45 protein-coding genes and 2 pseudogenes (1 of these 47 only partly in view) are annotated in these 57,671 nt (G+C 45.2%); 23 read left to right on the top strand and 24 right to left on the bottom strand.

Features of this window, described 5'->3' with window-relative positions:
• The 3 genes from PCAR9_RS02840 to PCAR9_RS02830 form a co-directional block, all read left to right on the top strand.
• Positions 1-113 carry the end of a hypothetical protein gene (locus PCAR9_RS02840; RefSeq protein WP_179982310.1) on the top strand. Its footprint begins 211 nt before the window's first position, so 113 of the gene's 324 nt are visible here — the last part of the coding sequence; the start codon falls outside the window, past its left edge; its stop codon occupies positions 111-113.
• Between the two features lie 105 nt (positions 114-218).
• On the top strand, positions 219-1,565 hold the full coding sequence (locus PCAR9_RS02835) for an AmpG family muropeptide MFS transporter (protein WP_179982309.1): 1,347 nt from the start codon (positions 219-221) through the stop codon (positions 1,563-1,565).
• Positions 1,566-1,669: 104 nt separating this feature from the next.
• Entirely contained in the window at positions 1,670-3,847 is a 2,178-nt protein-coding gene (locus tag PCAR9_RS02830; protein ID WP_179982308.1) for a response regulator, read from the top strand.
• A gap of 10 nt (positions 3,848-3,857) precedes the next feature.
• Here PCAR9_RS02830 and PCAR9_RS02825 read toward each other — a convergent pair whose 3' ends face one another.
• The 7 genes and pseudogenes from PCAR9_RS02825 to rppH all read right to left on the bottom strand — a co-directional run bounded on the left by PCAR9_RS02825 (position 3,858) and on the right by rppH (position 11,331).
• Positions 3,858-4,832: a sensor domain-containing diguanylate cyclase gene (locus PCAR9_RS02825; RefSeq protein ID WP_179982307.1), complete on the bottom strand. Its 975-nt coding sequence runs from the start codon at positions 4,830-4,832 to the stop codon at positions 3,858-3,860.
• Complete coding sequence (locus tag PCAR9_RS02820) at positions 4,829-5,899, bottom strand: response regulator (protein ID WP_179982306.1); 1,071 nt, start codon at positions 5,897-5,899, stop codon at positions 4,829-4,831. Before PCAR9_RS02820 ends, PCAR9_RS02825 begins: the two co-directional genes overlap by 4 nt.
• A gap of 9 nt (positions 5,900-5,908) precedes the next feature.
• The gene (locus PCAR9_RS02815) at positions 5,909-6,742 is read right to left on the bottom strand and encodes a thymidylate synthase (RefSeq protein WP_118490335.1); all 834 of its coding nucleotides are present in this window, start codon (positions 6,740-6,742) and stop codon (positions 5,909-5,911) included.
• Between the two features lie 8 nt (positions 6,743-6,750).
• On the bottom strand, positions 6,751-7,563 hold the full coding sequence (lgt, locus tag PCAR9_RS02810) for a prolipoprotein diacylglyceryl transferase (RefSeq protein ID WP_179982305.1): 813 nt from the start codon (positions 7,561-7,563) through the stop codon (positions 6,751-6,753).
• 4 nt (positions 7,564-7,567) lie between these two features.
• On the bottom strand, positions 7,568-8,374 hold the full coding sequence (locus tag PCAR9_RS02805; RefSeq protein WP_179982304.1) for a sulfite exporter TauE/SafE family protein: 807 nt from the start codon (positions 8,372-8,374) through the stop codon (positions 7,568-7,570).
• 4 nt (positions 8,375-8,378) lie between these two features.
• Positions 8,379-10,670 (bottom strand): annotated as a pseudogene (gene ptsP / locus PCAR9_RS02800) (phosphoenolpyruvate--protein phosphotransferase).
• Positions 10,671-10,788: 118 nt separating this feature from the next.
• Positions 10,789-11,331, bottom strand: a complete 543-nt coding sequence (rppH, locus tag PCAR9_RS02795; RefSeq protein WP_118490338.1) for an RNA pyrophosphohydrolase — start codon at positions 11,329-11,331, stop codon at positions 10,789-10,791.
• A 112-nt stretch (positions 11,332-11,443) separates the two neighbouring features.
• On the opposite strand from rppH, the gene mutH reads away from it, so the two are divergent.
• A complete protein-coding gene (gene mutH, locus PCAR9_RS02790) occupies positions 11,444-12,121 on the top strand; it encodes a DNA mismatch repair endonuclease MutH (RefSeq protein WP_179982303.1) in 678 nt (225 codons plus the stop codon).
• Positions 12,122-12,149: 28 nt separating this feature from the next.
• Here the strand turns inward: mutH and PCAR9_RS02785 are convergent, their stop codons facing one another.
• Positions 12,150-13,229 (bottom strand): helix-turn-helix domain-containing protein, encoded by a 1,080-nt coding sequence (locus PCAR9_RS02785; protein ID WP_179982302.1) that lies wholly within the window; start codon positions 13,227-13,229, stop codon positions 12,150-12,152.
• Between the two features lie 59 nt (positions 13,230-13,288).
• Complete coding sequence (locus PCAR9_RS02780) at positions 13,289-14,794, bottom strand: CYTH domain-containing protein (protein WP_179982301.1); 1,506 nt, start codon at positions 14,792-14,794, stop codon at positions 13,289-13,291.
• Positions 14,795-14,966: 172 nt separating this feature from the next.
• On the opposite strand from PCAR9_RS02780, the gene PCAR9_RS02775 reads away from it, so the two are divergent.
• Positions 14,967-15,569 (top strand): TIGR04211 family SH3 domain-containing protein, encoded by a 603-nt coding sequence (locus tag PCAR9_RS02775; RefSeq protein WP_232091101.1) that lies wholly within the window; start codon positions 14,967-14,969, stop codon positions 15,567-15,569.
• 156 nt (positions 15,570-15,725) lie between these two features.
• On the opposite strand, the gene PCAR9_RS02770 is transcribed toward PCAR9_RS02775, so the two are convergent.
• The 7 genes from PCAR9_RS02770 to PCAR9_RS02740 all read right to left on the bottom strand — a co-directional run bounded on the left by PCAR9_RS02770 (position 15,726) and on the right by PCAR9_RS02740 (position 29,328).
• Positions 15,726-17,060, bottom strand: a complete 1,335-nt coding sequence (locus tag PCAR9_RS02770; protein WP_179982300.1) for a sensor histidine kinase — start codon at positions 17,058-17,060, stop codon at positions 15,726-15,728.
• Positions 17,054-17,794 carry a response regulator transcription factor gene (locus PCAR9_RS02765; protein ID WP_179982299.1) on the bottom strand — a complete coding sequence of 247 codons (741 nt, stop codon included), beginning with the start codon at positions 17,792-17,794 and terminating at the stop codon, positions 17,054-17,056. The genes PCAR9_RS02770 and PCAR9_RS02765 overlap by 7 nt, the downstream gene beginning before the upstream one ends.
• The gene (locus PCAR9_RS02760; RefSeq protein WP_179982298.1) at positions 17,766-20,993 is read right to left on the bottom strand and encodes an efflux RND transporter permease subunit; all 3,228 of its coding nucleotides are present in this window, start codon (positions 20,991-20,993) and stop codon (positions 17,766-17,768) included. Before PCAR9_RS02760 ends, PCAR9_RS02765 begins: the two co-directional genes overlap by 29 nt.
• Positions 20,983-22,485 carry an efflux RND transporter periplasmic adaptor subunit gene (locus tag PCAR9_RS02755; RefSeq protein ID WP_179982297.1) on the bottom strand — a complete coding sequence of 501 codons (1,503 nt, stop codon included), beginning with the start codon at positions 22,483-22,485 and terminating at the stop codon, positions 20,983-20,985. The genes PCAR9_RS02760 and PCAR9_RS02755 overlap by 11 nt, the downstream gene beginning before the upstream one ends.
• Positions 22,482-23,936, bottom strand: a complete 1,455-nt coding sequence (locus PCAR9_RS02750; protein WP_179982296.1) for a TolC family protein — start codon at positions 23,934-23,936, stop codon at positions 22,482-22,484. Before PCAR9_RS02750 ends, PCAR9_RS02755 begins: the two co-directional genes overlap by 4 nt.
• A gap of 250 nt (positions 23,937-24,186) precedes the next feature.
• Complete coding sequence (gene putA, locus PCAR9_RS02745; RefSeq protein WP_179982295.1) at positions 24,187-27,984, bottom strand: bifunctional proline dehydrogenase/L-glutamate gamma-semialdehyde dehydrogenase PutA; 3,798 nt, start codon at positions 27,982-27,984, stop codon at positions 24,187-24,189.
• Between the two features lie 297 nt (positions 27,985-28,281).
• Positions 28,282-29,328, bottom strand: a complete 1,047-nt coding sequence (locus tag PCAR9_RS02740; RefSeq protein ID WP_179982294.1) for a zinc-dependent alcohol dehydrogenase family protein — start codon at positions 29,326-29,328, stop codon at positions 28,282-28,284.
• 177 nt (positions 29,329-29,505) lie between these two features.
• Here PCAR9_RS02740 and PCAR9_RS02735 point away from each other — a divergent pair, with 177 nt between their 5' ends.
• The 11 genes from PCAR9_RS02735 (at position 29,506) to rpoS (ending at position 39,776) form a co-directional block, all read left to right on the top strand.
• Positions 29,506-29,964, top strand: a complete 459-nt coding sequence (locus PCAR9_RS02735) for an Lrp/AsnC family transcriptional regulator (RefSeq protein ID WP_179982293.1) — start codon at positions 29,506-29,508, stop codon at positions 29,962-29,964.
• Positions 29,965-30,168: 204 nt separating this feature from the next.
• On the top strand, positions 30,169-31,791 hold the full coding sequence (locus PCAR9_RS02730; RefSeq protein ID WP_179982292.1) for a methyl-accepting chemotaxis protein: 1,623 nt from the start codon (positions 30,169-30,171) through the stop codon (positions 31,789-31,791).
• A gap of 332 nt (positions 31,792-32,123) precedes the next feature.
• Positions 32,124-33,839 carry a TIGR03545 family protein gene (locus PCAR9_RS02725; RefSeq protein ID WP_179982291.1) on the top strand — a complete coding sequence of 572 codons (1,716 nt, stop codon included), beginning with the start codon at positions 32,124-32,126 and terminating at the stop codon, positions 33,837-33,839.
• A 99-nt stretch (positions 33,840-33,938) separates the two neighbouring features.
• The gene (gene ftsB, locus PCAR9_RS02720) at positions 33,939-34,229 is read left to right on the top strand and encodes a cell division protein FtsB (RefSeq protein WP_179982290.1); all 291 of its coding nucleotides are present in this window, start codon (positions 33,939-33,941) and stop codon (positions 34,227-34,229) included.
• 5 nt (positions 34,230-34,234) lie between these two features.
• Complete coding sequence (gene ispD, locus PCAR9_RS02715; RefSeq protein ID WP_179982289.1) at positions 34,235-34,993, top strand: 2-C-methyl-D-erythritol 4-phosphate cytidylyltransferase; 759 nt, start codon at positions 34,235-34,237, stop codon at positions 34,991-34,993.
• Positions 34,993-35,466, top strand: coding sequence for a 2-C-methyl-D-erythritol 2,4-cyclodiphosphate synthase (gene ispF, locus PCAR9_RS02710; protein WP_269475051.1), 474 nt, complete (start codon positions 34,993-34,995; stop codon positions 35,464-35,466). Before ispD ends, ispF begins: the two co-directional genes overlap by 1 nt.
• On the top strand, positions 35,463-36,548 hold the full coding sequence (gene truD / locus PCAR9_RS02705) for a tRNA pseudouridine(13) synthase TruD (protein WP_179982288.1): 1,086 nt from the start codon (positions 35,463-35,465) through the stop codon (positions 36,546-36,548). Before ispF ends, truD begins: the two co-directional genes overlap by 4 nt.
• An 81-nt stretch (positions 36,549-36,629) precedes the next feature.
• A complete protein-coding gene (locus PCAR9_RS02700) occupies positions 36,630-37,265 on the top strand; it encodes a protein-L-isoaspartate(D-aspartate) O-methyltransferase (protein WP_118490353.1) in 636 nt (211 codons plus the stop codon).
• Positions 37,262-37,840: a YqaA family protein gene (locus PCAR9_RS02695; protein ID WP_179982287.1), complete on the top strand. Its 579-nt coding sequence runs from the start codon at positions 37,262-37,264 to the stop codon at positions 37,838-37,840. Before PCAR9_RS02700 ends, PCAR9_RS02695 begins: the two co-directional genes overlap by 4 nt.
• 1 nt (position 37,841) lies before the next feature.
• Positions 37,842-38,711 carry a peptidoglycan DD-metalloendopeptidase family protein gene (locus PCAR9_RS02690; RefSeq protein ID WP_179982286.1) on the top strand — a complete coding sequence of 290 codons (870 nt, stop codon included), beginning with the start codon at positions 37,842-37,844 and terminating at the stop codon, positions 38,709-38,711.
• 72 nt (positions 38,712-38,783) lie between these two features.
• Positions 38,784-39,776, top strand: a complete 993-nt coding sequence (rpoS, locus tag PCAR9_RS02685; RefSeq protein ID WP_179985134.1) for an RNA polymerase sigma factor RpoS — start codon at positions 38,784-38,786, stop codon at positions 39,774-39,776.
• Positions 39,777-39,914: 138 nt separating this feature from the next.
• On the opposite strand, the gene folA is transcribed toward rpoS, so the two are convergent.
• Positions 39,915-40,412: a type 3 dihydrofolate reductase gene (gene folA, locus PCAR9_RS02680; protein ID WP_179985133.1), complete on the bottom strand. Its 498-nt coding sequence runs from the start codon at positions 40,410-40,412 to the stop codon at positions 39,915-39,917.
• A gap of 163 nt (positions 40,413-40,575) precedes the next feature.
• Between folA and PCAR9_RS02675 the strand changes: the two genes are divergently transcribed.
• Positions 40,576-40,941, top strand: coding sequence for a hypothetical protein (locus PCAR9_RS02675; protein ID WP_179982285.1), 366 nt, complete (start codon positions 40,576-40,578; stop codon positions 40,939-40,941).
• 172 nt (positions 40,942-41,113) lie between these two features.
• Here PCAR9_RS02675 and cgtA read toward each other — a convergent pair whose 3' ends face one another.
• The 3 genes from cgtA to rplU form a co-directional block, all read right to left on the bottom strand.
• Positions 41,114-42,280 carry an Obg family GTPase CgtA gene (gene cgtA, locus PCAR9_RS02670; RefSeq protein ID WP_179982284.1) on the bottom strand — a complete coding sequence of 389 codons (1,167 nt, stop codon included), beginning with the start codon at positions 42,278-42,280 and terminating at the stop codon, positions 41,114-41,116.
• Positions 42,281-42,536: 256 nt separating this feature from the next.
• The gene (gene rpmA / locus PCAR9_RS02665) at positions 42,537-42,794 is read right to left on the bottom strand and encodes a 50S ribosomal protein L27 (RefSeq protein WP_012517170.1); all 258 of its coding nucleotides are present in this window, start codon (positions 42,792-42,794) and stop codon (positions 42,537-42,539) included.
• Positions 42,795-42,809: 15 nt separating this feature from the next.
• Positions 42,810-43,121, bottom strand: a complete 312-nt coding sequence (gene rplU, locus PCAR9_RS02660) for a 50S ribosomal protein L21 (protein ID WP_012517169.1) — start codon at positions 43,119-43,121, stop codon at positions 42,810-42,812.
• 1,054 nt (positions 43,122-44,175) lie between these two features.
• Here rplU and ispB point away from each other — a divergent pair.
• Positions 44,176-45,150, top strand: a complete 975-nt coding sequence (gene ispB / locus PCAR9_RS02655; RefSeq protein WP_179982283.1) for an octaprenyl diphosphate synthase — start codon at positions 44,176-44,178, stop codon at positions 45,148-45,150.
• A 204-nt stretch (positions 45,151-45,354) separates the two neighbouring features.
• Here ispB and PCAR9_RS02650 read toward each other — a convergent pair whose 3' ends face one another.
• The 3 genes from PCAR9_RS02650 to PCAR9_RS02640 all read right to left on the bottom strand — a co-directional run bounded on the left by PCAR9_RS02650 (position 45,355) and on the right by PCAR9_RS02640 (position 49,899).
• A complete protein-coding gene (locus tag PCAR9_RS02650) occupies positions 45,355-46,071 on the bottom strand; it encodes a ZIP family metal transporter (RefSeq protein WP_179982282.1) in 717 nt (238 codons plus the stop codon).
• A 260-nt stretch (positions 46,072-46,331) separates the two neighbouring features.
• Positions 46,332-47,663 (bottom strand): Xaa-Pro dipeptidase, encoded by a 1,332-nt coding sequence (gene pepQ / locus PCAR9_RS02645; RefSeq protein ID WP_179982281.1) that lies wholly within the window; start codon positions 47,661-47,663, stop codon positions 46,332-46,334.
• 172 nt (positions 47,664-47,835) lie between these two features.
• Positions 47,836-49,899, bottom strand: coding sequence for a transglycosylase SLT domain-containing protein (locus PCAR9_RS02640; protein ID WP_179982280.1), 2,064 nt, complete (start codon positions 49,897-49,899; stop codon positions 47,836-47,838).
• 495 nt (positions 49,900-50,394) lie between these two features.
• On the opposite strand from PCAR9_RS02640, the gene fadB reads away from it, so the two are divergent.
• Both fadB and fadA read left to right on the top strand, forming a co-directional pair.
• The gene (fadB, locus tag PCAR9_RS02635) at positions 50,395-52,545 is read left to right on the top strand and encodes a fatty acid oxidation complex subunit alpha FadB (RefSeq protein WP_179982279.1); all 2,151 of its coding nucleotides are present in this window, start codon (positions 50,395-50,397) and stop codon (positions 52,543-52,545) included.
• Between the two features lie 18 nt (positions 52,546-52,563).
• Entirely contained in the window at positions 52,564-53,727 is a 1,164-nt protein-coding gene (gene fadA / locus PCAR9_RS02630) for an acetyl-CoA C-acyltransferase FadA (RefSeq protein ID WP_024015658.1), read from the top strand.
• A 75-nt stretch (positions 53,728-53,802) separates the two neighbouring features.
• On the opposite strand, the gene PCAR9_RS02625 is transcribed toward fadA, so the two are convergent.
• Positions 53,803-54,771, bottom strand: a complete 969-nt coding sequence (locus PCAR9_RS02625; protein ID WP_061439372.1) for an integron integrase — start codon at positions 54,769-54,771, stop codon at positions 53,803-53,805.
• Positions 54,772-55,093: 322 nt separating this feature from the next.
• On the opposite strand from PCAR9_RS02625, the gene PCAR9_RS02620 reads away from it, so the two are divergent.
• From PCAR9_RS02620 to PCAR9_RS20205, 3 genes and pseudogenes are all read left to right on the top strand, one after another.
• Positions 55,094-55,507 (top strand): MAPEG family protein, encoded by a 414-nt coding sequence (locus PCAR9_RS02620; RefSeq protein WP_179982278.1) that lies wholly within the window; start codon positions 55,094-55,096, stop codon positions 55,505-55,507.
• Positions 55,508-55,664: 157 nt separating this feature from the next.
• Positions 55,665-55,994 carry a hypothetical protein gene (locus PCAR9_RS02615; protein WP_179982277.1) on the top strand — a complete coding sequence of 110 codons (330 nt, stop codon included), beginning with the start codon at positions 55,665-55,667 and terminating at the stop codon, positions 55,992-55,994.
• 277 nt (positions 55,995-56,271) lie between these two features.
• A pseudogene (locus tag PCAR9_RS20205) lies at positions 56,272-56,406 on the top strand (excalibur calcium-binding domain-containing protein); the annotation flags it as partial.
• Positions 56,407-57,671: the final 1,265 nt, after the last annotated feature.

The following is a 57,671-nucleotide window of genomic DNA, read 5'->3' as shown; positions in this document are numbered from 1 at the left end:
ATGAAGATAAACTAACAAAAGACCAGTTCCTTGTTGATGAGTTAACAAACTGCGTTAACTTTCTGGAAGGTTTGGGGCATTGCCCTTTAGACTGTGTTGGTATTCGCCCGTGAACAGGGTTCGATTTACAGCGGCTCACCTCATACTATTAGCTTATCCTGCTTACCTCTAAATTATTGATATCGCCTTCACAGTTTTATTGCTAAACACAGTGGTTCGTGGCTCAATATACTTTTGAGTTACCGCTGAAGGCCGAAGTATTGCTTACTGCATTAAAAACGTTCAACGACAAACGCTACCTAACGATTTTTCTATTTGGCATTTCCAGTGGTTTTCCTTGGATCATGATTGGTTCAGTGTTATCGGCTTGGCTAAAAGATGAAGGTTTATCGCGTTCGGCTATTGGCCTCTTCGGTATCATCTTCGCCACCTACTCATTTAATTTTTTATGGTCGCCCCTTGTCGATAAGCTTAAGCCGCCGTTGCTAGGACAACGACGCGGTTGGATCTTTTTGATGCAAAGCGTTGTTGCTTCACTGTGTCTGGCCATGTCCCAACTTACCGCAAACCAAGACCTATTCTACGTAGCCTTTATTGGTTTACTCATTGCCATTGCTTCTGCCACCCAAGATATTGCTATTGATGGCTTTCGTATTGATTGCATTGAAAAAGAAGATAAAGATGGTATGTCTGCTGCTTCCTCAGTAGCAACAGCTGGATGGTGGACGGGCTACGGTGGCCTCGGCGCTATCCCCTTTTTCTTAGCAGACCTCACTTCTTGGACTTGGCCAGATATTTACTTATTACTTGGCGCTATCATGGCCTCTTTGGCAATAGCTACCTTTTTTGCTAATGAGCCCGCAGTTAATAGGGAAGCTTTGCTTGAGCAAGTAACGGATGTAAACGCAAACAACTCTGCAGTGATTAACTGGGTAAGAACAACGCTCATAACACCATTTTCGGAGTTCTTTAACCGCAATGGCATCAAGCTGGCCGCTTCATTCTTACTGTTTATTTTTCTTTTTAAAATTGGTGAAGCGTTTTTAGGTCGTATGAGCATAGTCTTCTATAAAGAAGTTGGTTTTTCAAATAGCGATATCGCCACTTACTCAAAGTTACTTAACTGGTGGGTGACCATTATATTCTCTCTACTTGGCGGGTTAGTGAACATCCGCTATGGCATTTACCGAGGGCTAATGATTGCTGGTGTCGCCATGGCGGCTTCAAACCTTCTTTTTGCCCTTATCGCACAGACTGGACCTTCAACTTCACTGTTGGCCATCACTGTAATTGTCGATGGTTTTACCGGGGCATGGAGCACTGTTGCTATGGTCGCTTTTATATCGCTTTTATGTAACCGCGCTTTTAGCGCAACACAATATGCGCTTATGGCCTCACTAAGTGTTGCAGGACGAACATTGGTTGCTTCTAGCAGTGGTTTAGTTGTCGATAGCCTTAATGGAAACTGGAGTTTATTTTTCATTTTGACCGCTGTCATGGTGGTCCCTAGCCTTTGCTTTTTATATTCCATAAGAGATCACATAAAGCGCGTCGAAGCGCCATAAATTTTTACACTCTGTTGCAGTCTACATTTAGTGACCTTGCAAGTTTGCATTAGTTGCCTACATTTAAAGAAGGTAGTTAATGCAAACTCTTGCAAGGAAGAAATTTGAGCGCAAACAAGGCTGATCCACCGCAACGCAGGTCATCATTGGTATCCACCGCTTTTACCTTTTCAAAAGTAAACGCCACGGCTTTGTTTTTCGCTGCCATTATTATCTCAATATTGCTTGTGTTAAATACCAAACAGCAGTCTTTCATTACTAGCCTTAAGCAAAAGAGTGATTTAGAAAACAGTATAATTACCGCTGAATATCGAATACACCAATTCAACAGCCAAACTCAAAGCAATAATGTTACTCATACCGCTTTAGTTCATCAGTTACAGGTAACGTACCAGGGGTTAAATCGATATTTAGAAGACAGGTGGAGGGTCAGCGATAATCTAGCCTCTGTTTCTAAAGAAGAGTTTACAAAGGCATATAAAGGCTTAAATAGAGCCACAGCCGAAGAAAGCGCCAAAACAACGCGAATAGTGCTTTACACGCTTATGGCGCTTCCCCCTACTGAAATGAAGTCCTACATCGATGATGGCTTTAGCCTTCTTCCTCTTCTTGGCACCCTACAAGCAGAAGAAAACGCGGTGTTACTCCGAGTTCAAGGCCTGCGTGAAAAGATGTTGCTAACTACTTTATTTGGCACGGTTGTTATGGTTCTTTGGTATTTTGGTGCCTGGCTTGTTAGTAAAAGCTCACCCAAGAAATCTCTGCGAAAGCTCCACAAGTCGAATGTACGGCTTGCTGTAGCTGATTATGGTCAAGACTTACAGAACAAAGAATTTTTAAAGCTTATCAGCCATGAGTTTCGAGCGCCGATTAGCGCCATAATAAGTGCCTTAGAGCTTATTCCCAATTTGGAAGACCAGCGTACCCGGTTGATCCAACAAGCTGAGCAATCAAGCTATAGGCTGCTTAATCTAACCAGCAACCTTACGGATATACTCAATAATCATGTAGAGGATGACTTACAGCTTTCAAAGGTAGACTTGATAAGTTTGTTAGACGAATGCATCTCGCCTTTTTCAGTAAGAGTTAAAGACAAAAAGCTCGAACTTAACATGCATTGCAGTCATAGCGTGCCAAGTTATGCTGAAACCGACGCTATGACCCTTTCCAAAGTCATAATGAATATTCTCGATAATGCCGTGAAATTTACTTCAACGGGATTAATTGACGTGACCGTTACAACGCTGGTTAAAAACAAAAAAGTCTTTCTAGTAATCATTATTAACGACACGGGTATTGGTATTGATGAACAAACCCAAAAACGCATGTTCGAACGCTTTTATAGAGGGGAGCACTCGCAAAGTCAGCGCTTCCCAGGGGCGGGAATTGGGCTATCGGTTGCCAAACGCAGTATTGATAAACTTGGCGGTACGTTACAGGTAAATAGTACAGTAGGCGTCGGGTCCGAGTTCAATATATCACTGCCAATTACGCCCCTAGAAGACTCTCCATCAGTAACATCGACGCCTTCTAGTGCCAAGTTTGCTATCGTCGATGATTTAGAAATATCAAGGCTACACCTACAGTCTATTGTCACAAAAGAAGGCTTTAGCGTTCGCACATTCTCATCTGGTGCCAACCTTTTAAACCTTCACGATGAATTGCTTCAATTCTCGGGAATCATTGCTGATTTGTATATGCCAGGAATGAATGGTCTTGAATTGGTTAAAACACTAAAAGCCATTTACGGGGAGCGCGTGCCGCCGGTTATCGTGTTGTCTGCAACGCCGGATATCGCCAATATTATCGCCAAAAGTGAACTACCTATATTTCAGAGCTTTGTTAAGCCCATCGACAGAAACCGGTTTGTAGACGCCATACATCAGCTTTCAGGGAATAACACAAAAGCCATTAAAGCGTTGACCAAAGCAAACATTCTAGTGGTAGAGGATGAGCCAATAAATGCAGAAATGGTGGAATACATGCTACAAAGTATGGGACACGATGTCACCGTATGCTACACGGGCGACGACGCAATAAGTAGGGTTAACGAGACAGCCTTTGACTGTATATTACTTGATATTAACTTGCCTGATATTAATGGCTTAGAAGTGGCTAATATTATAAAAGAGGGCCACCCTGACCTGCCCATTATCGCAATTACCGCCAACGCACACAGGAACGATAAAGAGGCTTCACTACGGGCTGGAATTCGATATCACCTCGTGAAGCCTGTTACATACCAAGAACTCAAAAATACCTTGCGGCTAGCGCTTTCTTAACAAGTCTTTTTTAAGTGTAGATACAGTACTGGTTTCGACCGTTTTCTTTTGCCTGATAAAGCGCTTGGTCAGCACATTCAAGCCATGCCATTGGTTCTTTAAAGTCAGGAGAGAACTGTGCGAGACCAAGGCTTACAGTGAAGTTTATTGATTCGCCCTCGTGCTCAACCACTAAACGCTGTGCAAATTGACGAATACGCTCGGCTACCGCTTTTGCATCGTCTACCGTTGAATCGTTTAGGATAATAGCAAACTCCTCACCGCCATAACGCCCAGCAAGGTCGGTTTCCCGCACACAACGTTTAATCAAGGCAGCAAGCATTTTTATAACTTTGTCACCAGCTTGGTGGCCATAGGTATCATTAACCCGCTTAAAATGATCGATATCTAGCATAAGTGCGGTGCTGGGCTTTTCTCGGCGAACGCATAACTTGTGCATTTCATCAAAGCGCTCTTGCCAATAGCGGCGGTTAAATAGCCCTGTAAGCCCATCAACTCGGCTTGCCGTTTTCAACTCTTCGTTAAGATGCTCCATTCCTAGCTTACCCAGGGCCTGTTCGGTAACATCGTAAACCAGCATACAAAACCGCTCTACTCGCCCGCTTTTATCAACGATAGGAAACATGGTCACGTTTTGGTACATAAACTCTGCGGCGCAAGTGACCGGACGATTACAATCGAATTTTAATAAGTAAGGACGCTGCTCCCAAATGATAAACACCGGGCTTTTTAAATTAAATACAGGGTCAATTTTGGTCCTGAGCCACTTCTCTTCTATTTCTGGAAAGTGAGAAAACAAACTAGTCCCAATAATAGCGTTTGCTTTTTTAGCGCTATGGTTCTCAAGAAATTTATTCCAGACCTGAACGTTGAAGTTGCGATCAATTACCGCAATGCCTACTTCAATTGAGTCGAGTAATTCTGCAGGTACGTGAGATGAACTAACGAGGGTTTCTGCAGCGAGTGTACCAGTTGAAGCATTCATAGACTTTCCTTGTCTTGTTTTATAAAGCCATCATCGAACAGCCGCGCATAAATGTGACTCATAGCATCACCGGGGAACAACAATAAAAGGTCAAAGGAAATATCTTTCGACTTTATTGCATAGCCAATCTCAATAGCCATTAATTTCCCCCAGCGCTGTACGTTATCACTTAAAAGCGTTGATAAGCCTTGGTGCTGACCGAGTAAGATAGGATGCGTATGACTAAAAGCAACATTGAGCTGTTCTGACAAGCCATTTAAACAAGCACCGATTAGAATATTCGATACGTCCATAAGGGCTTCTAGGGCAAGTTTATCTGATGAGGCAGACGATGGGTATTTCAACAGCTCAACAATGTTTTGCGTATTTGTATCGTTGAAAATAACTAGGGCTTCACCACTTATACCTTCGCTAATAAACCCTTTTGAAACCGCAGAAACGCTGTCATTACGATTAATTTCGGCAATCGCCATAGACAGTTCGTTGCTTTCAATTAAGTTGACATTGGGTATGGGTAAGTCAATAAATTCACCTAGCAGCTGGGCTAGATTTTCTCCCGCGCGCCCCATGGCGATATTGACCATTTCACGGCATGCATCTAACTGCTCTTCGTTGCTCGTTGGGCCCTTGGCTTTAGGCGCGATTGACTCACTTTGCCCCTGCGCCTTTTGTAAACTAGCCCCTGATGAATGGCTCTCACCACTGTAAATACCGTAGGAAGATAAGATATGACTGAGCTTTTCATTATCAATTGGCTTTCGAATGAAGTCTAACGCACCAAGGGCAAGCATTTTTTCCCGCGCTTGCGCCTGAACATCACCAGACACTACCACCACTAAGCACGGCAAGTCCTGTTGACGAATGGCTTCCATAGTTTGGTAGCCATCCATTACCGGCATGTTTAAATCGAGAAAGACCACGTCGCCCTTACCTTCTTTGATAAGAGCCAGGGCTTGTTCACCATTTTCGGCAAACGAGACATCTACATCCCACCCATCGGGTAAACTGCGCGCCATTTGTCGCCTTGCGAAGCCCGAGTCATCGCAAATCAATATTGGAGTACTCATGGTAACTCCTTAAATAGCGACAGGGGCTTTAATATGCGGGTGTGACTGATAATTCTTTAGCGTGAAGTCTTCATAGGAAAAACCAAAGATATCTTTAATATCTGGGTTAATTTCCATCGTTGGACGAGCAAAAGGTTCGCGACTAAGCTGAAGTTCTACCTGCTCAAGGTGATTTGAATACAAGTGTGCATCACCTAGCGTATGGATAAAATCACCCGGCTCTAAGTCACACACTTGCGCAATCATCATGGTAAGCAGTGCGTAGCTTGCAATGTTAAACGGAACGCCAAGAAAGATATCACCGCTACGTTGGTAAAGCTGGCAGCTTAGTTTGCCTTCTAAAACGTAAAACTGAAAAAGCGTATGGCAGGGAGGTAACGCCTGCTTACCCATTGCCGCATTTTCTTTTGGTGAATAGCTAGTATCAGGCAATACCGCCGGGTTCCAGCCGCTAACGATAAGACGACGTGAATCAGGGTTATTTTTAATTTGCTCTACCACTTCGGCAATTTGGTCAACGGAGGTACCGTCACCGCGATCCCAACTACGCCATTGATGGCCATATACAGGGCCAAGCTCACCTTCGTCGGTAGCCCATTCATCCCAAATTTTTACGCCATGCTCTTTTAAGTAGGCAATATTTGTTTCGCCTTTTAAGAACCAAAGTAGTTCGTGGATGATTGATTTTAGGTGACACTTCTTTGTTGTCACCAGAGGGAAACCTTCCTGTAGATTAAAGCGCATCTGATAGCCGAATACACTTAAGGTACCTGTACCAGTTCGATCTTCCTTTTTCACACCCGTATCACGTACATGGCGCATTAGCGCGAGATATTCTTTCATCGTTATTCTTATATTTTTTGCTGTTCAACACGGTCTTTTCCGCGCATGTATGCACGGACTATTAATCCTATTCCTAAAGCTATCATAGGTAAACAAAGAAGTTGCCCCTGGCTTAGGCCCATTTGGTATAAGCCAATATGAGCATCAGGCTCTCTGAAGTACTCAACGATAAACCTAAAGCTACCATAACCGAGCAAGAATAAGCCACTGACCGCCCCTACTGGGCGCTTTTTGGCAGAATAAAGCCATAGGATAATAAAGAGCAGCACACCCTCTAAAGCAAACTCGTAAAGCTGTGACGGGTGGCGAGGCACATAACCTGCGTTAGGAAAAATGACAGCCCAAGGTACGTCAGTGGTGCGCCCCCATAGTTCTGCGTTTAGGAAATTGCCGATTCGCCCAGCCCCCAAACCAATGGGCACAAGTGGTGCAACGAAATCCCCTAAACGTAAGAAGGTAGTATTCATACACTTTGCGCGCCAAAACAGGGCTGCTAACACCCCTAACAAGCCGCCGTGGAAAGACATTCCTCCCGCCCAAATTTTAAATAGATACAGAGGGTCATCTAAGAACATGCCAAACTGGTAGAAAAACACATAGCCAATGCGACCACCCAAAATCACGCCCACAAAGCTCCAGAAAAGTAGGTCACTTAACTGCTCACGGCTCCAGCTGGTCTGAGATAGGCGCTTTTGTGCTAACAAATAAGCTGCAATAAAACCTACCAAATACATTAAGCCGTACCAACGGACACTTAATGGACCGACACTGAAGATAACGGGGTCGATACTGGGAAATACCAGATAACTGCTCTGTTCCATTATATTATTCAATTCCTAAAATCATTCTAATGCTTACTAAAACAAGTAAACACGCCAACATCGCTTTTAACACACGTATATTAACGCGCTGTCCAAGCTTCGCTCCTATGTTTGCGGTAAACATAGAGGTTGCAACAATACCAGCTGTAGCAGGCAGATAAACATAACCCATACTGTATTCTGGTACATCTATCTCACCCCACCCAGCGATAACAAAACTGGTGGTACCAAAAACGGCAATAACTAGCCCGCAAAAAGCGGCACAACCTATAGCCGCGCGTACATTAACACGAAACCACACTAAAGCGGGTACAAGTAATGCGCCACCGCCGATCCCCATTAGCGCACTTAGCATGCCTGCTCCACCGCCAACAGCGGCTAACGAACCTTTAGAGGCTTCGTTCTCAGACGCTTTTTGTTTGCCAAAAATCATTTGCAGCGCTATCAAGATAACCAGTACGGCGAACACATCTTTAAGTACTTCGCCCGAGATATAACTTGCTACCTGCGCACCGGCAATTGCACCAAACGCAATCCCTAGCCCTGTATAAAGCACAATATGACGCTGAATATTACCCAGTTTATAATGTGCTAAAGCCGACGACATACCCGTGAAAATAATGGTAGATAAAGAAGTTGCGATAGCGACAGGCATAACCGTTTCGGTGGTCATGCCCAGAAAGTGAATCATTAGGTACGACAGCGCGGGTACGATAATTAAGCCGCCACCGATACCCAACATACCCGCAAGAATACCAACAATAGAACCTAAGATAAGGCAGCTGGCAACAATTACAACGAGTGGATCCATTTTTTTAAGCACCTGCTCGGATAAGGCCTCCCAGGCCCTTAGTTTCAAGATACTGATTCAAGTGCACAAAAACTTCGTCTTGGCTAACAGAGGTTAGCGCTAATGAAAGTAACTGCTTACACTCATCAAGCGTCACTTTACGAATAAGCCAGTTTATCTTTCTTAAGTTGAAACCATTCATACTCAAACGGCGGTAACCCATCCCCATTAGCAGCAGCGCTCCCGCGGGTTCCCCTGCGATTTCTCCGCAGATAGTCACAGGCACTTGATTTTGGTTAGCTTTTTGAACCACATCGTAAAGTGCCCCTAATACGGCCGGATGATAGCTATTGTAAAGCCCCGCCACCCGCGTATTGTTTCTATCGACTGCCAATAGGTACTGGGTCAAGTCATTACTGCCAACTGAAAAGAAATCAACATGCTTGGCCAGCTGAGGTAGTTAATAAAGTACCGATGGCACTTCAAGCATAATGCCTAATTTTGGCTTATTCAGAGTTTGCCCTGATTCTGCAATTTCGTCAGATATCTCATAAAACGCCTGATTGATAAGACGCTTAGACTCCTGCACTTCAGATACTGTAGATATCATGGGCAGCATAATTTGCAGATTGCTTAGCCCGACGCTTGCCCGAAGCATAGCGCGAACTTGAACCAAGAATATTTCGGGGTGATCAAGGGTAAGTCGAATACCTCGCCAGCCTAAAAACGGATTCTCTTCGTTAATAGGAAAATAGGGTAGCGGCTTATCGCCTCCCACATCCAAAGTACGCATGGTGATGGGTAATGACGGTGCAGCCTCAAGGACTTGGCGATACAGCTTTACCTGTTCTTGCTCCGAAGGGAATCGCTCGCGCAGCATAAAGGGGATTTCGGTGCGATATAAACCCACGCCAGCCCCAATCTGCTCGGCGTTAAGTTCTACTTCAGCAGAAAGGCCCGCGTTGATATATAAGGACATTCTGCAACCATCAACGCTTTCACACGGTTTATCTGCCTCTGCGTCAATTTTCTCTGCAATGGCAGACTCTTCATCAATAAGCTGAATAAACTCAGTCTTAATATTGCGTTCTGGAGAAACAATGACCTCGCCTGAATACCCATCAAGCAAAATCTCTTTGTCTTCAAGTAGCGCTGGTGTAACGTTTTGACAGCCCATTACGGCAGGCACGCCCATAGCCCTTGCTAATATAGCTGCGTGAGAGTTGTTCGAGCCACGAATTGAGATAATGCCTTTGAGCTTATCTCGCGGAAACTCAGCAAGCATGGGCGCTGATACTTCATCAGCGACCAAAATACTGGCCTCAGTAATAACCTGTTCAGAAACTTTTTGTCCGTTCGCTTCATACAAAATATTGGCTAAGATACGGTCTGATAAATCGACAATATCAATAGCACGCTCTTGCATGTAAGGGTCGTCCATAGCCTGAAAACGGGCAGCGTAGCTTTCAACTACCATTTTCAACGAAGAGGCAGCGTCCCAACCTTGGCGAATTTTTTCTTCTACCTCACGCCCTAAACTATTGGCATCTAAAAGGTGATGATAGAGCTGAAAAATTGATTTAACGTCGTCGGGAATACCGTCATCTAATCGCTGAGATAGCGCGTCAACATGGCCTCGTGTTACCTCAACCCCTTTGCGGTAAAGCTGAATTTGCGTTTGTGGTGATTGGGTGCGCTTAACCACCCAGTTTTTGAGGTTGATAGACTTATCGGGTGAGACCCCTTTACCTATAGCTAAACCAGGCGAGCCAGCAATACCACGAACGTTTTTTTGCCGTGCCGTATTGTCGTTAGAGTTTGATAACGTTAATGCGCCACGTATATCCGCATTGGTGATCTCAAGTGCTAACTGTGCAGCGAGGGTAACTAAAAACGCTTCTTCATCTTCGCTAAAGCGTCGCATCTGAGATTGCTGAAGTGTGATAACACCCAGTACACGCCTTTGATTGATAATGGGCGTACCTAAAAAAGCATTATACTTTTCTTCTTTTACTTCAGGGTAGTGTTTGAATCTAGGGTGGTTGTGCGCGTTTACGATATTAAGCGGTTCTTCCCGTTGACCAACTAAACCGATAAGGCCTTCCGAAAAACCAATGCGAACTTGTTCTACCGCATCGGGGTGAAGGCCGTCAGTGGCTTTAAGGATGAATTCTTGCGTATCGTAATCGGCAAGGTAAATAGAGCATGAGTCAACACTAAGAGTATGCTTTACACGTGAAGCTAGCCTAAACAAAGCAGTATCGAGCGCAGGAATTTGATTCATTTCCTGCACGATACGTTTTAATGTAGTTAACATTGCGCCTTGTTGGCTCTGAGGGCTCACTGGTTTTTCCTTGTGTAATCGCCGTTTGCTCGTCGCTTACTATTGCATATCGCTATATTTGGCACTTTTACCATCTCGCCACCTTACACCTTTAACCGCGTCTACGCTTTTTACCGCGCTTATGCGGGGCTACATTTTGGCGCTGTTGAGGTCGATGTTGCGCAGACATAACTACAGGCGAGAACTCTTTCATTACTCGTCTGTATACATCTCGCTTGAACGATACAACATTTCTAATGGGATACCAGTAACTTACCCACCTCCAGTCATCAAATTCAGGATGGCCTGTTTTAAGCACATTAACATCGCGCTCGTTGCAATCTAGCTGCAACAAGAACCATTTTTGTTTTTGCCCTATACAAACAGGGTTGCTGCCTTGTCGAATTAATCGCTTTGGTAGCTTATATCTAAGCCAGTTACGGGTAACACTTAAAATGGTGACATCTTTCGGTGTCAGCCCTACTTCTTCGTGAAGCTCGCGGTACATAGCTTGTTCAGCAGATTCCCCTTCATCAATTCCGCCTTGAGGGAACTGCCATGAATGTTGGCCATAACGTCTTGCCCAAAATACTTGACCCATTTTGTTGCAAATCACTATGCCCACATTCGCACGGAATCCATCGGCATCTATCACATAGACTCCCGGGCACACTATACTTGTATATGTTTTCATTCTTCCACAAACTATGCTCCAATCATAGTCTTAATGTTCGCCTTTGCTTTTAAACAGGAAATTAACCACCTCTATGCAACCTCCTTCATCGCCTCCATCTTCGCCAGACAGCCTTTTGGCGCGATGTCACGCCATTGCAGGTTTAACCTTAGGAGAGTTGGCTGACATGGCCAATGTTGCTATCCCTGCCAATTTACAGCGCCACAAAGGCTGGCCGGGTATGCTTATTGAAAAATGGCTCGGTGCAAGTGCAGGCTCGAAACCTCAACAAGACTTCCCCGAGTTAGGCATAGAGCTTAAAACCATACCCATCGATGCTAACTTTTCCCCACTGGAAACCACCTATGTTTGTTTTGCGCCCCTTTTAATGGCGCCGGGTATCACGTGGGAAACATCAAATGTGCGAAACAAGCTACAGCAGGTATTGTGGCTGCCCATTGAAGGGGACAGAGCCATTCCTTTAGCGCATCGTCGGGTGGCTACTGGTTTTTACTGGCGTCCCAATGAGCATGAAGACGCAATGCTAAGACACGACTGGGAAGAATTGGTAGAACAAATTGCTACGGGACAGGTGGAATCTATTACCTCTCGGCAAGGCGAGGCACTTCATATTCGCCCCAAAGCAGCTAACGGTAAGGTGCTTACCGACGCATTAGGACCAGAGGGCCAGCGTATTAAAACTCGCCCTAGAGGCTTTTATTTGCGCAAAACCTTCACCCACCAAATACTGCGTAATGCATTTGGTGTTTAAAGGATGCGGGATGATATAAAAGTATTCTTCACTTCGTAGGAGCAGCATTCAGATGCTTAACGAGGTATTCGCTTAAGAACTTTTCTGAGTTAACACCAAGCCGTTTTGCCACTGCTTCTAATTTGGCATCGCTATGGAGCAACACTTTTTTCGCATATTCCAAGCGGTAGTGGAATATAAACCGCCTAAAGTTCTTCTTTTCAGTAAGCTGAAGCGCGATAGCCAAAGATGTAGGGTCGATATCAGCCCCTTTGCAAAACTCGCTAAGTGTGAGGAATCGGGTTTTATAGGCTTTTGACTCAATGGTATAGCGCTCTGCTTTAGAAATAATATTGCTTATCTCATAGGGTGTGGCTTTACCTTCATCCAGTCGCTCGTAGTTTAAAGGCGACGGCGCTGTCCGGCGGATAAAAGTTAGTGAAAACAACACCACTAACAGTGCGCAACCAATCATTAAGTGATGAAAGCTCTCCCAAAAAGGTACGGGGAAAAAGCCAAAAGTTGCGGCGGTAACAAGTAAAATACTCATAAAGGCAACACCGACCAAACTTCCCATTACTCCGGCAAGCTTAGGCATTCTTAAATTTTTAATGTCTACTGCCTGCTCAGGTAAATGTCTGTGATACATTTGAATGTGTTCGGTAATAAGAATACCAATAAGCAATACACTAAAGCCTGTTAGAAGCGAGGCAAAATAGGCAGGCCATAACAGTAAAGGCTCGCCGTTCGGCGACGACGAAAGCCATTGTTGTTTGTCATCTATCGGTATCAATAGCACTGTGCACTGGAAAATTGCCGTTACCACAGCAGGCCACCATAGCCGTTTTCTTGCCGTGGGATAAGCCAATAACATGGGCTTTATGGCACGATAACAACAAGTGATTGCGATAACCGCAAATACGTCTGATAAACCATACAAACCTGCTAGTGAGCTCGCTTGTGCTATTCGCAGCCATTCATCTAGCATAAATAGTGGCCAGCAGATAAAGGCACCCACTAGCCAGCGCATGCTGTTTAAATTAACTTTCTGAACGAACAGACGCGCAAAACAGAAAACATAAACGCCTAGTAGCGAATAAAGAAAATAATCATAGTAGCTTGAAGTCATCAGCGCCCTCCTTCCCTGAGATAAAATTTGCTAACGCAATATGTGTCCATCGGCACGGGTTACCAATAGATTTCACGTTGCATAGCCACAGTGCGCGTTCGCTCCATAATTCGAATTAACGTACTGAGCTTCTCTGCTGTCCATTTGCGTACCTCATCATGAGAGTCTACTTCCGCATCGTCGATTGATTGCTTCAGCATGAGCAATGCGTTTAATTCATCAATGCCGGTAAGTAAGTCTAACCAAGGCGCACGAAAGTTACCCCGCTCTTCAACAAACAAGTCACCAAGTAAAAAACCACTCCACAGGGTTTGTCTTAGCATTATTTCCACTGCGCTGTAATTAGCTGGTCCCATGGTTTTACTGAGGGGCATACTTTGCTGCACGGTTTGCCACCCTTGCGATAACCACCCTTTTGCATGGTCAAGTACAGGGTGATCAAACCCCGTCGCTACCTTTTGCCAAGGCTTATTTTGTATAAGGCTTATAGCGTGAATCTTAATGTCTGTAGCGTCATTGTCGAAAAATAGCTTTTCAGGCTCATGGGCTTGCATCAAACCTGTTTGGCGCCCTTGCAGGTAGCTTACTACCGCTGGGTGTTTGCTTAATGTTTTGTTAAACATGCTCTTTTTAGACAGCAAGTAGCGCAAACTTTGTAAATCGTCTTGCCAGCCCCACTTTTGCGCATGGGTTACCAGTTTTTTGTGCAAGGCTAATAGCTCTGGGCACTGCAATACGGGTAGATAAAGCGACACACTCTGAAGCAGCAACCTAACGCTTTTAGCAACCTCAGCCAGCATTTTTATCGAGCCGCTCTCGCAAAATACATGCTCGTGATGCTGCCAATGTGCCAGAGCGGTTTGCACTGCTTGGCCGAATGCCTCTTCTGTGGAGGTGGTCTCTTCAAGGGCTAGAAAGTTTGGTAGAGGGCGAATTTTAGCGTTAAAGCCGTGTAGCAACTGATAGCCCTGAGCGGCTTTTGACACATCACTTAGACGCACCGGCATGTTGTCGTTTATTAGCACAGCGAGAGAAAACAGACTGTTGATCTCCCCTGACATCAATTCAAGCTCAATCTCATTGATGGGGGAGCTGGCTTTATCCGTACTAGCTTCACCGCAGTCTAAGACAATTTCAACTAGGCTGTCGCCTAAAGCAACCACATAGGCATTGCGCGTAAAGTGTGTACTAAATTGTTTAGAAAGACTCGCATTCTTAGTTGCGATGTCCCAACCTTCGGGCCATACATTTGACTCGAACAACGTGAGATCCGGTCTTGCGTTATCAAGACTTACGTTATACTCCATGCGCTTGTGCAAGCCACCGCTTACTACACCGTTGGTTTTTAACGTTTGTTCGTACTCGCCATTATTACCACGAACCCGAAAGCCCATTTTGTTGTTTTGAAAATCGAGCTTATCCGTATCGTAATAGTCATTCTCTAAGCGCATTTCGCGATGAGAATTAACCTGGATATTGTGTTTTTCAAAAAGAGGGAGTACACGTTGGGTAAACGCCTGGTGAGCATTGTCACCCGTTACAAATTTTAATTCTATTTCTGACATGGTTGCGCTAAGCACAGCTTATGATGCTGACACCTTACCTTTGTCGCTCACTTTTCGCAATGTTGCTGCTGTTAAAGAAGTCGCTTAAATTAGACAAAAGTGGAACAAACTTGCCTTTATCGCGGTCAACCAATACCATCTTCACGTTTTAAATTCTAAAATTGGACTTCATATGATTCGAAAGTGGTTAGCAGCAGCCCTTATTGCATGCTCTTTTCAAGCATTTTCGCTACAAGATACCGCTGATTTAGAAGCGTCTTCTTCGCACTACATAAGAGATGACTTGTTTATCTTTATGCATACTGGACCTGGTCGTAACTATCGCATTCTGGGTTCAATTGAAGCCGGTACACCTATTACGGTGCTCTCCCGCGACAATGATGCTGAATTCACGCAAATTACCGACGATGAAGGACGTAAAGGCTGGGTTGAAAGTAAGTTTGTGTCTAATACTATGTCGCAAGCAGAGCAGTTGCCGATTGTTAGTGAGAAGCTTGCTGAGAGCCAAAGTAGTCTGCAAGCGGCACAATCAGAAAATGCCAAACTTCGTCAGCAGCTTAACGATGCTCGTCAAAAGGTGTCTAAACTTACCACCACAAACGACGAGCAAGCGTCTCAAATTATTCGTTTAACGGCAAAGGTTGAAAGCGCGAATAAAGACGAGCTTGTTACTTGGTTTACGCGCGGCGGCATAGTTGCAGGCGTGGGGATATTGCTTGGTGTAATGCTCACTTACCTTCCTAAACGCAAGCGTAGAAACAGCGAATGGATGTAGTGCTAGCATTTATAAAAAGTGCCTAAACAGACACAAAACGCCGATGTTAAACATCGGCGTTTTTTGTAGGTGCCTTTGGAAGGTTTAGTACAATATTTCTACGAATAGACCAGCAGTAATAGTGTATTAACTTATACGTACTTACCCTGTGTCTGATTATTTAAGTGTAAGAACAACGCTATATCCTTTCGCCGAAGAGTCCATTTCACCATGGTTGCCCTGAGTATCCTGTGTAATAACTTTTTTGTGTGAATACCCCCATTCTAGCTTCGCACATAGCTTATCAATAAGCTTTAAACCTATCCCAAAACCGCCATCTAACCCACTATTAGGCGTAATCGATAGCGAGGCATTTTCATCTTGCTCTAAACCTTCTTCTTCGTTAAGTACAGTAAGCGTTGCACCTGAAAGTGTGATTGTGACATTGCCTTGCTGGGTATGTTGGTAAGCATTTCGAATAACGTTGCCTATCACTATTTCGCTTGCTGTTTTTGGTAGCAACAATGCACATTCGTTCAAGTTTAGCTGTACGTTTACGTCCTTCCCTGAAAGCAAATACATTAAGTCTTGGCTAAGCGCCTCAACCATGGCTTTTAGATCAACGCTCTCTTTAGGCAGCGCAGTCTCTTCATTTCTTCCTAGCCAAAGTAAAGTTTCCGTCAAATCCGCCATGGTTTTTGAGGCGTGATCCACCCGCGCTAGAGCGTTGTTGCCTTTGGTATTCCCACTATCTATCACTCTATGCAGCAAAGCCGCACTGCTTCTAATAACGGCAATGGGCGTTCTAAGCTCATGGCTGGCGTGATTAACAAACTCCCGCTCTCGGTTAAGCGTAGTGCGTACGTTTTGCAAGCTACCGTGAATTATCGCCGCAAGCGCGTTAAGCTCTTTGTAGCGAAACTCAGGAATAGGCTTATCGAGCTCTTTCTCATCAAGAGAGGCAGCCCAGCGCTGTAATGACTCTATGGGGCGGGATACGCTGCGCATTAAAAATAGAAGCGCGACAGAAAACGAAATAAGCGCGATAACCCCGACTGCCGCGCTGTAAACAACATGGTTAATGCGGAATTTTTTATAATCCTCAGGAGGCGGTGCCCTAAAGGTTTGCGATACGTAACGCGTTTCACCATTGCCTAAAGTAACCATTAAAGCAAAATGCGCCCAAGTCGGGCGGGTAAGCCAGTTAGGTTTATTTATGTTTTTTTTCAGGGCAAATGGCGTGAAACTATCTTGAGGAAAGCTCTGTTTTATTTCATCGGGCAAATCATCGTAATTTGCGTATACATGTAAATCTAGGATTTGCGCATGATTACTGTTATCAAGCTCTGCACTTTGTGCCGCTCGAACCATGGTATTTCTCAGCATGCCGTCCATACCATCGAAAAAGCTATCGCTGCTCTGTATAGAAAAAAGCACAATGACTATGGTAGCTAAACTCAGTAACGACCATAAGACATAGCGCCTTAAGCTAATGCGAAGGCCGTTTACCATTGGTCAGTGTCCTTATTTTTGTTTAGCGACAACGTGTTACCCAAGCCCTCATTTGCCATTTGCTCAGCTTTTAAGGCAACGCAAAACCCTGCGCCCGGTACAGCTTTAATTTCTATGTTTGCGTTAGCTTGAACGAGTGATTTACGCAAATTGTGAAGGTGGACTTTTAGCGCATTACTCTCGGGCGCGTCTTCTCCCCACACCGCATCAAGTAACCGCTGTCGAGGCATAACTTTCCCTTGTTGCTGCAATAAGGATTTTAGCAGGGTAAAGCCCGTAGGACTTAGCTTAATAGGCGTGCTATCAACACTTGCCAACTCGCCACCTAATTCTAAACTTACATTGCCGAAGTTTAGCCTCTTCACTTGCGATGAGCGCCTATGCGCCAACACTGAGACTCGTGCAACGAGTTCAGGCATATCAAAGGGCTTTACTAAATAATCATCAGCCCCCTTTTGAAACCCTTCGAGCTTATTTTCTAGCTGGTCTCGGGCGGTAAGCATGATAATAGGTGTATCGTTGCCGTCACCGCGTACTTTTTCGCATACGCTTAAGCCATCAAGCCTTGGTAAATTGATATCTAAGACCACAACGTCATACGGATTATTTTGAATAAACGTTAGTGCTGCCACGCCATTAGCGGCGTGGTCACATACCATATCTTCAAGTTCTAAATAGTCGATAATATTGCCCGCCAGGCCCATATCATCTTCCACTAGTAACACGCGGATCATTAACCGTACTCTCCGTTAAGGGTTTAACAAAATACCTTGCCATTAAACGGCTTACATCTTCATAAATTAACAGTAATGCCGGAATTAATAAAAGCGTGATAAGGGTGGCAAACAAAATACCGTAACCCAAAGACGCCGCTGCCGGAATTAGGAACTGCGCCTGTACCGAGGTTTCCCCCAATATGGGATATAAACCTACAAAGGTAGTAATTGACGTTAAAAGCACAGCACGTAAGCGACTGGTGCATGCTTCAACTACCGCTGCATTCGCAGGCATACCATTCTCACGTAAAGCATTAAATCGCGAGACCAATAACAAGCTATCGTTAACTACCACGCCGCTAAGTGCCAATATGCCGTTTAACGAAAGTAGGCTTATCATAAGGCCATTTGACCAGTGTCCGATAATGGCTCCCACAATACCAAAGGGAATTGCAGTCATGATAATAAGCGGCTGCACATAGGATTTAAGTGGTATCGCTAATAATGCAAATATAGACAGCAAAGCCAAAATGAACACGCTTTGCATTGAGCTTTGTGTTTCCGCTTGTTGTTCAGCCTCACCGGCAAAGTAAAGCGATAAGTCTTGGTATTGGCGTTCCAACTGAGGTACAAACTCGCTATTAAGATAGTTAACCAACTCTGTAGAAGTAATAACATCGCTATCCACCGACGCACTTACTGTCAGGGCACGTAAGCCATCAATACGTACAACCTGTTTTTCTTGTACATCTTGAATAACATTCGCCACTACAGAAAGTGGTACCACTGTGCCATCGTCTAGGCGCACTTGGGTATTCATTACATCTGACGGATTCATCCTATCTTTTTCTGGATAACGCACCCTGACTTTTACTTCATTTTTATCTCGCAAATAGCGCTGAACAATTTCACCGCCGAATGCTTTTAGAAGTTGCTGCGACAAACTTTGCGTATTTAACCCCAAAGCTCGCCCTTCGGGGGTAAGTTCAAAGCGCATCATGGCTTCGCCGGGTGTAAGCGAACTTTCTACGGCATATACGCCATCAATATTGTTAAGCGCCTCAACAAAAGCATCGTTGGCGGCTGTTAGCGTATCATCGTTGATGCTTTTAATTTCAACGTTGAACCCGTCGACCATTTCTCGTCGCGAGCGTATTTTTAAGCTTTTTACGCCTTCTAAGCTGCCAGTTAAGGCATTCCAGCGTGAAGAGAGTTCATCTAACGAATAAGGCGAGTCTTCATCAAGGGAAATAGTAATAGTACCGCTTTGATCGCCACTTGCCGTCACCTGTAAACTACTAATACCGCTTTCATCTGCGCCGCTTTCTTGGGTTAGTTGGCGATCTGCTTCAAGCGCATTTTTCTCTAGCAGCATTAAGTTGCGTTCGTTTTGCCCGTAGCTAGCATCGCTATAAAGCGACATATTGGCCGAAACAGTATCACCTTGCATACTGGGGAAAAAGCTTACTCGTACTGCACCCGTTAGCGGTAAACTAACAACGAAGATAAATAGCGCGATAAACAATAAAACGGCTGCATAGCGGTAGGCTACAGTGACTTTCAACAAGCGTTGATAGACTCGATAGTTAAACCATTGAAGTCCACCATCTGCTTTTTGCTGCACTTTATTCCACAGGCCGCCTATCCCCTTGTGGGTTTTCTGTTTGGTTGGCAGGTGGGCTAAATGCGAAGGTAGAATTAGCTTTGATTCCACCACCGACAGCAGTAAACACAAAGTAACGATAGTGCCAAACTGCGAATACAAGGTACCTAAGCCGCCCGATACGTTCGATAGCGCGAAGAAGGTTGCTACCGTGGTCAACACCCCAAACAGTGTGGGCACCGCCACTTTATGTGTACCTAAAATAGTGTTTTGAAGCGTATCGCCGTGCTGTTTTCGCGTGGCGTAAACGCTCTCTCCAACGACTACAGCATCGTCCACTACAATGCCGAGGGCCATTATAAAGCCGAACGTGGTCATCTCGTTTAACGTCATGCCCGTGTAGCTATCGGTCATGAAGTACAAAGTGCCGAAGAAAATAAACGGCAAGCCAGCCGCCACCCAAAATGCCACACGCAAATTAAGAAACACAGCAAGGGTAACAAACACCAACACAATACCCATTAGTGCGTTACTGGTAAGCAATTCCAAGCGCTCGGTAATAAGCGTGCTTTTGTCATACCAGGTTTCGAGTTCGACACCTTGAGGTAGTAAACCTTTATCATGCCACGCATCCACTACCTCGTGAGCCTGCTGCACCATTTTCGTTACATCGCCGTATTCATCCATAAGCACCTGAATACCATACCCATTGGTTCCGTTGTAACGGGCCAAGTGGTAGCTGTCATCGGCAAACATATCGCGTACCGTCGCCACATCGCCAACGGAAAGTATTACGCCACTGGTATCGGTAATAAGGGGAATGTCAGCAAAATCTTTCGCCCAATAAGACTGCTCAGAGGCTTTTAAACGAATCACTTTTTCTTTGTTACGCAAACTGGTTGTAAGGGCGGTATTAGACTCTTGGTTTACCGCATCTGCCACATCAGATAGCGTTAAACCATAGGCCTGAAGCTTACCCTCGTCTATTTCAATAGACATCATGGGGTCAACAAAACTACCCGCGCTCACTTCCCGAATGTCGTCTTTTGCCAGCAAGTCTCGCTCTAATTGCTCACCTAGGTACTGCAGGGTAGCGTGGTCGACGTCACCATAAAGCTGCACCCAAATAGCATGTTCTTGCCTACGCGCTTTGCTAATAACTGGGTTTTCAGCATCCGACGGGAAGTTAGAAATACTATCCACTTCGGTTTTAATGTCGTTGAAAAGCGTGTCTAGATCGTATTCTGTTTCCTTTTCTACCTGCACACTCGCACCGCTGGCGTTTGAGGTAGACGTGATTCGCTTAATGCCGGGGATGGCCTCTAGCGCGGTTTCAATTTTGATAGCAATCCCTTCTTCGGCTTGCTTGGGGTCGCCGCTATCATATGTCATTGAAATGGTCACGAAGCGCGGCTCCATACTGGGAAACGCCTCTTTACGTATATCGTTCATGGACACCAAACCCAGTACGATAAGACTGACCATCAGTAAGTTGGCCGCCACCGAGTTTTGCGCGAACCAAGCGATAATTCCTCGAGGATTATTTTTGCTATGCTCGCGTCCGTTGCGATTATCACCCTCGTCAAAAGGCCCTCCATTTCGATTATTGGTCATTGGCTTGCCCTCCCGTTTGCCCTTCTACAACAGGCTTAACTTTCGTGTTGATGAGGTAACTGTTTAAGGGGCGCGCAACGACCATCGCTTGACGTACTTCGCTTTCAGGTTCTCGCTCGGCTTCACTGCCCGCATTGCCCCAAGACTCACTTGCAATATTGCCCTTAATATCACTTGCCTTAGGTGGAGTGATGTAGGCATAGCCATCGCTTTCAAAAAGCACTGAGGGAGTAAACTTCGCTAGTTGCCCGGTGGCCGGCATCACCAACCATACTTCTTGTTTTTGTGAAATGGCAGAAGCCGGCAGCTTCCATACATTTTCGAGCTGTCTTCCTTCAATTTCTGCCTGCACAAAGCTACCAAATAAAAGAGGGGTTGCTTGGTCTAATGGATTTTCAATAACCGCAATAGCGTTGCGCTGGCGCGTTGTATCGCTTTGATGCCATTCGGCGCGAACGATATTGGCATTCCATTTATTGCCTGTGGTGGTATCGGTAAGGGTTACCGACCAATTGAGAGGAGTATCATTAGATAGCTGCGCTCCAGAAACCGAAGGTAGCTGAGTCCATTGGCTTGGAGAAAGCCCTATAGCAATCTCGGCAACATCAGTAGAATAAAGTGTTGCGACAGCACTGCCGGCCTGAACAAAGCTTCCCAACGCTATATCACGGCTAACCACCACAGCATTAAAAGGTGAACGTAATGCTGTAAAAGCTAAGTCTCGCTTCGCCGAGTTTACCGTCTGCTCGGCTTCATCCAAGGTTGCTTGCGCAGCTTCTAGCTGTGGTTTTCTCAATACCAATGCGGATAATGGCTCACCGCCAAGCCCTGAACGTGTCCACTCGTCTTTAGCTTGTGCCCCCTGTAAGCGCTCTTCTTCTAGGCTTACTACAGCGGCTTGATAAGTCGCATTAGCACTTGCTAACGCCTGCTGATAGCTGGTGTCATCAATGCGCGCTAAAATTGTGTCACTTTTAACTAGCGCGCCCGTCTTAAAAGCTGGCGATACGTGGGTAACTTGCCCGCTAACCTGTGCGACTAAGCTCAAGCTATCCTGAGGAACAACCTGACCATACCCCTTCACTTTGGCCCTATAGTTGTCGATGGTTACATTGATAACCCCTACTTGAGCCAGTTGAGAATCAACACTTTGCTCGTCTTTTTGGGTGCGATAAGTAGTGCTATCTGCAGATAGCCTTTCACCTGCTTCGTTGGCTACTTCCGTCTCGCTTTCTCTTGGTGGACGACGCATAGCGCTTTCGGCCAGTTCTCCTTCAGGTGGCCTTTCCCCCCTTGTCGGTCTCGTTGCTGCAACGCCACCTTTCAATTGCTCAGCATCATCGGGTAATTGCGAAGATGGTGGCGCTGACTTAGGCGCCCCCTGCGACCGAGCGCCAGGATGCTGAGCCCCCATATTCATCATGGTATACATGACTGCCAGCGCAATACTCGCAGCCGCAATTAAGGTTACAATAATTCGTTTGTTTCTCATTGTGACACTCCAAGGCCAAGGGCTAGGCCTAAGTCAATTCGGTTTTGTAATTTTTGGGCGTTAAGCTCAATAGCTTGAGCTTGTAAGTCAAAGCGCGTGTCATACACAGAAAGTAAATCCAAGATATCAGCCAAACCTTGTCGATATTGACCTTCAATGGTAGTTACACTTCGCTCTGCATTGGCGAGCGCCACATTTGTGTGGCCAATTCGCGCGCTGTAGGCAGTCTCACTATCTAGTGCGTTTTGGGTTTCCTGCACTGCAGTTAATAGCGTTTCGCGATACTGCCACCAAGCATTTGCTGCGGTAAGCTTTGCGTCTTCAATTTGCGCCCTTAACGCGCCCCCCTGAAAAAGAGGTGCCGTCATCTGTCCAAGTAATGTCCATACAGGGTTTGTAAACAAAGCTTGAGAGGGTGTAGAGGCTGTATCAGATAGCGATGCCGATAAACTGATGCTAGGCAGCAAAGCTTTATAGGCCACATCAACTTCAAACTCTGTTGCTTGTATCGTATAGAAGGCCGCTTGAAGGTCGGGTCTGCGGGCAAGGTCTTGTTTTGGTAAATTAGCAAGCGGCAATAAAACATCTGGGAAATTTACCTGCGTATCAAGCTCGCTTAGCGATTGATCCTGCCTGCCTAGAAGCACTGCCAATGTGCGCTTTGCTGATAAAAAAGCATTTTCATATTGAGCAATGGATGCACGGGTATTTGCGCTGCTTGTACGCGCGGTATCTAAATCGTCTAGGCTTCCTAGCCCGGTGCGATAACGCATTAAAATCACTGCTTCATTATTTTCTAGTACCGATAACCGAGCCTGTTCAATATATAGTAATTGCTGTTGAGTGAGCACATCGATATAGCTTCTTATTACGCTGGCTACCAGTGAGTCTCTAGCCGATTGATAACTAGCTCTGGCACTTGCTGCATCGAGGTTTGCGGCACTTATGCCATCGCTAATTTTTTGCCACAGATCCAGCTCCCAACTAACGTTTAAACTTGTGCTATAGCTTGGGTTGTTTAGCTGACTACTTGTATCTGTATTCGCGCCCGTACTAGTCGATGAACTGCTGCCTGTAGTTTCACTTTTTGATGACGAAAAGCTTGCGTCGACATTCAGGTTTCTGTCTGCTTTTGCACTATCAATGGCAACTTGTGCTTTACGAAGTGTAATTAGCGATTGCTGCAGGTTTGCATTGGAAGACAGAGCTTCTTCAATAAAGTCTGCTAGGTGCGGCAGCTGATTGAGGTCTATGATGTCGGTTAGCGCAGTATCTGAATTTAACATTAGGGTTTGCGCCGAAGCTTGCTGCTGCGCTTGCGACTGCCACACAACATCATTCCCCGTTGTTAGGGATGCAGATTCGCTCAACGCTCTGTCATCAGTACTTGTGCATGCAGACAATAAAATACAAAGGGTAACAATGTTTACCGTCAGTTTTGCCTTGCCCATAATTTATGCCTATTGCTTGGCGCATAGCCTACTTTTAAAGGCCTATACGCAACTTTTTTAATTAACTGACGCTAGTATTTCAAACACGGGGTTAAGGCAGGGTTAAGGCTTAGAAAAACCTAGAAAGGTACAAAAGAGGTAGAATGGCAAGAAAAGAAAAGGCCAGCGCTATACAGCGCTGGCCTTTAATTCGTATTTAGTGTGAAAACAACAGCTTTATTAGATAGCCGCTGGTGAAAAGATCCAGAGCTTATTCATCATCTTCAACAAGGGTCATTAGTGATGTGTTACCACCTGACGCCGTTGTATCAATACTGATAGCTTTTTCAGTCATCAAACGCTGAATAAGGTTATCGTTATACTCAGCCGTGATTACTGGCAAAATAGCCCCTTCACGTGACGAGAGCATTGCAGTAATACGCGCGGTACGATCAGTACCAGAATCGACCACTACGCCAGACAAGTCCTCATCCATCAACAAGGTATCTAAATGCGCTAGACGTGCCACTTGGAACAAGCCTTTCGGTGCTCCCGTTGATTCAAACTTGTTCTGAATCTCTACTGCTTCTTCGTAGAAAATTTCAGAAACCACCGATACTACCGGGTTACCCGTTGATAGCGCCGTCACAATTGACAACAACCAGTATTCAAAGGTTACCTCTTTATCGGCGAAACATACCAAGATACCGCGGGGCTCTAGATAGAGTTTGTTTGACTCACCTGTAGGCCCTGGCAATACCTGCGGCTTGGCAAGTTTGCGTTCAACACTGGTTAGCTGTTGACGCGCCGTTGCAAGCGTACGGTTTAAGTCGTCAGCCAGCTCGTCAACAATGTCTACTTTCGCAATTTTTGCTAAAAGCTGACGTACCATGGAAATGCGGTCATTAAGCGGCGTATGACGCCACTGTACTTCCACCGCTTTTGCCTTGTCCATCATGACGTGGGCACGCTCAGCAATTTTTTCATCACCTACAAGCGCTGCATCGGTACCGTCCACATCGTCAATGCGCGAAGGCTTAGGCGTTGCGCGTTCCATCATTAAGCGAGGTAGATAGTTTGGACCACCCGCTTTGGGGCCTGTGCCAGAAAGGCCACGGCCACCAAAGGGCTGTACGCCAACAATAGCACCAATCATGTTGCGGTTAATATATACGTTACCCGCGCGGCTTTTCGCAGCAAGCTCGTTAGCACGTTCTTCAATTCGCGAGTGAATGCCCATAGTCAGACCGTAACCTGTACCGTTAATTTGCTCTAGTACACCATCGAGGTCTTTCGACTTAAAGCGAACAATGTGCACCACTGGCCCGAACACTTCTTTTTCAAGCACATCAATGTTTTTGATTTCATACAAAGTCGGCGCAAAGAAAGTACCGTTTTCAAAACCTTTTGGCATTTCGTTGCGATAAAGCAACTTAGCTTTGTCTTTCATGTAATCTTGATGATCAGTAAGGCTCTTAAGCGCTTTTTCATCAATCACAGGGCCAACGTCGGTGGCAAGCTGTGTTGGGTCGCCAACGGTAAGCTCTTTCATGGCACCGATTAGCATATCGATAAGGTCATCAGCAATTTCTTCTTGTACAAACAAGACGCGAAGTGCTGAACAGCGTTGACCAGCACTCTGGAAACCCGAATGAATAACATCATCAACCACCTGCTCTGGCAATGCGGTTGAATCAACTATCATACAGTTTTGGCCGCCCGTTTCTGCAATGAGGGGTACCTGCTCACCACCACGCTCTGCAAGCACCTGTGAAATTAAGGTACCGGTTTGCGTTGAGCCTGTGAACATAACAGCTCTAATGCGCTCATCTGGTAGCAGGGTTTCACCCACTTCTTTACCTGGTGATACGATAAGCTTCAGTGCGTCTTCCGGTAAGCCTACCGAATGCATAATATCTACCGCTCGCTTGGCAACCATGCTGGTTTGCTCGGCGGGCTTGGCAATAACGGTGTTACCTGTTACCAGTGCAGCCGTAACTTGACCCAAGAATATGGCCAGTGGGAAATTCCAAGGGCTGATACAAAGCACAACACCACGCGGCTTTAAGCGCTGATCTTCAGCAAGCTCTTCGGCGCGCGCAGCATAATAGCGACAAAAATCAACCGCCTCGCGCACTTCATCAATACTGTCTTGAGCCACTTTACCGGCTTCACGCATACAGATAGCGATAAGCTCAGCCATGTGACGCTCAAGTGCATCAGCAGTACGATTAAGAATTTCAGCACGTTCGCTGACATCGCGTTTAGACCATGCTTCAAACCCAGCGTCAGCTTCATCTAGCGCCTTACGCATGTCATCAGGTTTTGCATAGTAGTGATAACCCACCACGTCATTGTGGTCTGTTGGGCTAAGTACTGCTGTTGCACCCTCTGGTACTTCACCCTTTACTTTGTAGTAATCCTGCCAGCGCTCAAGCTCGTGTTTAAGCGCCGTTACCGCATTGGTGTCGGTAAGATCTAAGCCTCGCGAGTTGTCGCGCTCTGGCGCATACAACCCACGTGGGGTTTTAATTAGCTTGTTATAACGAACTTTCAAACGTTGAGTTTTCTCTACTGGGTCTTCAAGTAACGCTTCAACTGGCTTTTCATCATCAACGATAGCGTTAACGAATGATGAGTTCGCACCATTTTCAAGAAGACGGCGCACCAAGTAAGCCAATAGGTCTTCGTGTTCGCCAACTGGCGCATACACGCGGCACTGAATCTTATCCTGTGTTACCACCTGATCGTACAGGGTATCGCCCATGCCGTGCAGACACTGAAACTCAAAACCTTCTTTGTCGTCACCAGCAAGCTCAACAATCACAGACGCTGTGTAGGCATTGTGAGTGGCAAACTGCGGGTAAATGGTGTCGCGATACTCAAGTAAGCGATTCGCACAGGCATGGTATGACACATCTGTTGACGACTTACGGGTAAATACAGGGAACTCTTCAAGGCCCGCTTGTTGGGTAAGCTTAATCTCAGTATCCCAATAGGCACCTTTAACCAAACGCACCATTAGCGGACGACCTACCTCAAGGGTAAGTTCACGTAAGTGTTCTATAACGTGGATTGCGCGTTTTTGGTAGGCCTGTACGGCCAAGCCAAAGCCTGTCCAACCATTTAAATCTTCGTCGCGAAATACGGCTTCTATGATATCTATAGAAAGCTCAAGACGGTCGGCTTCTTCCGCATCAACGGTTAAGCCAATATCGTATTCTTTCGCCATCATACACAAGGCTTTTAAGCGCGGTGGAATGTCAACCATGGCCCGTTCGCGGTGAGAAAACTCAAAGCGAGGATGAATAGCAGAAAGTTTTACAGAAATACCTGGCGAGCGCTTTGGTCCGCGACCATTGGCCGCCTTACCGATAACTTTAATCGCTTTTTCATATGACTCATAGTAGCGATCAGCGTCAGCCATTGTCCGGGCTGCTTCACCTAGCATATCGTAGGAGTATACGTAGCCTTTAGTTTCCTTTTCTTTAGCGCGCTCTACCGCATCTTCAATGGTTTCGCCCATAACAAATTGGCGACCCATAACACGCATAGCAATGTTCATTGCGCGGCGGATAACTGGCTCACCTAGGCGACCTAGCGTTTGCTTTAGCAAACCAAACTGTTCTTTTTTGCGCTTGTCGGCATAGTTCACCATGTTACCGGTGAACAATAAGCCCCAGGCAGATGCATTAACAAATAAAGATTCTGAATTGCCTAAGTGCGGTGTCCACTGCCCTTGAGACAGCTTGTCACGAATAAGTTCATCTTGCGTAGCTTTATCTGGTACGCGTAGCAAGGCTTCAGCCAAGCACATCAATACCACACCTTCTGCTGTAGATAGCGAGTATTCATTTAATAGTGCATCAACACCACCGTGTCCCTCTTGCTCCCGGCGAATTTGAAGTACCATCTTACGTGCGCGTTCCCATGCACGACTTCGCGCACGCGGGTTGACCTCGGCGATAGGAAGAATCTGGTCCACAGCCACTGACTCACTAATACGATAGTAGTCTCTTATACGCTGGCGTAGGGGTGATGTTGTATGAAGTGTGTCGTTAATGAGCATTGCAACCCTTTCATAGAAATAGCTGTAACAAAAAGCGTTCCCGCCGTGTATGACTGCCCACGGTTACATGGAAGCGGCTAAATAACAAGCAAAGTCGTAACCCTGCATTGACCTGTCGTTCTTCTTTAAACTTTATACTTTTGGATGAAGATCACGACGGGGCCAAAATTTCGCGGATAGTAGCACACAAAAATGCCCTGCCAAGCCCCCACTATCAAAGTTTTTCATTTTCTCTGTCAAGCTACGTATTCATTGCGTTAGGTGACATTTTACATGTCGCTGAATCGTCTCTGCTTTTTACTTTTCATCAAAAGAAACGATAGTCACGCCTGGTTGCGAGTATTTGTCCATCTCAGAGAGCGCTGTTGGCGCACCTTCAAGTGAAATTATCTTTCCAATCAGTGCTTGGGGGTTCAGCTTTTTCGCTGTGATCATGCCAAACATGGCCTCGTAGCGATACGCCTGCATACCGTGACTACCTATCACTTCAAGCTCGTGTGCTACAACCGCATCCATAGGAATGGGCGGCGTCGATTGTTCAGCTAAAAGCAGACCAACCTGTACATGTTTACCGCGCATTCTTAGGCTATTTACCGAGTTTACACAGGTGATGGGATTTCCTAATGCATCAATTGACACATGCGCACCGCCTAATGAGAGGCGCTTAATTGTCGCAGACACATCCTTTTCATTTTTAGCATTTATCACTACATCAGCGCCTAATTTTTGTGCCAATGCTAATGCGTCGTCTGAAATATCGACGGCAATAACGTTGGCACCAATACTTGATGCAATCATCACAGCGGATAGCCCAACGCCACCGCAGCCATGAACAGCAACCCATTGCCCAGCGCTCACATTACCTTGATCAACCACTGCCCTAAACGATGTAGCAAAACGGCAACCCAAACTAGCTGCAGTCACGAAGTCTATTTCTTCAGGAAGGTGGACCAAGTTAACATCACCAAAGTCGATTTCTACGTATTCTGCGAACGAGCCCCAGTGAGTAAAGCCCGGCTGTGTTTGGTTGCCGCATACTTGATGATTACCCGAAGAGCATTCTGAACATCTTCCACACGCACTAATGAAAGGAACTGTCACTTTATCGCCTGCTTTGAATCGCTTTACGTCGCTTCCAACGGACTCTACAACGCCAGCAAATTCATGACCTGGTACATGAGGTAAACTTATTCCATCGTCATGCCCCATCCAACCATGCCAATCGCTGCGGCACACACCTGTGGCTTTTACACGAATCACTACCCCGTGAGATTTAGGCGTGGGCTTCTTTACGTCCTGAATATTTAATTTTCCGCCAAACGTTTCAAATACTACTGCTTTCATAATTACGGCCCTTTTAAAAATATGTTCAATAAACACCCAAAGACAATTGTAAAGATTACGCTAATAGTTAAGAAATAACCTTGCTTTTTGCTTGGTCTAAGCTGTTAAAATTGAAAGAAGCTTTTAAATGGTGTCAAATAAAAGAAAGAACCTGCCAAATTGAGCGTAGAGAAATGCATGGATAATGTTGATAAGAAAATTTTAGCGCTGCTTCAGCAAGACGGAAAACTTTCAAATGCCAAACTGGCTGAAATGCTAAATATGAGTGAAACCCCGTGTTGGAGGCGCGTAAAGCGATTAGAAAGCGAGGGGTACATCGAGAACTACCAAGCGAACTTAAACAAACGTAAATTAGGCTATGGCGTGTTGGCATTTGTCCAGCTCACCTATATTGCTCATGACACAAAAACGACAAATGATTTTATTGATATTATTCAACGGTGCGACAATGTATTAAGCTGTCACAATACCACTGGTGGCGCTGACTTTTTGCTACAAGTGGTAGCGAAAGACTTAGACGATTACGGTCACTTTGTAGATAGTGTATTACGAAAACTACCGGGCATATCAGATATTTCATCAAGCATTTCGCTAAGAGAACTTAAGTCATCAAATCGACTCCCACTCGCTAACTGAGCGAGTGTTGAACACCTATAGATTATCCCAGCGCGACGGGCCACACATTTACGCCCGTCTCTCCACAAAGGCAATTGCGAATATTCATGCTCTGCCTTTTCGTCTTCACAAGGCATGCTTATTTTAAGCTAGGCTTTAAAGTAGAAAATAAAAAACCGTCTACACTATAAAAAAACAAAAATATAAGTAGATAGGTATTTGCCAATGTGGTTACGAAAATTTAGTTTAATTCAACGTTTGGGCATTATTGTTGCCCTAATTACTCTGCTGTTTTTATTGCTAACCGCTGTTGTCTTAAACAGGCACTATGAAGCTTTAAAACAAAAGTCCTATGACGAAAACCAACACTTGGTTGAAGTAGTTCACACTATGCTCGCTAGCTTCGAAGCGCGTAGCGACGTAGACGAGGCTACGGCTAAACAACAGGCGTTAGCAGCGGTAAAGAAGCTGCGATATGACGGCAGCAATTACTTTTGGATCCAAGACCAAACCCCCTCTATGGTTATGCATCCCATTAAGCCGGCGCTCGATGGTAAAGACCTAAGAACATTTAAAGACGGAAACGGCAAAGCCTTTTTTATAGAAATGGCGCAGAAAGTTAAAGCGCAAGGGGACGGCTTTGTCGATTACGTGTGGCCTCTTCCCGGCGAAGAAACCCCTACTGACAAAATTTCTTATGTAAAAGAATTTAAACCGTGGGGCTGGACTGTCGGTTCAGGAATCTACCTTACAAACCTTGAAGAAGAGTTCGCGCACCTTCGCAACCTAATCTTGGTATTTTGCCTAGTGAGCATTGTATTAGTTGTATTGCTGGTTTATGTGATAGGCGGAAGCATAGTAAAGCCTGTCCAAGAAGTGTCTGAACGGATGAAAGATATTTCTCAGGGAGAAGGCGACCTCACTCGCTCTCTTCCTGAAACTGGGCAAGACGAAGTTACTCGGTTAGCCCGCTACTTTAACGAGTACACCGATAAAATGCGTCAATCTTTGCTGGGTATTCGCGAAAATATCAGCTCTCTTACCCAGCAAGCTGAACTCGTAGAGACGTCCAGCCAAAATAGTAATGCACAAGCGCAAACACAAAACGAGAATATGCTGCAGGTTGCTGCAGCAATGGAAGAAATGACAACGCAGATTAACGATGTCAGCAGTAATGCGGATTCTGCAGAAAAGAGTACAAGTCGTGCCCGAGGGAACGTTCAAAACGGTGCAGCAGTGGTGGATAGTACAGTACAAGATATCCGCTCGTTGACCTCTGATATAGAGAGCGTGAGCACCGTGGTGACTGAACTTGCTGCACAAACAGACAGTATCGGAGCTGTGCTTGACGTAATTCGAGGCATCGCGGAACAAACCAACTTACTCGCACTTAATGCCGCTATTGAAGCCGCTCGAGCCGGTGAACAAGGAAGGGGCTTTGCCGTAGTAGCAGATGAAGTTCGCACCTTGGCAAGTCGAACCGGACAAAGTACTGATGAAATTCAAGCTATGATTGAAAAGCTGCAGAGTAACGCGAAAAGTGCGGTAGACGCAGTACAAATCAGTCAGTCTGCGTCAACCAAAACGGTAGACAATGCCATACAAGCGAACCAGAACCTTCAGGAAGCTGACCGCCTGATGACGGAAATTGCGGATATGAGCAGTGAAATTGCCCGAGCCACTGAACAGCAGGCGGAAGCCGCCACTGAAGCAAATGTGCGAATAAATGCGTTGTCGGGTGCTGCTGATAGTAGTTTGAAAACAGCAGATGAACTGGCAGCTGCAAGCCAAGCACTTAAAAGCAGTTGTCTGGCAATTATGGATATAGCAAACCGTTTTAAGCTGTAAACCTCTTTTCGACCGCGGCCTAGAGAGCCCGCGAATCAATTCGCGCATGTTCAGGCCGCTCATACCTTTCTTCATGTCCTTTCCTTGCTTTAACTCGAACTTCAAATGCGATTATTTTCGATACTAAGAACGAAACTTTGTAGCATTTAGACGCTCTTAAACCATTAGTGACAAGCTCTGCCTGTGGAACAAAAGGCCTGAGTGCATTACACTCAGAATCACATTAAGTGGCCGAGTGCCGATTTCTTCTAGGTAATCGGCTATGCTATCGCAATGTGGCAATGGCTTAAGCGCTTGTAACGTTAGACGCGTATCAAATCAAGGAGTTGAATATGAGTAGTGGTTCTAAGGGGAAGCCTATTTTACTATGGGTTGCCGGTTTTTTCGTGTTGCTATTCTTGGTGTACTTTTTGTTCGCCAACACCATTATAAAATCTATTCTTGAATCAAAATTAGGGGAATCATACGGCGCCGAAGTTAATATTGACGAATTCGACCACTCTCTTTTCCCCACTACCGTTACCCTAAAAGGCATCGCGCTAACCAACCCAACCAAGCCATCTCACAACCAAGTTTTTGTAGGTGAAGCTAATGCGGACGTCGAGTTAAAGCCACTGCTTGATGATCAGGTTATTGTTAATAACCTAAACCTTTTAGAAGTACAGTTTGATACCAAGCGTGAGTCAGAAGGTGAAGTTTATCGCGTTCCAGAGCGCTCACTGTCGTTCGATGAAATCAAAACGAAAGCGAAAGAGGCCGTGCCTACGGTTGATGAACTACTTGCACGCAACCCGCTAAAAACGACCGCAGCCATCGAAAATGCCAAGTCTGCCTACGAAACGTATGGCAAAGGCCTTAAAGATGATTATGAATCTTTGCCTGATAAATCGCGCATTGAGTACTACAAAACGCAGGTCGCTCAGCTAAAAGAAACAAACTACAAAGACCCGCAGGCACTGGTTCAAGCGAAGTCAGCATTCGATAAGCTGAAAGAAGAAATGCAGGTAGACCGCGCGCTTATTAGCAACTTCACTGAAAAGGCTAGCGATGCAAAACAGGCCTTAAGTGCAAGTGTTGAAGCGCTCAAAAAAGCACCTCAGGAAGACTATGCTTTACTTAAAGGTGTTATTGCTGGCGATCAGGCCGCCCTTTCTCAGGTAACCTATTTTGTATTTGGCGATAAAGCAGCGGAATACACCGAATACCTGATGGCGGCGATGCAAATAGTTATGCCGCTTATACAGGGCGAAGAAAAAAGCGAAGCGCCTGCTGACGTACCCTCAATTTTAGTAAAAGAGGCTAATGTCTCTGTACTATGGCAAAACGAATCTATCACGAGCAAGTGGAACAATATTACTAACGTTCACGAAGTATTTGGTAACCCTACCACCTTCACCATTGAAGCGGCTGGCGATTTATTAAAGTCGTTTACCTCTAGCGGTGAGTTTTGGATTGACGGTGAAGGTGTTGATGCTAGCCAGGTATGGGAGCTAGCCGGTGTGAATATGTCTGACATTACATTTAGCGGCAATGAAACACTAAATGCTGTGCTTAAATCGGCGCTAATGAAAACCAATGGCTCGATGAAAGTCACTGATAACATGCTTACCGGTACCGGCGAAGTCGACCTACAGCAGCTTGTTATGGAAGCCACTGGCACCAGTGATATTACCAGCGCGATCGCGCAGGCACTGCAAACCTTAAGTAGTCTGAACATGACCATGTTGCTTGATGGCACCCTTTCAGACCCTGGCTTTAACATCAAGTCTGACCTTGACAATAAACTTGCAAAAGCAGCACTTTCGCAGCTTACTGCTAGTCAGAAAGATAGACTAGACGAGTTAAATACTAAGCTCAACAATATGATAAGTAGCGAGCAGTCCCTTCTATCTGGTGAGCTTGTTGACGTAAACAGTATGCTTAGCGCAGCCCAAGGTGACAGTGCAGCCCTTCAGGAACTACTTCAAGCTCAGCTTAACAACGTTGTCGAGCAGCAAAAAAGTAAACTGTTTGATAAATTGAAGGGTAAATTTGGTCAGGGTGAATAATGCACCTTTGACTCGGCGCTGCTTCGCGGCATAATACAACACAGCAGAGGCATAGCGCCTCTGCTTTTTTTCCGCTTAACCATATTGTCAGGTGAATCTGTGTTACAAGGTAAATGGCTTCCCATTGTGTTAATAGTACTTCTTGGTCTATTGCAATACAGACTATGGTTTGGAAAAAATAGTATTCCCGATTACTTCAACCGAAAACAAGAAGTTCATACACAAGCCCTTCAAAACGCGAATCTTGCTCAGCGCAATGCGTTACTTAAAGCTGATATCAGCGATTTAAAAATTGGACTAGAAGCCATTGAAGAAAGAGCGCGAAATGAACTCGGTTTGATTAAAAAGGGAGAAACCTTTTACCGTATTTTGCCCGCAGATGCTAAGTGAATAAAATGACATCGCCCCGCGTTGTTGCGGTTATCCCCGCAGCCGGAGTTGGCAGCCGCATGAAAGCCGACCGTCCCAAACAGTACCTTACCTTAAACGGTAAAACCATTCTTGAACACACCATAGACGCATTGTTAACCCATCCGTTAGTTGACGAGGTTGTGGTGGCCATCAGTCCAGGCGATGCATACTTCGATACCTATGGACTGAGGGAAAAACCAATTCATGTGGTAGACGGTGGCAAAGAACGGGCAGACAGCGTACTTAGCGGCATCATGTCTTTGGGCGAGAATGACTGGGCTTTAGTGCATGATGCAGCCCGCCCCTGTATTGAAAAGAACGACATTTCAGCGCTTATTGCCTTAACAGACAATGAGTCGGTTGCCGGCGGTATTCTGGCAACCCCCGTTAGAGACACTATGAAGCGAGTTGCGCTTGATACGAATACCGACACCAATATCATTTCTCACACCGAGGACAGAGATGGCCTGTGGCACGCGCTAACGCCACAGTTCTTTCCCGCAACACTTTTAAAGCAAGCCCTTCAGGAAGGTTTAGCGAAAGGTGCAGCGATTACTGACGAGGCGTCGGCTATGGAGCTTGCTGGCTACAAAGTAGCTATGGTTAATGGAAGCCCTGCTAATATAAAAATTACCCACCCAGCCGACCTTCCTCTGGCAGAATTCTATCTTAAGCAAAAATTTAACGCGCAAGGCGACAATCTGCAAAGCCAAAGCGCGCAAGATCAAAAGGCAAATTTATAATGCGAATAGGACACGGTTTTGATGTACACAAATTTGGCGGCGACGGCCCCATCACCATAGGTGGCGTGCGCATCGACTACGAACAAGGCCTTGTGGCACATTCTGATGGCGACGTATTGCTTCATGCACTTTGCGATGCAATGCTAGGTGCGGCAGCACTTGGTGATATTGGCAAGCATTTCCCTGATACAGACGATGCCTACGCAGGTGCAGACAGTCGCGTACTGTTGCGCCACGTTGTGAATGTAGTGAAAGAAAAAGGCTACAAGTTAAGCAATGCCGATATGACGATAGTGGCGCAGGCGCCGAAAATGGCCCCACATATTAAAGCTATGCGCGAGATTATCGCGCAAGACTGTAATGTAGCGCTTGACGACATTAATGTAAAAGCAACGACAACGGAAAAACTCGGTTATACCGGCCGCAAAGAAGGCATTGCCTCTCACGCTGTCGTGCTATTGGAAAAACTATGAAGCCCTTAAACACTGATCACTGGCAGTACTATTTCACAAAGCCTGTATCTACTGGCATATTTAAATTCCAAGCCGACGACTTTCAAGTTGTTGAAGATTTAGGCTATACACCCTGCGGTGAAGGTGAGCACCAATTTGTGTTTATTGAAAAAACCAACACAAATACCGCATTTGTGGCAGAACAGCTTGCGCGCTTCGTTAACTTGCCACTACGCCAAATTACTTATGCTGGTCGTAAAGATAAATACGCAGTAACACAACAGTGGTTTGGCATACATGCCCCAGGCAAACCTGATTTCGATTTTAGCAATTTCGAACTGGAAGGCGTTAAAGTACTCAAACAAATGCGCCATAACAAAAAGCTGCGTACGGGTCAGCTTAAAGGCAATCACTTCACGATTACCTTGCGTCAGGTATTACACCCAGAAGCTATTGAAGAGCGTTTGCAAGAAATTGCAGAGCACGGGGTACCTAATTACTACGGCGAGCAACGCTTTGGTGTAATGCGCTTAAATGATATGGGTGAAGTGCAGCGTGGCGGAAACCTGGTAATGGCCGAACGCATGGTAAATGGTGAAACCATTAGGCACCGTAACAAACGCTCTATGGCACTTTCTGCTTTACGCAGCTGGCTGTTCAATGAAATGCTTTCAACGCGCCTTGAAAAAGGAACATTTGATAAAGTAAACCAAGGCGATGCACTGGTGCTTTCCGGGTCTAATAGCTTTTTCATTAATGAAGGTGCTGAAGGCTCAGAACAGCAACAAGATGCACAACGTCGCTTTACTGCAAAAGACGTGTGCCCTTCAGCGCCACTTTGGGGTAAAGGTGCACTCGTTACGCAAGCTGACGTATTAGCATTGGAGCAGTCTGTTGCTGCGCAAAATAGTGAAGTTATCGATTTTTTAAGTCAATGCGGGTTCGAACAAGAGCGCCGAGCGATAAAAATTTGGCCTTCACAGCTTGAATGGCAGAGTAAGGGTGATACATTTACTATCTCGTTTGCGCTTCCGAGCGGCTGCTTTGCAACCTCGGTCCTTAGAGAATGCGTGGAGACCTTATCCCCCATTAACCGGGTTTAAAAAGTATTGATAAAAGTGTGGCGCGCAACAGATTTTACCTCGCGTAGCTGTGAATAAAAATAAAGGAAAGTACGCAACATCATGAGAGCTTCTAGAAAAGGAGACGCGTTAGCACAACTGCTTTATAACGAGGGAATACGTTCACAAGCAGTATTAAACGCCATTGCTGGTACGCCGCGGGAGAGCTTCTTGCCCGACGCGCTTAAACATAAGGCTTATCAAAATACGGCATTGCCTATAGGCCAAGGCCAAACAATTTCGCAGCCTTATATCGTTGCGAAAATGACTGAGCTATTGCTTGATAGCCCCAACAAACCTGAAAAAGTGCTGGAGATAGGCACAGGCTCAGGTTATCAAACGGCTATTCTTGCACAGCTATTTGCGAAGGTTTTTAGTGTAGAGCGTATTAAATCACTGCAGTTTCAAGCGAAGCGCCGAATGAATCAACTCGACCTTCACAATATTGCAATGAAACACGGCGATGGTTGGAAAGGCTGGGCGTCAAAAGGCCCGTACGACGCTATTATCGTTACCGCTGCTGCTGCGAGCCTTCCCCAGGATTTGTGCGAACAGCTAAAAGAAGGTGGGCGACTTATAATTCCCGTGGGTAACGAACAACAATCGTTGCTGTGTATTGATAGGATTGAAGGGGAACTAAAAACGTCGACCATAGAATCGGTTCGATTTGTTCCCCTTGTAGCAGGAGAGCTAATGTGAAGCTTTTTGAGCCGTGTTATGACATGGCGTTACGCTGGGCGAGGCATCGCCACGCAACCAAATATTTAGGTGGGTTAAGCTTCTCAGAGTCGGTTTTCTTCCCCATTCCCCCTGACGTAATGCTTGCACCGATGGCCTTGTCGCAGCCTAATAAGGCATGGCAGTTTGCTCTGATTACTACCGTTGCCTCTATTTTGGGTGGTATTGCGGGCTACTGGCTTGGTTACTTTGCGTTTGATGCTTGGCTCGCTCCGCTTGTAGAAAGCTGGGGGTATACCCATAAAATTGAAACCGCAATGCAATGGTTCAAAGACTATGGTGTATGGGTAGTCTTTCTTGCGGGGTTTTCCCCCATTCCCTATAAAGTATTTACGGTAAGCGCCGGTTTCTTGCAAATGGCTTTTCTACCATTTTTACTTGCATCTGCAGTAGGGCGTGGCGCGCGTTTCTTTTTAGTCGCGGGGCTAATGCGCTGGGGTGGAGCTCCTATGGAACAAAAATTAAGACAGTATGTAGAAGTGCTTGGGTGGGCAGTTGTCATCCTTGCAGTACTCGCCTATTTACTGCTGCGATGATATGCATAAGCCTCTTTTTTATATAGGTTTTTTGTTATATTTTTGTATGCTTATTGGGGGATGCGCAGGAAGAACTGCTCCTGCCCCTGTTGTTTTATTAAATAGTCAAGTTTCAGATGGAAGCGAAGAGTACACAAAAAAAACCTATAAAGTGCAACGAGGCGACACACTTTATGCAGTAGCTTGGTACACCGGAAACGACTATCGCGATCTAGCAAAATACAACCATTTATCAGCCCCTTACACCATTTTTCCTGGCCAAATTTTAAAGGTTACACCACCGTCAAATGTAGCTCTAGCCCCCGTCAAATCTAAAGTTAAGACCAAACGGTCAACAACTCCGACCACCTCTAAAGTAGACAAAAGTTTGGTTGACCACCCATCGCCACAAGCGTATCGTGAAAGTGAAAAAGTTGTTAAGCCACAAAAAGTTACGACAGTCAAGAAGCCGTCACAAAGCGTCAAAAAACAAACGCCGACGAGCTTTCCAAGCAAAGTACAAAAGTGGGTATGGCCTGCAGAAGGTAAGTTAGTTGATACCTTCAGTAAGTCAGAGTCAGGCAACAAAGGAATTGATATCGCTGGTGCCAAAGGCAGTAAAGTCGTTGCAGCAGCAGATGGAAAAGTTGTTTACTCAGGGAGTGCCTTAAGAGGTTACGGTAAGTTAGTTATTATCAAACACACCGATACTTTCTTAAGTGCTTACGCCTACAACGACACTATTTTAGTTAAAGAGCGAGAATGGGTGTCAGCGGGGCAGCAGATTGCAACCATGGGTGATAGCGGAACAAATTCGGTAAAACTTCACTTTGAAGTTAGGTATAGAGGGAAATCATTAGACCCGATGAAATACCTGCCAGTATTAAAATAATAAAAATAAATAACAATAAAAAAAGACAAAGGAGAAACGTCATAAGGTAAACCTTGTAGCAGGAGATTCATGATGGGTAAGTCAAATAAAGCCTTGGAATCAAAACCGCAAGATGACTTAGATGTCATCGATATGCCAGCTGATATGAAAGCTGACGAAACCTTAACCAACGACGCTGAACTAGAAAATGACGATGCCATTTTCAGTCAGGATGACCAACCTAAAAACCTAGATGCTACACAGCTTTATCTAGGCGAGATTGGTTTTTCACCACTGCTAACCGCAGAAGAAGAAGTTTATTTTGCGCGCCGCTCACTGAAAGGCTGCGAAGCCTCTCGCAAACGTATGATTGTCAGCAACCTTCGCCTTGTTGTTAAGATTGCTCGCCGTTATAACAACCGTGGACTAGCACTTCTCGATTTAATTGAAGAAGGCAATTTAGGACTAATTCGTGCCGTAGAAAAGTTTGATCCTGAACGCGGATTCCGCTTTTCAACGTATGCAACTTGGTGGATTCGCCAAACTATCGAACGCGCGATTATGAATCAAACGCGTACTATTCGTTTGCCTATCCACGTAGTGAAAGAACTAAACGTTTATTTACGTGCTTCTCGTGAACTTTCACAAAAGCTTGACCATGAGCCAACTGCAGAAGAAATTGCAGCGGCCCTAGATAAGCCAGTGGAAGATGTAACAAAGATGCTTCGCTTAAATGAACGCATTACCTCTGTCGATACACCTATCGGCGGAGAAAATGATAAAGCACTGCTTGATATTATTGCTGATGAGAAAGAGTTTAGCCCTGAAGAGAGCTTACAAGACTCTGATATCAAAAGTAATATCGTAAATTGGCTTGAAGAGCTAAACCCTAAGCAGCGCGAGGTACTCGCTCGCCGTTTTGGTCTTATGGGATATGAGCCTTCAACCCTTGAAGATGTGGGTGCAGAAATTGGATTAACACGTGAGCGTGTTCGACAAATTCAGGTAGAAGCACTTCGCCGTCTTCGCGATATGCTGGGTCATCAAGGCCTTTCATTAGAGAACTTGTTCGACCAAATGAAGTAGCTTTTACTCACATTGTAGAGTAGAACGTAAATGCCAGTGTTGTGGCGCTTTTAGGCAAGCGTTTCAACACTGGCATTTTTATTTTAGATTCACGGTAACCTAGCAGCCCTTTGCTAGTTCCATCTATGCGGATTGGTATTAGTTTCTCTCAAGCGTTACAAAAGTATAACCATGTGCATTCTTTTCATCGGCGCTATGTACCTCTCGCGATACTTCAGTCCAACTTGCTGCTGCCTCATAATCAGGGAACTGGGTATCTCCCTCTACTGAAAGATCAATATGTGTAAGGTACAAGGTATCCGCTCTATCTAAAAATGACTGGTAGATAGTACCGCCACCAATAATCATTATCTCGTCATTCTGTCCATTATCGTTACTTAGCGCTTTTGCGACCTCAAATGCTGATTCCGGCGAGTCGACCACGGTAGCGTCAGATAAGCTGTAGTCAGCATTACTGGTAATGACGATATTTGGCCTACCAGGAAGTGCTTTGCCAATTGACTCGTAAGTTTTTCGCCCCATGATAACCGCCTTGCCCAGAGTAATAGCTTTAAAATGCTTTAAGTCAGCAGGTAAATGCCACGGCATATCATTGTCTGCGCCAATAACTCTGTCCTTTGCCATAGCAGCAATCATCGCTATTTTCATTTTTTACACCTTCAGGCTAAGTTCTAATTCTTCAAGGCAAAGTATATCAACATCAGATAGGAAATGCGCCAACACCTTAAAGCAAATAATAACAATTATCATTTGCATGAGTTGTAAAAGTATTTTAGTGTAGAGTTAGGAGGTGGCTACCATGCTTATAACTTATTTATGCCCTAAACATGCAGACTGGGTTTACAACAATCCAGAGCAAGCGCTACACGTAATGGCACGGGACGAAATGCAGGGCACTATGCTTATGCAAAGTGGTCAGTTAAGTGAAGCGATTCCCTATCTTGGATGTGCGTTTGATATTGCCGTTATATTGCTTGAAGTTGACGGTGGCGAAAACAGCGCTATGACGTCTAAAATTATGAGCTTGACCAGTTTACTTGAAGATATTTATTTTCATTTGAGACTTATCCATCACAGAAATGCCATAGTAGACAGAGCCCACACGATAATAGAAGCGTCTAACAATATCGCGAACAACGAAATACCTCTGCGATTTGCGGTGTAGAATTGGTACGCACCTAACAAAAAAGCTCGCACTTTGCTTTGGCAAATGTACGAGCTTAATGTTTTGTGAGCTGATTGATTGTGACTGTTTAAATCACTAACTCACAGAAACTATCTTCGACCAGTGCTTCTCGACGATTGTTTCTCAACGACTGTTTCTCAGCGATTGTTTCTCAACGACGATACTCAACTTCCACGTCGTAGTCGTCTTCGTCCCAGTCGTCGTCATCGAGATCATCTTCAAATTCATCATGGGCTTCTAGTGTATTCTTATGGTAAGTGTCCCATTTGAATTCCACTTCTTTCTTCTCTTCTTCCTCTTCTATTTCTGCTGGAAGGGTTTCGATGAAGTCCATAATGTCGTTACACAAAGGATCTAGGTTCATCTTTTGGAACGCAGATATTTGATAAACTGGGCCATCCCACTCTAATGCGTCAATAACATGCTGACAGCGCTCTTCGGCTTCTTCTTCAAGTAGCAAATCGACTTTATTAAATACCAACCAACGAGGCTTTTCTGCCAACTTAGGGCTGTATTTTTCGAGCTCTTCAATGATCGCTTTTGCGTGTTCGGCAGGATCGGTTTCATCAACAGGGAAAATATCAACCACGTGAAGCAAGATACGACAACGCTCTAAGTGCTTTAAGAAGCGTATGCCTAATCCAGCACCATCCGCAGCACCTTCAATCAAACCGGGAATATCAGCAACAACGAAGCTGCGCTGTGAGTCTTGACGAACTACACCTAAGTTAGGCACAAGGGTGGTAAACGGATAATCAGCCACTTTCGGCTTCGCCGCCGATACAGAGCGTATAAAGGTTGATTTACCTGCGTTAGGCATACCAAGTAAGCCCACATCGGCTAGAAGCATAAGCTCTAGCTTAAGATTGCGAATTTCACCTGGCGTACCATTGGTTTTTTGACGTGGCGCGCGGTTAGTACTGCTTTTAAAGCGAGCATTACCTAAACCGTGAAAGCCGCCCTGTGCCACTTTAAGCTTTTGACCATGACGCGTTAGGTCACCCAATACTTCACCAGTGTCGCTATCGGTTGCGCGTGTACCCACGGGCACCATCACGGTAAGATCTTGACCTTTCTTACCGATACAATTACTACCTTGGCCGTTCTGACCGCGTTCAGCGCGATGAAAACGTTCGAAGCGATAATCGATCAATGTATTTAGGTTTTCATCGGCTTGTAAGAATACGCTGCCGCCGTCACCACCGTCGCCGCCGTCTGGGCCACCTTTAGGTACGTATTTTTCCCTTCTAAAGCCAATGGTACCGTTGCCGCCGTCACCGGCTTCAACGCGAATTTCAGCTTCATCTACAAATTTCATTTATCACTCCGGGCTGTAATGCCGTGGGTTGTTAACTTTTTAATGCGAATACTAAGTTTACACCAAATTACCTATTGGCGCTTTTGTGTCTGCTCAGTATTCTAAAAAACGAGAAGTAAAACCTTGCCTAGCGTTAATTCGTTCTAGAATTTACACGCTACAAATAAGAACAGTAAAAGAAAGAAAGGTTTCACAAAACAAAAAACCCCGCTTGCGCGGGGTTTTTCTAAGCCTGTTCGGCGAGAAGCTTTCGCGCTTACTCAGCTACGATGCTTACAAATTTACGGTTCTTCGGTCCTTTAACGTCGAACTGAACTTTACCGTCTTTTAGTGCAAACAACGTGTGGTCTTTACCGATACCCATGTTGTCACCAGCGTGGAAACGAGTACCACGTTGACGAACAATGATGTTACCAGCAAGAACAGATTCGCCACCAAAGCGCTTAACACCTAGGCGTTTACTTTCTGAATCACGACCGTTTTTGGTACTACCACCAGCTTTTTTGTGTGCCATGTGTTCGTGCTCCTATTATGCGTTGATACCAGTAATTTTCACTTCTGTGAACCACTGACGGTGACCCGCTTGCTTACGAGAGTGCTTACGACGACGGAACTTAACGATTTTTACTTTATCGCCACGACCGTGTGTAACAACCTCAGCAGTCACCTTACCACCAGCAACGATTGGTGTGCCGATTTTTACGTCGTCACCGTTGCTTACCATTAAAACTTTGTCAAATTCAACCGTTTCGCCTGGGGCTACTTCGATTTTTTCAAGACGAACGGTTTGGCCTTCGGCCACACGGTGTTGTTTACCGCCACTTTGGAAAACCGCGTACATAGTTAACTCCGCTCTGCGTCCACTGACGCTTCAATTCAAAAAACAGGGCGCGAATTGTACGTGAAACATCCGTAAATCACAAGCCCGATTCGCAGAAAAAATGATTATTTTTCCAACATGGGGCGAATTATGCCTCAATTGCTTATTTGATGCAGCTTCAAATGCTCTGAAACTATTAAAATTTCAAAAATAATTTCGATAAATCAGCACAAAAGTAGGATCGCTAACTATAAAAACTTAGGCTATTTCTACAAAATATTGGTGAAAAGTGCGGGCATAACTACAGCGAATGATAAAAGCCGCTGACGGTTGGGCTTGCGCCGCTAGCGATCCGCGAAAGCAACTGGCGATCTGATTAAGCCATTAGCGGTCAAAGAAGCCGCTAGCGATCTAGGAAAAAATTAACGATCCAATAGAGGCTATTTCCGATCGCCTAAACGAGATCCCAAATAGATCGGTACAATCGGTTAAAGGATAAAAGATTGTTTCTTACGAGATGAATTGTGCCCCTACTTACTATCTAGTCGTAGTGCTACTTTTTGTAGTTTTACTTTCCGATTGCCTATTAGATCGCAAGTTTAGATAGTTACGCTCCCCTTTCGCTTGATAAAGGATCTATGAATTTACGTAAACGATCATCCGGTTTAATTGTTCGGCTAAATAGCTCGCTTAATTGCTTGGTTTAGTCGCCAGTGGAGCGTATTTCTATTCAGATATAAAACGTTAAAAAATCGCCCTTTGAAAGGAAAAACAATTAAGAGCGCCTATAATTATAAGAAATTGTATACGGAAGTATTAATGGGCAAACCTCAAGTAAGCGAATAACGCAAATTGAACACTATTGAAAAAACAATATTTAAAAGAGTTGAGAATCTCTGATGAAAAATGCTTTTGTGCAATTTCTAAAACGAGTTTAAGCGTAATTAAGAAATTACACGTAAATACGTTAAGCCGTCATTTTTTAAGACAATTTGGTGGATAGTACAGATGATTAAGGTACAATCGCCAGCAACCATTGCCCAAGACGTAAGAGTAAGTATTTATTGCCATGCCTATGGATATAGATCAAATCCGCGCCCTGTCTAATGATGATATGCAGGCGGTTAACCAGCTGATTCAACAACAAGTCGATTCTGATGTTGCCCTTATTAATCAGCTTGGCTTTTATATTGTAAACAGTGGCGGCAAACGCTTACGCCCCCTACTTACCGTGTTAAGTGCGCGGGCAATGGGCATAGGTAATAACGACCATCACACCCTTGCAGCTATTGTAGAGTTCATTCATACCGCGACCCTGTTGCACGACGATGTGGTTGACGAGTCGACCATGCGCAGAGGTCGGGAGACTGCGAATGCTATCTTTGGTAATCAGGCCTCGGTATTAGTAGGTGACTTTCTTTACACCCGCTCTTTCCAAATGATGGTTAGCCTTAAGCGCATGCGCGTTATGGAAATATTGTCGGAAGCCACGAACCAAATAGCAGAAGGCGAAGTGTTGCAGTTGATGAATTGTAACGATGCCAGCACTACCGAAGCGCGCTACTTTGACGTTATTTATGGTAAAACGGCCCGTTTGTTTGAAGCAGCAACACAGTTAGCGGCTGTTTTGACTGACCAAAACGAGCACATTGAACATGCCATGCAAGAATATGGTAAGCACTTAGGCACAGCCTTTCAGCTTGCTGATGATATTCTTGACTACATGGCTGACAGCGAAGAAATGGGTAAAAATGCAGGTGATGACTTAGCAGAGGGTAAACCTACCCTTCCATTACTGTACGCTATGTGGCACGCAAAGAATGATGACGATAAAGCACTTATTCAAGAAGCCATTGAGCAAAGTAACGGCCTACCACATTTAACCCGTATTCAAGGCATTATGGAAGAAACCGGCGCTTTGGACTACACACGAGAATGTGCCCAAAAAGAAGTGCAAATGGCGATTGATAGTCTAAACGCTGTCGAAGATTCTGAATACAAAGAAGCGCTCATTGCGCTGGCGCATATTTCAATTGAGCGTACGAGCTAATTACCAATAAATGGTATGAGAAGGCGTGTTATGACCAACACGCCTTTTTTGTGGCTGGAACTTGGGTAGTACTTATAACGTAGACTACTCACTTTTAGATACACAAACGTTTTCGACGTTCTGACAGACAATTTCAGTACAGAACGTTTTCTGTGTTGGCTCAATATGAAAACACACGTTTAGGCTAAGCGCATGTTTAACAAGCTAGCCTTCAAGCATGAAACCTACAAGGCCTACTAGGAAGCCAAGAATACCGCCTAGAGGTGGTAACCAATGGTTTTCCATACGAATTTGCGGTGCTATATCCTGGAACACTGAATAAAGAATACCGCCTGCAGCAAACAGCATAATCCCACTCATGACCACTGGGAACTGGGCTAAGTAGTAAAAGCCTAGCAAACTGAATAACGGCCCGAGTAACGCCATCAAAACAAAGATAACAATGAGTTTATTACTGCGCTGTTTGTTTTTGGGCAACATTTCTCTGTAGGCGTTAAACCCTTCAGGTAAATTTTGGACCGCAATCAATAGGCCTAATAACATGGTACCTCCACCTAAAGCTGCCGTGGTACCAAGGGCGATAGACTCTGGCACAAAGTCACTGAGCATAGCTGCTAACTGACTGCCAGCGGTTTTCTTTTTCGCTAGATAAATATCAAGGGCCATAAAAGCGAAAGCGCCACCAATAAAACACAATATGGCAGCAAATACCGATACGTCTTTTATCCCTTCGGGCACAAGTACTAAGCCTACTGCTGATATCAGGGCCCCTGCCCCAAGTGCTAAAATGCCGTGGCGTAACTCTTTTTCTAACCACTTAGGTTGAATACCTTGGTACGTTGCTAAGATAGCGCCCGCGGGCATGGCTAGGCCAGCTACCGTTGCCATTACCAATAAACCTACAATATCACCTTGTGACATAAAGACTCCTTTCTCGCTTTTGTCTGTGCACGTCTATTTATTGATTACTACACACAGCAGCATTGGTTTACAAATAATACCAGTCCGCATAGGTCATTACCGTCTCAGCGAGAGTTAAAATGTTCGTAATCACAACATGTTACCGCAGATATAGTGGTTCTATATCAAGGTGACACAACAAAAAAGAGCAGCCTTACGCTGCTCTTTGCATTCATGAAAATAGTTTGAGGTTGCCGTTAGCTATGCTCAGAAAAGCCCGATTAATTTAAATCTAAATCTCGGGTCATATTTTCGTTCTTATCGCGATGCACAACAATATTGTCTTCAATACGAATACCGCCAAACGGCTTGTATGCATCAATAGTATCCCAGTTGATGTATTTAGACGCAGGCGTCGCTTTCAAGTCGCGCAGCAAGCTTTCGATAAAATATAAGCCAGGCTCAATAGTGAACACCTGACGAGCTTCAACAATTCGCGTACAGCGTAAGAATGGGTGATCATCAGGAGCTGGCTTAGGCGTACCGCGATCGTCATTTACAAGACCACCTACGTCGTGTACCTGAAGGCCCAAGAAGTGACCAATACCGTGTGGGAAGAAAGTACGGGTAATCCCTATTTCCACGATTTCTGGCGGCGTTAAATTCACCATGCCGGTATCGTGAAGAATTTGTGCAATACCGTCGTGGGCTAACAAATGTATGTCGGTATAAGCTACACCAGGCTTCAACGAGTCGACTAAGGTCAACGTTACCTTATCTACCGCTTGAATAAGGTCGCGAAACATTGCTGAATTTTTAACACCGTCTTGAGCATAAGTACGTGTAATATCTGCCGCATAGCCATGATAATTCGCACCCGCATCAATCAAAAACGAACGCGATTCTTTTGGCGCTACGGTATCACACTGCATGTAATGCAGAATTGAAGCATGCTCGTTAAGTGCCACAATACTGGTGTAAGGCACATCATTATCACCTTGTCGACTTGCCGTTGCGTAAGCAAGATTAATATCAAACTCGCTTTTTCCTTCACGAAAGGCTTGCTCAGCCGCTTTGTGCCCTGCTACCGCCAGCTTGTTAGCTTCGCGCATGCAGTCTAGTTCGTAATCGGTTTTATAAGCACGTTGATAGTGCAAATAATGCAACACGCGGTCTGGGTTTACGTTATCAAAGCCCAGCGCTTTAGCGACTTCTATGTATTCGCCCACATAGGCAAAACGGCTTTTGTCATAAGGCAGGAATTTCTCTACTGCATCGGCCTGTTGCAGCAATTTAATGTCGAAGCTGTCGGTCCAGAAATCGTTTGGTTCTGGCGGCACCTTGTGCCAGAAGTCTTCGGGACGGTAGAAAATAAGCGTAGGCTTGTCTACACCGTTCACCACCAGCCAACAGTTAGGGTTATCAATAACTGGCACCCATGCTTTGAACTGCGGGTTTACCTTGAATGGGTAATGATTATCGTCTAAGAAAAGGCGCTTGCCCTGCCCCGAGTGAATCACTAGCCCGTCGAGCCCTTCTCGTTGTAATGCTTCACGGGTACGAGCCTGAAGCTCTTCGATATGCTGTTGGTAGGTTGCTTGATGTTGCGACATAGCCCCTCTTATCTTTTTAGTCGTTAGATGGAACACATTAGCCACTAGTGTATCACGAGGCCTACACGACGTGCATGCTGACCCCGACCATTGCGCTGTCGTTTACGGTAAGTCGCCAGAGCCAGCCGCCGCACAAGGTAAACCAAGGCGTACCTGTGTACGCCTTGCATCGCTATCGTGGTGCTAGTTGCAGTGTGCCTGTTACCGGATGTGTACTGACCGCATCAGCCGATGGGATCATATCGCGGGTAAGTTGAGGGAAGATATTCTCGTTGCCACCTAGCTGTTGGTCGTAGATATGCTGATACGCCATCACCGCTTTCACATACGCACGGGTTTCCTTATAGGGAATATTCTCAATCCAGATATCAACCGGAAGCGCTTCATTAGCAGGCAGCCATTCCAACACTTTACGCCACCCCGCATTGTAAGATGCAGACACCAGAACCGGGTTATTATTGAGCTTGTCCATTAAGTAACGAAGGTACTGCACACCATAATCAACGTTGTCGTCCACTTTGAACAGCTTGTTTCTACTAACTTTCTCTTTTGCCACATAGCGCGCTGTTCCTGGCATTAGCTGCATTAAACCTGCCGCTCCAACCGGCGAGATAGCATCACTTCTAAACGAGCTTTCGCGGCGTGCAATAGCCATAGCCAGTGACTTAGATATGCTATAGGCCTGCGATTTTTCGCTAAATACATCGCTAAACGCTAGTGGGAATCGGCGTTCTACATCGTCCCAATAGCCGCTTCTTGCGAAGCTGGTAATTGCTTGGTCGTACAGCCCCCACTCATAAGCGAGTATGCCTGCATCAGTCACGTTCGATTCAGGCAAATGGGAAAGCAAGTAGTACCACTCTCTACGCGCTTCTGTGGTTCTGTCTAATCTGAAAAATTCTACGGCGCGCATAGTGGCTGGGGTTTTAGCCACACTAGCAATAGCCGCCGTGTCTCTAGGTGCTGGCGTATGCGCAAGCGATGGAATTTCGCCAATGTGCGCACTGGCCATAAAGCCATAATAATGGCGTTCTTGAGAAAGTTCTTTATACAACACAGTTGCCTGCATAGTTTGACCAAGCGCTTCTAAGGCACGGGCTTTCCAGTAACGGAAATTTTCTTCTTGCTGCAGATTAACCGGGGCGTTATCAATAACATCAATCACCTCCTGCCATTTCTTCATGCGCAGCAAATGAGAAACATGCCATAGCTTTACATCATCACTGGCACCCTGAACATCGGCAAGTTCTAGCCACTGGTGGGCTTGGGGAAGGCGGTCTAACGTGTAGCTAAGTGCAATCGCTCGACGCATAATGTGCTGCTGGGCTTGCGAGAATACTTGCTTAGCCTTGTAGCGATTAAATACCTTGCCGGCTAAATCTGGGTTTCGCCACGCTAGTTTTTCTATTGCCCATACCATTACCTCAGCTTCATGTGATGTATTTTTTAGCGGGAAAAGCGCAGTTTTATTAACTCGGCTGGTGTCACGGGTTACCGATAACCATGCATCTGCAATGTATTGCTTATCGCTGGGAAGTTGGCGTTTTAGGTAAGAGATAATACTTCGGTTATCTTCTTTCGCCGCAATTTCAATGCGTTTTATCACCATGTCTGGTGTCATCATGCCCGCTTTTTTCCATTTCGCAAAAAGCGGATCGCATTCGTCAGGCTGGGACTGGCCATGAAGCCAAAGCGCATCTACTTCACGGAGAATATCTTGTTCGCTTTCACCTTCTTTCAAACGGTAATTAAGCGCAGTACATGTTAGTCGTGCGCCCATGCCGGGACGATAACTGCTTAAAAATGTACTGCGATAATTGTTCTTTGCGAGATACTTCAACCACTTGTAACGCAAGCCATAGCTAACCGGTTGACCGTTAAAGTCATCTAAAAATTGTTTAACTTCGCGCTTTGTTTTGATTGACATGGTGCGCTCTAATTTAAGCCGTAGCAGGTACGGATAGAGTGGATAATGCGCTAACTCATAAATGTCGTTATCAAGGTGTTGAAGGCGGTGTTTCGAATAAGTAAGCAGCTTCTTTTCAACTTCTAAATAGCGGGCACGATCTTTTTCGAAAATATCATTGGGTAGCGTTAATGGCTGTGTGGCCCATGCGCTAATAGAGAAAACTAAAGAAAGCGAGCAAACTAGCGCCCCCACTAGCGTGGCGAGTAATTTATCGTTTTTTGCCAGCGAGTGCTGACCTAACCTCGAACTAAAATAAAAACCAGACACAATAGAACTCCTACCCTGCTCTACACTCGAATGGCCTATGAAAGCCGGAAAATTAGCTAATCGAGTTGATTGTAAAATGTTGCTGATAAAGCAGCATTACGACTGACCCACTACATTTGTTTTATAAACAAAGGGAAAATTTCAGTCTGGCTCCGTGCCAAAGAAGATGTTGTGCCAGCTGTCGTTAGCTATGCTTTACAAACATAGTTGACATGATTGTAGATTATTCTTTTGCTGGATTGGCGCTTTGGGCCAATAACGCTCATTATACAACCACCAATACCGAAATGAAGCTTGAATTCGATATTTGCACTTGAATTTAAGTCATCGGACCACTACCTTAGACAAATTGAAACGCTTGTTTGATTTTTTGTTGAAATTTTGTGTGGCTTTCTAAAGAATCTAGCCACCCTAACGCGTTAGTGAATGCATACGACCCTACAAATTAGTTGGATTACTTCACTAACATCCTGGCCAATGCCGAAGGAGATGATAATGATATACACAGGCAAAAGTCTTTCCGTCAGCCTGTTAGATGACGGCTTTGCTGAGCTGGTATTCGACGCCGAAGGTTCAGTAAACAAGTTCGACCGCCAAACAGTGAGCGAACTTGACGAAGCAACCCAAGCCCTACTTGCTAAAGGCGATATAAAAGGCTTAGTAGTACGCAGTGCAAAACCTGCATTTATCGTAGGTGCAGATATCACCGAGTTCACTGGCCTTTTCGCTATGGACGATGCTGAAGTACTACAGTGGGTTGCTAATACGTCACAAGTATTCGACCGCTTCGAAGACCTACCTTTCCCTACCATTGCTGCCGTTAATGGCTTTGCGCTAGGTGGTGGTTGTGAGATGGCATTGGCATGTGACATGCGTATTGCCGACACCACAGCGTCTATTGGTTTACCAGAAGTTAAACTAGGCCTAATGCCTGGTTTTGGTGGTACGGTTCGTCTACCTCGCCTTATTGGTTCAGACAACTCCCTTGAGTGGATGACCACTGGCCGCGACAGAAAAGGCGCGAAAGCCCTTGCTGAAGGCGCGGTTGATGCCGTTGTTGCACCAGAAGCACTTGTTGAAGGTGCGCTTTCAATGGTGAAAGACGCCGCTGACGGTAAATTTGACTGGCAAGCGCGTCGTGCGGTTAAGAAAGCCCCACTACAGCTAAACAAAAACGAAGCCATGATGAGCTTCAGTACTGCTCAAGCTATGGTATTTGCGCAAGCTGGCAAACATTACCCAGCGCCGCACAAAATGGTTGAGACTGTTCAAAAAGCAGCGGGCCTAGACCGTGAAGGTGCACTTAAGCTTGAAAATGAAGGCTTTGTAGCGTTAGCGAAAACAGACGCTGCGAAAGCGCAAATTGGTATTTTCCTAGCCGACCAGCTAGTAAAGAGCAAAGGTAAAAAGCAAGCGAAAGCAGCAACTAAGCAATCTAAGCTAAACGCTGTGCTAGGCGCAGGCATCATGGGCGGCGGTATTGCATACCAAAGCGCTGTGAAAGGCACGCCGGTAATTATGAAAGACATTAACCAAGGTGCACTAGACCTTGGCCTTTCAGAAGCGGCAAAAATTCTTGGTAAAGGTATGAAACGCGGTAAAGTTGATGCGACTAAAATGGCGCAAACACTTAACGCTATCACGCCTACCCTTGAGTACAGCACGCTTAAAGATGCAGACCTTGTTATTGAAGCGGTTGTAGAAAACCCGAAAGTAAAAGGTATTGTACTTAAAGAAGTAGAAGACAATGTAGCGGACGACGCTATCATCACTTCAAACACTTCTACTATCTCTATTAACCAGCTAGCAGAAAGCCTAGATAAGCCAGAGCGCTTCTGTGGTATGCACTTCTTTAACCCAGTGCACCGCATGCCGCTAGTTGAAATTATACGTGGCGAAAAAACCTCTGAAGAAACCATCAATGCAGTAGTAGCGGCAACCCTTAAAATGGGTAAAACCCCGATTGTGGTTAACGACTGCCCAGGATTCTTGGTAAACCGCGTATTGTTCCCATACTTTGCGGGCTTCAGTAAGCTACTTATCGACGGCGCTGACTTTGTAGCGGTTGATAAAGTAATGGAAAAAATCTTCGGCTGGCCAATGGGCCCAGCTTACCTAATGGACGTTGTAGGTATCGACACGGGCGATCACGCAGCAGACGTTATGGCAGCAGGTATTCCAGAGCGTATGGCTCGCCTAGACAACGACCCTGTAACCCTGTTCTATAAAGAAGAGCGTTTAGGTCAGAAGAACGGTAAAGGTTTCTACAACTACGGTGTTGATAAGCGCGGCAAGCCTAAGAAAACACCTGCTGAAGAAGCATACGCACTAATGGCGCCACACGTAGCCGAGAAGACGGACTTTGAAGCTGACGACATTATTGCACGCCTTATGATCCCTATGGCAAACGAAGCAATTCGCTGCCTAGAAGAAGGCATTGTAGATAGCGCAGCTGAAGCAGATATGGCGCTACTTTACGGCTTAGGTTTCCCTCCATTCCGCGGTGGTATTTTCCGTTGGATTGAAACCATTGGCTTGGCGAACTTTGTTGCGATGGCAGACAAGTACGCTGAACTTGGTCCAATTTATCAGATCTCAGACGGCGTTCGTGAAATGGCCGCTGCTGGTAAATCCTATTTCGCATAAGACCCGGAGGAAAAACTAATGAAAGAAGTGGTCGTAATCGATTGCGTACGTACCCCTATGGGTCGTTCAAAAAACGGTGTTTTCAGAAATGTGCGTGCAGAAGACCTATCTGCTGCGCTAATGACCGCGCTATTAGAGCGTAACCCTGGCGTAAACCCAGCGGAAATTGAAGACATCATTTGGGGCTGTGTTCAGCAAACTAAAGAACAAGGCTTCAACGTTGCACGTAACGCGCAACTACTAACACAAATTCCACGTACAACTGGCGCGGTAACGGTAAACCGTTTATGTGGTTCATCAATGCAAGCCCTTCATGATGCGACAAGCGGCATCATGAGCGGCCGTGGTGACATTTACATGATTGGTGGTGTTGAGCACATGGGTCACGTACCGATGAACTACAACATCGACTTCCACCCTGGTCTTGCTAAGTACACGGCAAAAGCGTCGGGCATGATGGGTATGACTGCCGAGCTACTTGGCCGTCAAAACGGTATTACTCGTGAGCAACAAGACGCATTTGGCGCGCGTTCGCACCAGCTAGCGCACAAAGCACACCTTGAAGGCCGCTGGGCTAACGAGATTGTGCCTGTTGAAGGTCACGATGCGAACGGCGTATTAAAGCTAATTGACTACGATGAAGTAGTACGCCCAGAAAGCACGGCTGAAAGCATGGCGGCACTTCGCCCAGTGTTCGACCCAGTAAACGGTACCGTTACTGCGGGTACGTCTTCTGCGCTGTCTGACGGTGCATCAGGTATGCTACTTATGTCAGCAGACCGTGCGAAAGAGCTTGGCCTAACGCCACGTGCGAAAATTCGCGCAATGGCTGTGGCTGGTTGTGATGCGGCAATTATGGGCTACGGCCCAGTGCCAGCAACACAAAAAGCCCTTAAGCGTGCTGGCCTTACTATGGACGATATTGAACTTGCTGAGTTCAACGAAGCGTTCGCCGCACAGGCACTATCGTGCATTAAGCAGCTTGGTTGGATGGACCACCTAGATACTAAGATTAACCTTAACGGTGGTGCAATTGCGCTTGGTCACCCACTAGGTTGTTCTGGTTCACGTATCTCGGGTACGCTTATCAACCTAATGGAATCGCAAGACGTAAGCCTAGGCTTAGCGACTATGTGTATTGGTTTAGGCCAAGGTATTGCTACCGTATTTGAGCGTGTATAAGCGTTTGAACTAGTATTTAATAACTAAGTTTTGAAAAGGGCCTTCGGGCCCTTTTTTGTTTCCGTGAACAAAAAACTAAAACGCTAAATTAGAAAGTGGACTGACTACACCATTAGCCCCTTGTTGAAGTATATGGGTATAGATTTGAGTTGTTCTAACATCGGCGTGACCTAGTTGGTCTTGCACTGTTCTGATGTCTGCACCTGATTGCAGTAAATGCGTAGCAAATGAGTGACGAAGCGTATGTGGCGTAACATGCTTAATTATTCCCGCATCACCTGAAGCACGACTTACCGCCCGCTGTATCTGTTTTTCATCAATATGATGACGCCGTAACAGCTTGCTTTCTGGATCGATACTTAACTTTGATGCAGGGAACAAATACTGCCATTCCAGCGTTTTATTACGCTGTTGATACTTTTTCCTCAATCCATGTGGAATCCAAGCACCAGCAAAGTCTGGCACCATCAAATCTCGTTGCAAAAGTTTTTCACTTTCACTGATATGATTTTTTAAAAGTGGGATAAGTGATTCTGACAGTGTTACCACTCGATGCTTGCCACCTTTCCCAAACCAAATCCTCACACACTTGTAGTCGAAGTCTATATCTCCCGTTCTGAGGCGCACACACTCCATTAATCTAAGGCCACTTCCATAAAGGAGTGCTACCGCTAAGTAATGATGAGTAGGCACTCTACCAAGCAATGCTTTTACTTCTAACTGGGTTAACACAACTGGCAGCTTCCTTTCCCTTCCACTTCCCACAAAATTCATGTCGGAAGGAAGTGGTTGTTCTAAATATTTATTGTAAAGAAACACTAATGCGTTAAGTGCGGTGGCTTGTGTAGACCGCGCATTTTTTCGCTTGGTAGAAAGATGAGTAAGGTATGCTTCAACATGCAACACGTCGAGATCTTTCGGGTGCTGAAGTTTGTGAAAACGAATGTAGTCTGAAATCCAGTTTATGTAGGTTTGTATAGTACGCTTTGCATAGCGCTTCAGCATCATGTGCTCGTACAGGGATTTAATAAACTGAGACTTCATATTCGACTCCAAAATAAAAGAAGTCTATTTAAAAAATCACAATGAAATAACTGACTTTAGTAACTGTTTTGTAGCAAAGGCACTCACGAAATATCCCAAATTCACCTGCAACCCGATTTGGTGTTTTTAGCTTTTGAGTAAAATACACCAAAAACGTATTATACTAATCCTATCGATAGGTTATGGTTTAATCATATTTATAACCAAACGGACAAAAACCCCGTTCTGGTTCGTTAAATCGCCCCGTTTAGGGAACGATTAAATTGTTAGGTGTCAGCGCACACTGATAAATCAGTGGAATAAACGAAGAAAAGGAACTTCTATGAATTTAACTATTTTAGCAATTTCTGGATACATTACTTGGACGTTACTGCTATTGCTTGCATTAGAAGCATTTCGCACTTATTTGGTCATTTCCTCTGGTCGAAAATCAAATAGCTTCAATACAAGCGGCAGCGATACGACTGAATTCGGGCACAGACTTACTCGAGCACATGCAAATTGCTATGAATTTTTCCCAATATTTGGTGGCACTCTCATTGTAGCTGTCATCACTAATACAACCGACATAACGAACTCACTTTCTTTACTTTGTCTGTTTGCAAGAATAGCCCAATCATTTACTCATTTGCTTTCAGGGAGCAACATTGCAACCCAGATAAGGTTTCTATTTTTTACAATTCAAGTCGGTGTTTGTTCATGGTGGATGTATCAAATAGTCAGCACTTCGTTTTAAACAAATGCCACCTAACAAAAAAATTAAGTCACTCACTTCGTTCGTTGGGACGCAAACATGCGGGGCGGCTTCGCCATTATGCCCCACATGCCTGCGCCCCTTATTTAAAAGTTATGTGCTTATCTAAAATTGTTTATTCTATTGAGAGGAAAGTTATTTGATTTCTATTCTATTAATGTTCGGTTGTGCATTAGCTACTTTTGCCAGTTTAGTTGTGATTTATAGAGCATTATTTTTTGCATTTCATACTGGAAGCTTTTTTTCAGCTCTGATAGGAAGTGTTTTAGGTGCAATCTCTTTAGTTTTTAGTTTAAAGAATCTAGCGGAAGCCGCTAACAAGGCTGAAAATAACGACAGAAAATTGGAGTGGAAAACGCCGCTTCTCACACTATTCTTTTCAGTTGTTGGAACTATAATTGCTATCTATATGGCTGGTTTGAGTATTGGTGGTTTTCTCAATTATATAGCCAACGGCTTTAACCTTTGACAGAGCGCACATAACAAACGCATTAAATCGCTCGCAAGCTCGCTGGGACGCTAACACATGGGCTGCGTCACTTCGTTCCTAATTTTAGCCCATGTGTTATCGCCCTTTATGCGGGTGTTATGTACTCAGGGAAGAAATTTAGATGTCAAAGAAATTATTACTACTTTTAGCCGTTCTAGTTGGTGTCTTTATTTATTCCAAGAACGATCAAAACGTGGAAGTATCGCCGCAACCTGCCTTACCTACGCAAGAAACTCTAATTCAAGCAGACCGTTTTTCATTTCGTTGCGATGGTAGACAACATTGCAGTCAAATGACATCTTATGAAGAAGCAAAATTTTTCTTAGAAAACTGCCCAAATACAAAAATGGATGGCGACAATGACGGAATACCATGCGAAAGGCAGTTTTAGCAACGTACATAACAACCCAATCAACACACTCACTGCGTTCGCTGGGACGCATACACGCGGGGCGGCTTCGCCATTATGCCCCACATGTCTGCGCCCGTTATTGGAAAGTTATAAGGCGTCAGCCTAAACTGCGTTTGGCTCTATAAAAACCTCAGTGCAACTACCCTCACCTATTTTCATTAGCATCGCTCTAGCTTGTGGTAGGTTTAAATCCGCCGCTTTCAATTCAAAGGTGGTGTAATAGGCGCTTTACCTTCTAGCTCTTATTTTCAGCCAGCAAGCGCCATTACACTTGATAGCTCAGATGGCGGCTAGCTTCTGCCAAATCAAAACCATCAATGCACAGTCGTTTTTCTTGTCTGTGTTAACAATCAATCGTATGCTGGCTTCATTAGTTTTTAAAAAGACCAAAGGAACTGGCTCTGCTTATAACAAGGCGCTTAAGACCACTCCCTTCGGTCGCTCGGACGCATTTACGCGGGGCGGCTCCGCCATTATGCCCCACGCAACTGCGCCGCTTAGCTTAATGTTATAAGGCGTCAGCCTTAACTTCGTTTGGCTTAATAAAAATCTCAGTGCAACCACCCTCACCTGTCTTCATTAGCATCGCTCTGGCTTGTGGTGGGTTTTATTCCGCCGCTTTCAATTCAAAGGTGGTGTAATAGGCGCTTTACCTTCTAGTTCTTATTTTCAGCCAGCAAGCGCCATTACACTTGATAGCTCAGATGGCGGCTAGCTTCAGTCAAATCAAAAAAATCACTGCACAGTCGTTTTGCTTGTCTGGGTTAACAATCAATCGTATGCTGGCTTCATCAGTTTTTAAAAAGACCAAAGGAACTGGCTCTGCTTATAACAAAGCGCTAAAGTCCACTCCCTTCGGTCGCTCGGACGCATTTACGCGGGGCGGCTTCGCCATTATGCCCCACGCAACTGCGCCGCTTAGCTTAATGTTATAAGGCGTCAGCCTAAACTGCGTTTGGCTATATAAAAATTCCAGTAAAACTACCCTCACCTGTTTTCATTAGCATCGCTCTGGCTTGTGGTAGGTTTAAATCCGCCGCTTTCAATTCAAAGGTTGCGCATTAGGCGCTTTATCGCCAAGGTATTATTCTACGTTTACAAGCGCCAATGCGTTTGACAGTTCAAATGGCGGCTAGCTTCAGTCAAATCAAAAACATCAATGCACAGTCGTTTTTCTTGTCTGTGTTGACAATCAATCGTATGCTGGCTTTAACAGTTTTTAAAAAGATCAAAGGAACTGGCAT

This window comes from Alteromonas macleodii (assembly GCF_903772925.1).
GTDB classification, from domain to species: domain Bacteria; phylum Pseudomonadota; class Gammaproteobacteria; order Enterobacterales; family Alteromonadaceae; genus Alteromonas; species Alteromonas macleodii_A.
This window is presented reverse-complemented; position numbering and strand designations above follow the sequence as displayed.

What these genes read in the sequence shown, in the direction of transcription:
- PCAR9_RS02700 (WP_118490353.1), top strand. Translation starts at nt 36,630, where the DNA reads ATGAGAGCTTCTAGAAAAGGAGACGCGTTAGCACAACTGCTTTATAAC.
- mutH (WP_179982303.1), top strand. Translation starts at nt 11,444, where the DNA reads ATGCAACCTCCTTCATCGCCTCCATCTTCGCCAGACAGCCTTTTGGCG.
- PCAR9_RS02765 (WP_179982299.1), bottom strand. Translation starts at nt 17,794, where the DNA reads ATGATCCGCGTGTTACTAGTGGAAGATGATATGGGCCTGGCGGGCAAT.
- PCAR9_RS02755 (WP_179982297.1), bottom strand. Translation starts at nt 22,485, where the DNA reads ATGAGAAACAAACGAATTATTGTAACCTTAATTGCGGCTGCGAGTATT.
- PCAR9_RS02815 (WP_118490335.1), bottom strand. Translation starts at nt 6,742, where the DNA reads ATGAAAGAATATCTCGCGCTAATGCGCCATGTACGTGATACGGGTGTG.
- cgtA (WP_179982284.1), bottom strand. Translation starts at nt 42,280, where the DNA reads ATGAAATTTGTAGATGAAGCTGAAATTCGCGTTGAAGCCGGTGACGGC.
- truD (WP_179982288.1), top strand. Translation starts at nt 35,463, where the DNA reads ATGAAGCCCTTAAACACTGATCACTGGCAGTACTATTTCACAAAGCCT.
- PCAR9_RS02825 (WP_179982307.1), bottom strand. Translation starts at nt 4,832, where the DNA reads ATGAATGCTTCAACTGGTACACTCGCTGCAGAAACCCTCGTTAGTTCA.
- PCAR9_RS02785 (WP_179982302.1), bottom strand. Translation starts at nt 13,229, where the DNA reads ATGACTTCAAGCTACTATGATTATTTTCTTTATTCGCTACTAGGCGTT.
- PCAR9_RS02675 (WP_179982285.1), top strand. Translation starts at nt 40,576, where the DNA reads ATGCTTATAACTTATTTATGCCCTAAACATGCAGACTGGGTTTACAAC.
- PCAR9_RS02770 (WP_179982300.1), bottom strand. Translation starts at nt 17,060, where the DNA reads ATGGTAAACGGCCTTCGCATTAGCTTAAGGCGCTATGTCTTATGGTCG.
- fadB (WP_179982279.1), top strand. Translation starts at nt 50,395, where the DNA reads ATGATATACACAGGCAAAAGTCTTTCCGTCAGCCTGTTAGATGACGGC.
- PCAR9_RS02690 (WP_179982286.1), top strand. Translation starts at nt 37,842, where the DNA reads ATGCATAAGCCTCTTTTTTATATAGGTTTTTTGTTATATTTTTGTATG.
- ispF (WP_269475051.1), top strand. Translation starts at nt 34,993, where the DNA reads ATGCGAATAGGACACGGTTTTGATGTACACAAATTTGGCGGCGACGGC.
- fadA (WP_024015658.1), top strand. Translation starts at nt 52,564, where the DNA reads ATGAAAGAAGTGGTCGTAATCGATTGCGTACGTACCCCTATGGGTCGT.
- folA (WP_179985133.1), bottom strand. Translation starts at nt 40,412, where the DNA reads ATGATTGCTGCTATGGCAAAGGACAGAGTTATTGGCGCAGACAATGAT.
- PCAR9_RS02625 (WP_061439372.1), bottom strand. Translation starts at nt 54,771, where the DNA reads ATGAAGTCTCAGTTTATTAAATCCCTGTACGAGCACATGATGCTGAAG.
- PCAR9_RS02650 (WP_179982282.1), bottom strand. Translation starts at nt 46,071, where the DNA reads ATGTCACAAGGTGATATTGTAGGTTTATTGGTAATGGCAACGGTAGCT.
- PCAR9_RS02805 (WP_179982304.1), bottom strand. Translation starts at nt 8,374, where the DNA reads ATGGATCCACTCGTTGTAATTGTTGCCAGCTGCCTTATCTTAGGTTCT.
- rpmA (WP_012517170.1), bottom strand. Translation starts at nt 42,794, where the DNA reads ATGGCACACAAAAAAGCTGGTGGTAGTACCAAAAACGGTCGTGATTCA.
- PCAR9_RS02760 (WP_179982298.1), bottom strand. Translation starts at nt 20,993, where the DNA reads ATGACCAATAATCGAAATGGAGGGCCTTTTGACGAGGGTGATAATCGC.
- rplU (WP_012517169.1), bottom strand. Translation starts at nt 43,121, where the DNA reads ATGTACGCGGTTTTCCAAAGTGGCGGTAAACAACACCGTGTGGCCGAA.
- PCAR9_RS02730 (WP_179982292.1), top strand. Translation starts at nt 30,169, where the DNA reads ATGTGGTTACGAAAATTTAGTTTAATTCAACGTTTGGGCATTATTGTT.
- putA (WP_179982295.1), bottom strand. Translation starts at nt 27,984, where the DNA reads ATGCTCATTAACGACACACTTCATACAACATCACCCCTACGCCAGCGT.
- rpoS (WP_179985134.1), top strand. Translation starts at nt 38,784, where the DNA reads ATGGGTAAGTCAAATAAAGCCTTGGAATCAAAACCGCAAGATGACTTA.
- ispB (WP_179982283.1), top strand. Translation starts at nt 44,176, where the DNA reads ATGGATATAGATCAAATCCGCGCCCTGTCTAATGATGATATGCAGGCG.
- PCAR9_RS02740 (WP_179982294.1), bottom strand. Translation starts at nt 29,328, where the DNA reads ATGAAAGCAGTAGTATTTGAAACGTTTGGCGGAAAATTAAATATTCAG.
- ispD (WP_179982289.1), top strand. Translation starts at nt 34,235, where the DNA reads ATGACATCGCCCCGCGTTGTTGCGGTTATCCCCGCAGCCGGAGTTGGC.
- PCAR9_RS02750 (WP_179982296.1), bottom strand. Translation starts at nt 23,936, where the DNA reads ATGGGCAAGGCAAAACTGACGGTAAACATTGTTACCCTTTGTATTTTA.
- PCAR9_RS02620 (WP_179982278.1), top strand. Translation starts at nt 55,094, where the DNA reads ATGAATTTAACTATTTTAGCAATTTCTGGATACATTACTTGGACGTTA.
- PCAR9_RS02775 (WP_232091101.1), top strand. Translation starts at nt 14,967, where the DNA reads ATGATTCGAAAGTGGTTAGCAGCAGCCCTTATTGCATGCTCTTTTCAA.
- PCAR9_RS02780 (WP_179982301.1), bottom strand. Translation starts at nt 14,794, where the DNA reads ATGTCAGAAATAGAATTAAAATTTGTAACGGGTGACAATGCTCACCAG.
- PCAR9_RS02820 (WP_179982306.1), bottom strand. Translation starts at nt 5,899, where the DNA reads ATGAGTACTCCAATATTGATTTGCGATGACTCGGGCTTCGCAAGGCGA.
- PCAR9_RS02735 (WP_179982293.1), top strand. Translation starts at nt 29,506, where the DNA reads ATGGATAATGTTGATAAGAAAATTTTAGCGCTGCTTCAGCAAGACGGA.
- PCAR9_RS02725 (WP_179982291.1), top strand. Translation starts at nt 32,124, where the DNA reads ATGAGTAGTGGTTCTAAGGGGAAGCCTATTTTACTATGGGTTGCCGGT.
- lgt (WP_179982305.1), bottom strand. Translation starts at nt 7,563, where the DNA reads ATGGAACAGAGCAGTTATCTGGTATTTCCCAGTATCGACCCCGTTATC.
- pepQ (WP_179982281.1), bottom strand. Translation starts at nt 47,663, where the DNA reads ATGTCGCAACATCAAGCAACCTACCAACAGCATATCGAAGAGCTTCAG.